General features: G+C 47.8%; 60 protein-coding genes and 1 other RNA gene (1 of these 61 cut by a window edge). 20 read left to right on the forward strand and 41 right to left on the reverse strand.

What is annotated here, in order from left to right:
- Positions 1 to 126: 126 nt before the first annotated feature.
- Positions 127 to 603, reverse strand: coding sequence for a signal peptidase I (gene lepB / locus Q5L94_RS12315; RefSeq protein WP_317498688.1), 477 nt, complete (start codon positions 601 to 603; stop codon positions 127 to 129).
- Between the two features lie 282 nt (positions 604 to 885).
- Between lepB and Q5L94_RS12320 the strand changes: the two genes are divergently transcribed.
- On the forward strand, positions 886 to 3231 hold the full coding sequence (locus Q5L94_RS12320; RefSeq protein WP_317498689.1) for a DUF748 domain-containing protein: 2346 nt from the start codon (positions 886 to 888) through the stop codon (positions 3229 to 3231).
- Between the two features lie 33 nt (positions 3232 to 3264).
- Here Q5L94_RS12320 and Q5L94_RS12325 read toward each other — a convergent pair whose 3' ends face one another.
- The 4 genes from Q5L94_RS12325 to fadR all read right to left on the reverse strand — a co-directional run bounded on the left by Q5L94_RS12325 (position 3265) and on the right by fadR (position 6090).
- Entirely contained in the window at positions 3265 to 4032 is a 768-nt protein-coding gene (locus tag Q5L94_RS12325) for a zinc-dependent peptidase (RefSeq protein WP_317498690.1), read from the reverse strand.
- A 53-nt stretch (positions 4033 to 4085) separates the two neighbouring features.
- Positions 4086 to 4682 carry a DUF5610 domain-containing protein gene (locus Q5L94_RS12330; protein WP_317498691.1) on the reverse strand — a complete coding sequence of 199 codons (597 nt, stop codon included), beginning with the start codon at positions 4680 to 4682 and terminating at the stop codon, positions 4086 to 4088.
- A gap of 127 nt (positions 4683 to 4809) precedes the next feature.
- The gene (locus Q5L94_RS12335; RefSeq protein WP_317498692.1) at positions 4810 to 5154 is read right to left on the reverse strand and encodes a hypothetical protein; all 345 of its coding nucleotides are present in this window, start codon (positions 5152 to 5154) and stop codon (positions 4810 to 4812) included.
- Between the two features lie 225 nt (positions 5155 to 5379).
- Positions 5380 to 6090, reverse strand: coding sequence for a fatty acid metabolism transcriptional regulator FadR (gene fadR, locus Q5L94_RS12340; RefSeq protein WP_011235053.1), 711 nt, complete (start codon positions 6088 to 6090; stop codon positions 5380 to 5382).
- Between the two features lie 143 nt (positions 6091 to 6233).
- On the opposite strand from fadR, the gene dsbB reads away from it, so the two are divergent.
- Positions 6234 to 6779 (forward strand): disulfide bond formation protein DsbB, encoded by a 546-nt coding sequence (gene dsbB, locus Q5L94_RS12345; protein WP_317498693.1) that lies wholly within the window; start codon positions 6234 to 6236, stop codon positions 6777 to 6779.
- Between the two features lie 18 nt (positions 6780 to 6797).
- On the opposite strand, the gene Q5L94_RS12350 is transcribed toward dsbB, so the two are convergent.
- The 11 genes from Q5L94_RS12350 to Q5L94_RS12400 form a co-directional block, all read right to left on the reverse strand.
- Positions 6798 to 7241 (reverse strand): YcgN family cysteine cluster protein, encoded by a 444-nt coding sequence (locus tag Q5L94_RS12350; RefSeq protein ID WP_411161941.1) that lies wholly within the window; start codon positions 7239 to 7241, stop codon positions 6798 to 6800.
- A gap of 4 nt (positions 7242 to 7245) precedes the next feature.
- The gene (locus tag Q5L94_RS12355) at positions 7246 to 8283 is read right to left on the reverse strand and encodes a lytic murein transglycosylase (protein WP_317498694.1); all 1038 of its coding nucleotides are present in this window, start codon (positions 8281 to 8283) and stop codon (positions 7246 to 7248) included.
- Positions 8270 to 8530 (reverse strand): YcgL domain-containing protein, encoded by a 261-nt coding sequence (locus Q5L94_RS12360; RefSeq protein ID WP_114981984.1) that lies wholly within the window; start codon positions 8528 to 8530, stop codon positions 8270 to 8272. The genes Q5L94_RS12355 and Q5L94_RS12360 overlap by 14 nt, the downstream gene beginning before the upstream one ends.
- A gap of 22 nt (positions 8531 to 8552) precedes the next feature.
- Positions 8553 to 9728, reverse strand: coding sequence for a ribonuclease D (gene rnd, locus Q5L94_RS12365; protein ID WP_317498695.1), 1176 nt, complete (start codon positions 9726 to 9728; stop codon positions 8553 to 8555).
- A complete protein-coding gene (fadD, locus tag Q5L94_RS12370; RefSeq protein ID WP_317498696.1) occupies positions 9725 to 11395 on the reverse strand; it encodes a long-chain-fatty-acid--CoA ligase FadD in 1671 nt (556 codons plus the stop codon). Before fadD ends, rnd begins: the two co-directional genes overlap by 4 nt.
- A gap of 88 nt (positions 11396 to 11483) precedes the next feature.
- Positions 11484 to 12353: an alpha/beta hydrolase gene (locus Q5L94_RS12375; protein ID WP_317498697.1), complete on the reverse strand. Its 870-nt coding sequence runs from the start codon at positions 12351 to 12353 to the stop codon at positions 11484 to 11486.
- A gap of 11 nt (positions 12354 to 12364) precedes the next feature.
- On the reverse strand, positions 12365 to 12943 hold the full coding sequence (locus Q5L94_RS12380; protein ID WP_317498698.1) for a Slp family lipoprotein: 579 nt from the start codon (positions 12941 to 12943) through the stop codon (positions 12365 to 12367).
- A 12-nt stretch (positions 12944 to 12955) separates the two neighbouring features.
- Complete coding sequence (locus Q5L94_RS12385; protein WP_317498699.1) at positions 12956 to 13255, reverse strand: hypothetical protein; 300 nt, start codon at positions 13253 to 13255, stop codon at positions 12956 to 12958.
- A gap of 66 nt (positions 13256 to 13321) precedes the next feature.
- Positions 13322 to 14005 (reverse strand): tRNA (adenosine(37)-N6)-threonylcarbamoyltransferase complex dimerization subunit type 1 TsaB, encoded by a 684-nt coding sequence (tsaB, locus tag Q5L94_RS12390; protein ID WP_317498700.1) that lies wholly within the window; start codon positions 14003 to 14005, stop codon positions 13322 to 13324.
- Positions 13983 to 15935, reverse strand: coding sequence for an ATP-dependent DNA helicase (locus tag Q5L94_RS12395; protein ID WP_317498701.1), 1953 nt, complete (start codon positions 15933 to 15935; stop codon positions 13983 to 13985). Before Q5L94_RS12395 ends, tsaB begins: the two co-directional genes overlap by 23 nt.
- Before the next feature lie 49 nt (positions 15936 to 15984).
- Entirely contained in the window at positions 15985 to 16260 is a 276-nt protein-coding gene (locus Q5L94_RS12400; protein WP_317498702.1) for a hypothetical protein, read from the reverse strand.
- 337 nt (positions 16261 to 16597) lie between these two features.
- Between Q5L94_RS12400 and hisG the strand changes: the two genes are divergently transcribed.
- From hisG to hisIE, 8 genes are read left to right on the forward strand one after another with little or no spacing between them, the layout of a single operon-like run.
- The gene (gene hisG, locus Q5L94_RS12405; protein ID WP_253620387.1) at positions 16598 to 17491 is read left to right on the forward strand and encodes an ATP phosphoribosyltransferase; all 894 of its coding nucleotides are present in this window, start codon (positions 16598 to 16600) and stop codon (positions 17489 to 17491) included.
- 2 nt (positions 17492 to 17493) lie between these two features.
- A complete protein-coding gene (gene hisD / locus Q5L94_RS12410; RefSeq protein ID WP_317498703.1) occupies positions 17494 to 18822 on the forward strand; it encodes a histidinol dehydrogenase in 1329 nt (442 codons plus the stop codon).
- Positions 18819 to 19892: a histidinol-phosphate transaminase gene (gene hisC / locus Q5L94_RS12415; RefSeq protein WP_317498704.1), complete on the forward strand. Its 1074-nt coding sequence runs from the start codon at positions 18819 to 18821 to the stop codon at positions 19890 to 19892. Before hisD ends, hisC begins: the two co-directional genes overlap by 4 nt.
- The gene (gene hisB, locus Q5L94_RS12420; protein WP_317498705.1) at positions 19889 to 20965 is read left to right on the forward strand and encodes a bifunctional histidinol-phosphatase/imidazoleglycerol-phosphate dehydratase HisB; all 1077 of its coding nucleotides are present in this window, start codon (positions 19889 to 19891) and stop codon (positions 20963 to 20965) included. Before hisC ends, hisB begins: the two co-directional genes overlap by 4 nt.
- Entirely contained in the window at positions 20962 to 21552 is a 591-nt protein-coding gene (gene hisH, locus Q5L94_RS12425; RefSeq protein WP_317498706.1) for an imidazole glycerol phosphate synthase subunit HisH, read from the forward strand. Before hisB ends, hisH begins: the two co-directional genes overlap by 4 nt.
- Positions 21546 to 22283: a 1-(5-phosphoribosyl)-5-[(5-phosphoribosylamino)methylideneamino]imidazole-4-carboxamide isomerase gene (hisA, locus tag Q5L94_RS12430; protein WP_317498707.1), complete on the forward strand. Its 738-nt coding sequence runs from the start codon at positions 21546 to 21548 to the stop codon at positions 22281 to 22283. Before hisH ends, hisA begins: the two co-directional genes overlap by 7 nt.
- On the forward strand, positions 22265 to 23062 hold the full coding sequence (hisF, locus tag Q5L94_RS12435; protein ID WP_317498708.1) for an imidazole glycerol phosphate synthase subunit HisF: 798 nt from the start codon (positions 22265 to 22267) through the stop codon (positions 23060 to 23062). Before hisA ends, hisF begins: the two co-directional genes overlap by 19 nt.
- Positions 23059 to 23667, forward strand: a complete 609-nt coding sequence (gene hisIE / locus Q5L94_RS12440; protein ID WP_317498709.1) for a bifunctional phosphoribosyl-AMP cyclohydrolase/phosphoribosyl-ATP diphosphatase HisIE — start codon at positions 23059 to 23061, stop codon at positions 23665 to 23667. Before hisF ends, hisIE begins: the two co-directional genes overlap by 4 nt.
- On the opposite strand, the gene Q5L94_RS12445 is transcribed toward hisIE, so the two are convergent.
- The 16 genes from Q5L94_RS12445 to Q5L94_RS12520 form a co-directional block, all read right to left on the reverse strand.
- Positions 23664 to 25052 carry an MATE family efflux transporter gene (locus Q5L94_RS12445; RefSeq protein ID WP_317498710.1) on the reverse strand — a complete coding sequence of 463 codons (1389 nt, stop codon included), beginning with the start codon at positions 25050 to 25052 and terminating at the stop codon, positions 23664 to 23666. The genes hisIE and Q5L94_RS12445 overlap by 4 nt on opposite strands.
- A gap of 16 nt (positions 25053 to 25068) precedes the next feature.
- Positions 25069 to 25857, reverse strand: a complete 789-nt coding sequence (locus Q5L94_RS12450; protein ID WP_317498711.1) for an alpha/beta hydrolase — start codon at positions 25855 to 25857, stop codon at positions 25069 to 25071.
- A 9-nt stretch (positions 25858 to 25866) separates the two neighbouring features.
- Positions 25867 to 26274, reverse strand: coding sequence for an MAPEG family protein (locus Q5L94_RS12455; protein ID WP_317498712.1), 408 nt, complete (start codon positions 26272 to 26274; stop codon positions 25867 to 25869).
- Positions 26275 to 26347: 73 nt separating this feature from the next.
- Complete coding sequence (gene adk / locus Q5L94_RS12460) at positions 26348 to 26995, reverse strand: adenylate kinase (protein ID WP_317498713.1); 648 nt, start codon at positions 26993 to 26995, stop codon at positions 26348 to 26350.
- A gap of 117 nt (positions 26996 to 27112) precedes the next feature.
- Positions 27113 to 29026 (reverse strand): molecular chaperone HtpG, encoded by a 1914-nt coding sequence (htpG, locus tag Q5L94_RS12465; RefSeq protein WP_317498714.1) that lies wholly within the window; start codon positions 29024 to 29026, stop codon positions 27113 to 27115.
- A 65-nt stretch (positions 29027 to 29091) separates the two neighbouring features.
- Positions 29092 to 29697, reverse strand: coding sequence for a recombination mediator RecR (gene recR, locus Q5L94_RS12470; RefSeq protein ID WP_317498715.1), 606 nt, complete (start codon positions 29695 to 29697; stop codon positions 29092 to 29094).
- Between the two features lie 16 nt (positions 29698 to 29713).
- Positions 29714 to 30040, reverse strand: coding sequence for a YbaB/EbfC family nucleoid-associated protein (locus tag Q5L94_RS12475; RefSeq protein ID WP_317498716.1), 327 nt, complete (start codon positions 30038 to 30040; stop codon positions 29714 to 29716).
- 30 nt (positions 30041 to 30070) lie between these two features.
- Positions 30071 to 32215, reverse strand: a complete 2145-nt coding sequence (gene dnaX, locus Q5L94_RS12480; RefSeq protein WP_317498717.1) for a DNA polymerase III subunit gamma/tau — start codon at positions 32213 to 32215, stop codon at positions 30071 to 30073.
- A gap of 25 nt (positions 32216 to 32240) precedes the next feature.
- Complete coding sequence (locus Q5L94_RS12485) at positions 32241 to 32774, reverse strand: adenine phosphoribosyltransferase (RefSeq protein ID WP_317498718.1); 534 nt, start codon at positions 32772 to 32774, stop codon at positions 32241 to 32243.
- A gap of 16 nt (positions 32775 to 32790) precedes the next feature.
- Entirely contained in the window at positions 32791 to 33168 is a 378-nt protein-coding gene (locus tag Q5L94_RS12490; protein ID WP_317498719.1) for a response regulator, read from the reverse strand.
- Positions 33169 to 33722: 554 nt separating this feature from the next.
- Complete coding sequence (locus Q5L94_RS12495) at positions 33723 to 35021, reverse strand: tetratricopeptide repeat protein (RefSeq protein WP_317498720.1); 1299 nt, start codon at positions 35019 to 35021, stop codon at positions 33723 to 33725.
- Positions 35022 to 35024: 3 nt separating this feature from the next.
- Positions 35025 to 35636: an energy transducer TonB gene (locus Q5L94_RS12500; RefSeq protein ID WP_317498721.1), complete on the reverse strand. Its 612-nt coding sequence runs from the start codon at positions 35634 to 35636 to the stop codon at positions 35025 to 35027.
- Position 35637: 1 nt separating this feature from the next.
- On the reverse strand, positions 35638 to 36039 hold the full coding sequence (locus Q5L94_RS12505) for a biopolymer transporter ExbD (protein ID WP_317498722.1): 402 nt from the start codon (positions 36037 to 36039) through the stop codon (positions 35638 to 35640).
- Between the two features lie 12 nt (positions 36040 to 36051).
- The gene (locus tag Q5L94_RS12510; protein ID WP_317498723.1) at positions 36052 to 36576 is read right to left on the reverse strand and encodes a MotA/TolQ/ExbB proton channel family protein; all 525 of its coding nucleotides are present in this window, start codon (positions 36574 to 36576) and stop codon (positions 36052 to 36054) included.
- A 3-nt stretch (positions 36577 to 36579) separates the two neighbouring features.
- The gene (locus tag Q5L94_RS12515) at positions 36580 to 37947 is read right to left on the reverse strand and encodes a MotA/TolQ/ExbB proton channel family protein (RefSeq protein WP_317498724.1); all 1368 of its coding nucleotides are present in this window, start codon (positions 37945 to 37947) and stop codon (positions 36580 to 36582) included.
- Entirely contained in the window at positions 37944 to 38732 is a 789-nt protein-coding gene (locus Q5L94_RS12520; RefSeq protein ID WP_317498725.1) for a DUF3450 domain-containing protein, read from the reverse strand. Before Q5L94_RS12520 ends, Q5L94_RS12515 begins: the two co-directional genes overlap by 4 nt.
- A gap of 467 nt (positions 38733 to 39199) precedes the next feature.
- Here Q5L94_RS12520 and priC point away from each other — a divergent pair, with 467 nt between their 5' ends.
- The 3 genes from priC to Q5L94_RS12535 are packed head-to-tail and all read left to right on the forward strand — an operon-like array spanning position 39200 to position 40932.
- A complete protein-coding gene (priC, locus tag Q5L94_RS12525; RefSeq protein WP_317498726.1) occupies positions 39200 to 39730 on the forward strand; it encodes a primosomal replication protein PriC in 531 nt (176 codons plus the stop codon).
- The gene (locus tag Q5L94_RS12530; protein ID WP_317498727.1) at positions 39717 to 40652 is read left to right on the forward strand and encodes a histone deacetylase; all 936 of its coding nucleotides are present in this window, start codon (positions 39717 to 39719) and stop codon (positions 40650 to 40652) included. Before priC ends, Q5L94_RS12530 begins: the two co-directional genes overlap by 14 nt.
- A 4-nt stretch (positions 40653 to 40656) precedes the next feature.
- Complete coding sequence (locus Q5L94_RS12535) at positions 40657 to 40932, forward strand: late competence development ComFB family protein (RefSeq protein ID WP_011235094.1); 276 nt, start codon at positions 40657 to 40659, stop codon at positions 40930 to 40932.
- Positions 40933 to 40949: 17 nt separating this feature from the next.
- On the opposite strand, the gene ffs is transcribed toward Q5L94_RS12535, so the two are convergent.
- The 3 genes from ffs to Q5L94_RS12550 form a co-directional block, all read right to left on the reverse strand.
- Positions 40950 to 41046, reverse strand: an RNA gene (gene ffs / locus Q5L94_RS12540) — signal recognition particle sRNA small type.
- An 83-nt stretch (positions 41047 to 41129) separates the two neighbouring features.
- Positions 41130 to 41879 carry an enoyl-CoA hydratase gene (locus tag Q5L94_RS12545; protein ID WP_317498728.1) on the reverse strand — a complete coding sequence of 250 codons (750 nt, stop codon included), beginning with the start codon at positions 41877 to 41879 and terminating at the stop codon, positions 41130 to 41132.
- Between the two features lie 20 nt (positions 41880 to 41899).
- Complete coding sequence (locus Q5L94_RS12550) at positions 41900 to 42988, reverse strand: ketoacyl-ACP synthase III (RefSeq protein ID WP_317498729.1); 1089 nt, start codon at positions 42986 to 42988, stop codon at positions 41900 to 41902.
- A gap of 129 nt (positions 42989 to 43117) precedes the next feature.
- Between Q5L94_RS12550 and Q5L94_RS12555 the strand changes: the two genes are divergently transcribed.
- The 4 genes from Q5L94_RS12555 to Q5L94_RS12570 are packed head-to-tail and all read left to right on the forward strand — an operon-like array spanning position 43118 to position 46503.
- On the forward strand, positions 43118 to 43663 hold the full coding sequence (locus Q5L94_RS12555) for a YajG family lipoprotein (protein ID WP_317498730.1): 546 nt from the start codon (positions 43118 to 43120) through the stop codon (positions 43661 to 43663).
- A gap of 2 nt (positions 43664 to 43665) precedes the next feature.
- Positions 43666 to 44256 (forward strand): peptidylprolyl isomerase, encoded by a 591-nt coding sequence (locus Q5L94_RS12560; protein WP_317498731.1) that lies wholly within the window; start codon positions 43666 to 43668, stop codon positions 44254 to 44256.
- Positions 44256 to 45599, forward strand: coding sequence for an AmpG family muropeptide MFS transporter (locus Q5L94_RS12565; RefSeq protein WP_317498732.1), 1344 nt, complete (start codon positions 44256 to 44258; stop codon positions 45597 to 45599). Before Q5L94_RS12560 ends, Q5L94_RS12565 begins: the two co-directional genes overlap by 1 nt.
- A complete protein-coding gene (locus Q5L94_RS12570; protein ID WP_317498733.1) occupies positions 45586 to 46503 on the forward strand; it encodes a 2-dehydropantoate 2-reductase in 918 nt (305 codons plus the stop codon). The genes Q5L94_RS12565 and Q5L94_RS12570 overlap by 14 nt, the downstream gene beginning before the upstream one ends.
- Here the strand turns inward: Q5L94_RS12570 and ribBA are convergent.
- Genes ribBA through glyA form a run of 4 tightly spaced genes read right to left on the reverse strand, consistent with a single transcriptional unit; the run spans position 46500 to position 50494 of the window.
- Positions 46500 to 47615 carry a bifunctional 3,4-dihydroxy-2-butanone-4-phosphate synthase/GTP cyclohydrolase II gene (gene ribBA, locus Q5L94_RS12575; protein WP_317498734.1) on the reverse strand — a complete coding sequence of 372 codons (1116 nt, stop codon included), beginning with the start codon at positions 47613 to 47615 and terminating at the stop codon, positions 46500 to 46502. The two genes, Q5L94_RS12570 and ribBA, sit on opposite strands and share 4 nt — an antisense overlap.
- A gap of 13 nt (positions 47616 to 47628) precedes the next feature.
- Positions 47629 to 48756, reverse strand: coding sequence for a bifunctional diaminohydroxyphosphoribosylaminopyrimidine deaminase/5-amino-6-(5-phosphoribosylamino)uracil reductase RibD (gene ribD / locus Q5L94_RS12580; RefSeq protein ID WP_317498735.1), 1128 nt, complete (start codon positions 48754 to 48756; stop codon positions 47629 to 47631).
- Positions 48749 to 49198 carry a transcriptional regulator NrdR gene (gene nrdR / locus Q5L94_RS12585; RefSeq protein ID WP_317498736.1) on the reverse strand — a complete coding sequence of 150 codons (450 nt, stop codon included), beginning with the start codon at positions 49196 to 49198 and terminating at the stop codon, positions 48749 to 48751. Before nrdR ends, ribD begins: the two co-directional genes overlap by 8 nt.
- A gap of 39 nt (positions 49199 to 49237) precedes the next feature.
- Positions 49238 to 50494, reverse strand: a complete 1257-nt coding sequence (glyA, locus tag Q5L94_RS12590; RefSeq protein WP_317498737.1) for a serine hydroxymethyltransferase — start codon at positions 50492 to 50494, stop codon at positions 49238 to 49240.
- A 159-nt stretch (positions 50495 to 50653) separates the two neighbouring features.
- Between glyA and ettA the strand changes: the two genes are divergently transcribed.
- Positions 50654 to 52318, forward strand: a complete 1665-nt coding sequence (gene ettA, locus Q5L94_RS12595) for an energy-dependent translational throttle protein EttA (RefSeq protein WP_317498738.1) — start codon at positions 50654 to 50656, stop codon at positions 52316 to 52318.
- Between the two features lie 50 nt (positions 52319 to 52368).
- On the opposite strand, the gene radA is transcribed toward ettA, so the two are convergent.
- Complete coding sequence (gene radA, locus Q5L94_RS12600) at positions 52369 to 53733, reverse strand: DNA repair protein RadA (RefSeq protein WP_317498739.1); 1365 nt, start codon at positions 53731 to 53733, stop codon at positions 52369 to 52371.
- A 65-nt stretch (positions 53734 to 53798) separates the two neighbouring features.
- On the opposite strand from radA, the gene Q5L94_RS12605 reads away from it, so the two are divergent.
- Positions 53799 to 56303, forward strand: a complete 2505-nt coding sequence (locus Q5L94_RS12605) for a PilZ domain-containing protein (protein ID WP_317498740.1) — start codon at positions 53799 to 53801, stop codon at positions 56301 to 56303.
- Here the strand turns inward: Q5L94_RS12605 and serB are convergent.
- Positions 56277 to 56939: a phosphoserine phosphatase SerB gene (gene serB, locus Q5L94_RS12610; RefSeq protein ID WP_317498741.1), complete on the reverse strand. Its 663-nt coding sequence runs from the start codon at positions 56937 to 56939 to the stop codon at positions 56277 to 56279. The genes Q5L94_RS12605 and serB overlap by 27 nt on opposite strands.
- A gap of 27 nt (positions 56940 to 56966) precedes the next feature.
- Here serB and Q5L94_RS12615 point away from each other — a divergent pair, with 27 nt between their 5' ends.
- Positions 56967 to 57097, forward strand: partial view of an AhpA/YtjB family protein gene (locus Q5L94_RS12615; protein ID WP_317498742.1) — the start only. It continues 502 nt past the right edge of the window; 131 of the gene's 633 nt are visible here — the first part of the coding sequence; the start codon lies at positions 56967 to 56969; its stop codon lies off the right edge, out of view.

Below are 57097 nucleotides of genomic sequence, written 5' to 3' on the forward strand. Positions count from 1 at the left end.
TGTCGAAATTGGTTTTGGTCATATGTCATCTCTTTTTTGCTTAGTTTAACGAAATGACACAGAATTCTGAACACTACCCCCGAAAAAGCTCTCAGCTTATGCTCCCATATAGCCCAGCGGTTTTTATTAAAGATCACCCTCAACTTTATTGAGTATCAAACTGCGATGAATAATACCAAGTTCAAAACGGCTATCATTTGCATTAACTGTGTTATCACCAAGAAGAAAGTATTCTTCTTCGTCTGTTGTATAGACGTTATTAGAATACTTTTTTCGCTTTATAACGGCGCTAGCCGGCAAGTAATGCACTCCAGACTCAATCAGCTTTTCTGGTAGCTTTACTTTCTCATCATTTATATAGACACCATCTTCTTCGAGCCGAATCGTTTCATTGGGCAGACCTATGACTCTAAAAACCAAAAGGTTAAATTGTTGAGGATTTTTTACAGCCACCACATCCCAGCGGCTGGGTTCATAGCCAAAAGACGAGAGAATCCCTATTTCAACTGTCTGCCCGGCTTTTATTGTCGGCTCCATTGAGGAACCATTTTGAACGAATTCACGGCTAAAAGCAGACACACTGAACAATATCGCAGTTATCAAAAAAATCCATTTTTCACTATTAATATCCTTTATTTAGGTTTTGTAAATTTTCCATACCTTATCAGCCATATAACCGCCGAAGGTACCCAGTAAATATAAGTTCGTATCAACCACTGCAACTCGTGTCCCCAAACGGTCTGGCGCTGCGTTTTTATTCTATGGCTTACTTAACTGGCATCTGTGGAAATGGTGCTTCGACAGTCCTCGGGTTACACGAAAGTGACGTTGAGCACTGATACGACTACACTGTGCAGTATTGTTCGCTTTAGCGGAGGCTATATTATGTACGGCAGCTCATTCAGTCAATTCGGTGATTATCTGCGAGAAAAATGGGCCTCCCCGCGTCGCATTCGGTTCTGGCTGTTGGTACTGGTTATTCTCTATACCTTAGTGGGCTTTTTTGCCTTACCCTGGATAATCCAGTACGTTGCGGTGAATACGGCTAAAAAAGATTTTGGCCGCGAGTTGCGCATAGAGTCGGTACAAACCAACCCTTATACACTAACGCTTCGAGTGAACGGCGTTGCGCTAAATGACAAAGATGATCGGCAGTTACTTGGCTGGGGCAATCTGTTTGTCAACCTAGAATGGTCGAGTATTATTGACCAAACCTGGGCTATCGAAGCAATTCGCATAGACAAGCTAATGATTCAGGAAGAACGCTTTGCCTCAGGTGAAACGCGCCTATCTCGTCTCGCCGCCGATGGCTCTGGCCCAGAGTCAGAGAAAGAAGAATCTGCGGAAATGCCTGCCTTACGCATCAGAGACTTTAAGTTGGAAAACGGTGTTCTGCGTTTCGCTGACAATCTAAAAGACGTAACAGCTGCTGACGATGCCGAGCCCAAACAGGTGTCACTGGCTCTGCAGAACATAGGCCTTTCCGTAAAGGATTTCACTCTACAAAATGACGCGAGCTTCCCGCTGCGCCTGAATGGTCAGCTTACAAAGGGCGGTAAACTCGCCTTCGACGGAACCTTTCAATTATTGCCGAGTGCCGCTCTGGAAGGGAATGCCAGTATCAATGAACTGGCACTGAAACAGGCGGCACCTTACCTGCAGCAGTTTATGAACGTGCAGCTCGAAAACGGAACACTAACCCTGAATGGGAAAATGAGTACCAATGCACAACAACCTTTTGCTTTTAAAGGCACTGCGAACATTAACACACTGAATATCAAAGAAGCCTCTAACGACGAAACTCTCCTTGGATGGGATAGCCTTAAAACCGAACAGTTTGATTTGAACATAGCAAACAAAGAGATTGAAACAGCGCCTATTGTCGTTAAAGGTTTATCCGGCCGGGTGGTCATTAACCAGGACAAAACCACTAACTTCGGACAGCTTGTCGTTGATGCGCAGGCAGACACAAAAGACAATACGAGTAAAAGCAAGGAAACCAAACCGTTCGGTATCACTATAGAAGGTGTTGAACTGTCTGACGGAGACATTCAGTTTGCTGATAACTCTCTGCCGCTGCCCTTCTCTACAAGTATTCATACGCTAAGCGGAGAAGTGTCTACTTTGAGTTCAAATTCGTCTGAGCCGGCACGGGTGGAGCTGGAAGGCGAGGTCGCAGAATATGGCCTGGCACAGGTAAACGGCACCGTTCACGCCTGGCATCCAACGCGCCAGACGAGTATTAATGTCAGATTCCGTAATCTTCAGATCCCGGAGTACTCTCCTTACACCGTGAACTTTGCCGGCCGAAAAATAGCAGCCGGCACGATGGATATTGATCTCGACTACACCGTTAATAAGACGAAGCTCGATGGCCAAAATAACCTGGTGCTACATGACCTGAAACTGGGTGAAAAAATGGAATCCAGCGACGCGATGGATCTACCGCTGGACCTCGCCATTGCATTGCTGCAGGACAGCGACGGTGTCATTGACCTAAATCTTCCGGTGAGTGGAGATGTTGGCAACCCGCAGTTCGACTTTGGCAAAGTTATCCAACAGGCCATTGGAGACGCTATTAAGTCTGTCGTTACCGCACCTTTCAGCTTTTTGGCTAACCTAGTGGGCGCGGACTCAGAAGAGATGGGTAAAGTCGAATTTCTGGAGGGCCGCACCCACTTACTCCCTCCCCAGCGCGAACGCATCGCTAAGCTTCGCGAGGCTCTCAACGAGCGTCCGGCTCTGGCCCTCGAGCTCGCCGGTCCATTCAACCGGGCTTTCGATGCTCCGGCTCTGAAAGAAGATAAAGCAGCGAAAGTTTTACGGCAACGTCTGGCGGAAGAAGGAAGCGAGGTAGAGGAACCAAGCCTGACAAGCGAGTCGAGTCAGGACGCTATGGAGGCAATATTTTCCTCTCATTATCCGGACACAGAACTCAAAGCCGTAAAAGATCGTTTCACTGAAAAACCAAGTGAGTCATCCGATGAAGCGACATTCGACGCGCTGGCCTATCGCAACCACTTAGCTGAAAAGGTTATAGCCGCGCAGTCGATTACAAATGATGAGCTCAAAGCCATTGCAAATGCACGTGCAGAGGCTGTACGCGACGCTTTGGTCAACCATTCGGATAGCGGTATATCTGCTGACCGGGTGCGTATTAAAAAGCCCCAGGAGGTCGATTCAGTAGAAGGCGAACGGATTGCCATGGAACTAGCTGTTACAACGGATTAAGCCGCACGCGCTGTTGGAGCACAACAATATTCGTCAGCAAGGACGCTGTCGGTAGAACTGACATAACAACCGGTAAACCTCGGGCATGTGCTCTTTCATGTTCTGTGGGTCTTCAAAAAAGGTTTCGCTGCATACCGCGAAAAATTCAGCAGGGCTGGTTAACGAATAGCCATCAAGCGGTAACGGCCTATGATGGATAGAATCGCTCTGCAGCCTTTCCCAGGCAGCCGAAAAAATATCGTGCCATTCGCCGGGCTTCATATCCGGATGCATAGGCGGCGCGCCGTTGGCACCATCGCGCAACATATCGAGTTTGTGGGCAAACTCATGAATAACAACATTACTGGCTTTTCCATGACGAGCATGAGGCCCTGTTTGACATACCGACTGCCAGGAGAGAATTAACGGACCGCGCAGCCATGCTTCACCGCTTAACCCAGGGCTTTGAGGGTGAACAACGCCGTCGTCGCTACGATACGGACGATTAGGAACAAAGTCCCCTTCGTAAAGAATAATGCTATATAAATGATCGTACCAATCTAACCCAAGATGCAGAACAGGTACGCAGGCCATGGTCGCTATTTTTAGGCACATCGCATCGGTGAACTGAAAATCTCCGCCTGACGCAAAGTTTTTACGAACCAGAAAACGGAAGCTCATATCTCGCAGAGCATCGCGCTCCGCCCCTTGATAACGCGCCATTACCGGCCAGTCTGCTACCGCTGACTCCCACTCACTTTCTGTGAACCCCATTTTTCTAATGCGTCTGTTCTCAAACCAATTGCGTAATCGCTTAAACATGTTTTAGTAAAGCCATACTTCATTCCCTGTCATGCGCTATAGAAGCATTGCAGTTAGTCCTCAGCGCTGTTATCAGACTCTTCTGACTTAGCCGCCTGTTCCAGTATTTTCTCGCGGAAATTGTCCAGGCCTTTCATGACTAAATCGTAGGTTTTGTCGACACCACTTTCGACTTCGCCTTCATACGCTTGTAAGCCTGTAAGAATATTTTTGGCGTCATCAAAGCCTTTTTCAATACCGCCAGTAATAGCTTCCATGAAATTATTCAGAGTGTCTTCTTCCGATTCGCCCGGGTTCATTTCTTTGTAGCGGCCATAAAAATTGGTCGCAAAAGAAACAATGCGATCTGCCGTGGCCTCGGGAGAAGTATCAACACCGGAATCGTAAATTTTCTGCGTGGCGTTTTTGCCCATTACCGGTTCCAGCTCGGCGTTAATACCTTCCAGCGCCGTTTTGTACAGTAAGCTGAGCGAGTCATTATTACTGTTCAGCGATACCCGCTCATGAGCGCGTAAAATGCCAGCATTGTTTGCCTGTTTAGACTGCGCTGCCATCTCTTTCATACTGTTGCCGTTATCATCAGTTTTTGCAGTGCTGTTCTGCTTACCAGAGCCCGTTACAGAGGTGCTATTACCTGTAGTAATTGACATAATATTGCTCCTGAAAAGTCCGGCTATAGCTTGGTTTTAGTATAGCCCGTAACTTGTTAACGGCAGATACTGGTTAAAGTTTAATCTTTTTCAACAACAGCATTGAACAGCCCGAGTATGCCCAATACTAGCTATTGATAACCACTTTCTCAGCAATTGGAAATAACGAGCCAGCCCGGTTAAACACCATATCGGTATGTTTTTTCGACAGAGTGATATCAATTGCATTTGAGCCTTGATTAAAAACAGTCACAATTCTGTCAGCTTTCTGAATACGAGCTACATTGTGTTTGTTAATGAGTTTCCCAAGCGAAGGCACGATCCTGGCCAAAGGAGTATGAAGAATCCGTACAGAGTCTCCCGTTTCTTGCAAAACATGTTTTGGATTATTTAAACGCGATGAGCGAAGCATAAAGAGAACAACAACTAATGAAAGCGGCCCTAATAAGCTTAGTAAGTAAAAATACTCCATTCGATACTCCTTTTCTTTTTGTTGCCTTCACCAGCCATATCTGCAAATTGCTTTGGTCTTGTTACTTCGATTTCCATTACTATTTCGTAGGAATATTACGTATGCAACTGACACTAAATGGGTTAAAAATTAAAAGCAACAAAAAAGCCTGACAACTCAAAAAGAGTTATCAGGCATTAATTAACAAAATCAGTTTTTATCAGAAAAGCCGGAAAACCAGCTTAATCAACCCACCAAATCATCCGGCATATCACCACGCAGGCTATGCCAAATTTCAGCGGACTCGTAACCGTAACGGCGAACCAGGTTCACGGATTCGTTGTAGTCGCCTTCGCGGGTTACGGCAATTAGGTTTTCATAGTAGTCGCGGGCCAGCTGACGGGCTTCAGACGACGAAAAGTAATACTGCCCAATACGCGAGTACAGGCCTTTAAAGCCGTTCAGTACCAGCACATAAATGGGGTTGCCCGAGGCCATGGCTAAGTCGTGGTTCAACTGGTAGTCGAACTCGGCAAAGGTCTTTTTGTTGTCTTCCAGCTCGCTGGTGGGTTCCAGTAGCTCCAGAACTCGCTTGGGGTTATGGCGAATGGCGGCGCGAATATAAATAGCGCTAATGTTGGTGCGCGCAGACAACAGCTGGTCGACTAGCTCCGGCATACCGTCTTCGTCGAGGCGCGCCAGGGTTTCCAGAATATTCAGGCCGGAGGTTTCCCAAAAGTTGTTCACTTTGGTGGGCTTGCCGTGCTGAATGGTCAGCCAGCCGTCGCGCGCCAGACGCTGCAGCACTTCACGCAGGGTGGTTCGCGTTACGCCAATGAGTTCAGACAGTTCTCGTTCAGCGGGTAGAATAGTGCCGGGTGCAAAATGCCCGTTCCAGATAGATTTTACGATGTACTCCTCGGCAAAACCCGCCGGACTTTTAGCTTTTATTATCATATTCCCGCCTGTGAACTAACTAATAAAAGGATTCTAGCAGCCTTGTGTGAGGTCGGACAAGATAACTTCTGGCTTTATATCGACAACACCACGCTATTTGGGTATGGTTTCTACGTTTTTACAGTTTCTTAAGGAAAATCATCATGCTGTCTGTGGGTCAGTGGCCTAACAAACCTTTTGCCTGGTTACTGTTATTTTTAGGATGTTCAGGCCTGTTGGGCGCCGCACTTTACTTCCAGATGGTTCTTAACTTAGAGCCCTGCGTAAAGTGTGTTTATCAACGTATGGCGGTTGTCGGTATTGGCTTGTCTGCTATTGTCGGCCTGTTTGGCTCCGGGCTTTGGTTAACGCGCTGGGCGGCTTTAATTGGCTGGCTTTACAGTAGTTATCAGGGCTTATTAATTGCCTACGACCATTGGGATCTCCAAACCTCGAAAAACGCGTTCTTTGCGGTGTGTGAAAGTGCACCTAATTTCCCCAGCTGGGCACCACTGCACGAATGGATGCCTGGTCTTTTTGCGGCACCAGGACTATGCGGTGACATTGACTGGCAATGGCTGGGATTAGGTATGCCGGGCTGGATGACGGTGATTTTTGCGGGCTTATTGCTCATCGCCATTATTGTCACCATTTGCCACATTATTTCGTCGTTCACGAAAAAAGACGGGCTGGTGCTTTACCACAAATAATCCGTTTTAATACCAGCGCTAAGACAAGGGCCAGGTTACTATTCTGTCTTCCAGGTCGCCCTTAAACTTCGCTTCACTTACGCAATGGCCGGCTACATGATAGCCGGCTTTTTCCATTGGCTCTTTGCTGCCCTCATGCCTTAACGGATGCCATTCAGGCAAAGGCTGCCCTTCTGCCCGTAGCCGATACGCGCAACTGGCGGGCATAAAGTAAACCTCGTCGAGATTGTCAGGAGTTAAGGTAACGCATTCGGGTACGCGCTGGCTTCGGTGAGCGTAGTCGCTGCAACATGCGGTGTCGGTGTCTAATAACCGACAGGCAACATTGGTGGAATAAAGGTGGTCTTCTTCGTCCTGCAATTGGTTTAAGCAGCACTGCCCACAGCCGTCGCACAGGGCTTCCCACTGTGCATGACTGAGTGTATGCAGCGGCTGCTCATACCATTTCATTAATACCGACAAGGCATTACCTTGGAAAACGAATGCGGTCGGACAAATAGCCCACGGCAGCCACAAAGTAGTGTGAACGGTTCCAGCGCATTAGGGCGTCGTAGTTAGCATAAGCTAGGTAAACTCGGCCCTCTTTGTCGTCAGGAATCACTATTGAGGCGTCGATATCGGCACGCGATGGCAACTCAGAGCCGTCAAAACGCGTAACACCTAAGTCGGCCCACTCGGCTAATTTTTTCTTGGTGTCCAGCCCCGCTAATGACTCATCAAAACCTTCAGGCAGTTGTACCTGACGTCCCCAGGTTACGTCGTCTTTCCAGCCAACTGAGCTTAGATAGTTAGCGGCTGACGCAAATACGTCGGGGTAGCTGCCCCAAATGTCTTTTTTGCCGTCGTTGTCGTAGTCCACGGCGTAACTCATGAAAGAGCTGGGCATAAACTGAGTCTGACCCATAGCGCCAGCCCATGATCCTTTCATTTGCTCCGGTTCAATGTGGCCGTCTTCAATAATGGTTAAGGCTTCCCAAAGCTGTTTCTTGAAAAATGCTTCACGACGCCCATCAAAAGCCAGCGTGGTTAATGCAGAAACCACATCAAAGCCACCGGTGAACGAGCCAAAGTTGGTTTCAATGCCCCACAACGCCACAATAAAGCGCGGCTGTACGCCGTACTCTTTACCAACTCTCTCAAGCAGTTCTTTGTGCTCGTTGTATTTTTCCAGCGCTTTTGCCGCTTTCCATTCCGGCACAGCACGTGGCAGATAGGTATCCAGAGTTAGCTTAAATTCCGGCTGGTTTTTATCCAGCTCGACTGCCCGCTCGTAATACTTCACTTTGGCAAACGCTTTATCCAGAGTGTCCTGCTTATAGCCGCTTTCAATGGCTTCTGCTTTCAGAGCTTCAACGTAGGTGGCAAACTGTTGATTAACCTCTTCGCTGGACTCTTTTTTTGCTTTATCCTCAGCTTCCTGATACGCGGAAGCCGGCGCGCTGAACGCAAATGAAGAGGCCAGACAAAAAGCCAGCCCTGCCACTTTTATTTTATTTGTTAACATTGAATTGAAGTTCCTCTCGTTTCGGCGGCAACTGCAAGTAGTAGCCGTCGTTATGCAAATGTTCCTGTAACTTTTCGACCGTTAAACGAGCCAACTGTTCACGGCCCGCCAAGTTTAATGTCAGAACTTTTTCTGCGCGACCAAACTGCTCGCGCAAAACGTCAGGCACTTCGGTAAATTCGTCGCCGTGAGGCAGGTACAAATAGGTATCCGTTTTCTTCGAGCTGCGATAAACATCACACAGCATGGCTGTTCTCCTGAATATGGGCTCAGGCCCGACTAACAATAGCCTGTAATTCTGCCCCAATTGCCTGCTTGCGCCAACCCACCAGTAAGTCTGGTTGCGGCAAACGTTGCTGTTGTTGCGTTGAATACTGCCAGTGAAAGTTAATCATGTCGTTAATTTGCTTACGCGAAGCCACTAACGACGCCGGAACCTGCAGGCTTTCGGCAAGTTCGGTAACCGCTTTTTTTATAGCCTTAAAGGTTGGTTTATAACCGTCCATATCGTCCAGGCGTTCAAGAGTTTTCGGCAGTTCCGTTTCAGGCACTTGTTTAGCCTGCTGAATACAGCGAATAATGTCCCGCCCTGAATACTTACGTGACATAGGCGCTAAATCGGGAATTCGGCTTAGCTCGTCATCGCTTTTTGGCATTCTTCGGGCTAGCTCAAGCAATACCCCGTCTTTGGCAATAAAGCCCAGCGGAATGTCGCGCTCACGCGCTTTGTGTAAACGCCAGGGCGTCAGAATTTTCAGCGCCGCCAGTTGCCTCGGGTTCAGCTGCCAGGCATTGCCTACGCCCAAATAGAGCAGATCATCCGGCCAGCTTTGTGTGCGTTTACGCACCTGAATTTGTGACTCTTCGTACACAATATCCAGCACCCCTTTCTCTTCACACAGAGCTTTAAGGTACGGGTACATTATCGCCAGATAACTGGCATCGGCAGCGGCATAGTCCAATTGTTCGTCACTTAACGGGCGTTTCAGCCAGTTGGTGCGTGACAAGCTCTTGTCCAGCTCAACTCCGTCAAACAACGCGTCGACCAAGCGAGCGTAACCCATTGAATCACCCAAACCACAAAAACCGGCGGCTATCTGGCTATCAAAAATTTGTTTGGGTTGGCGACCGTTGCTTTGCTGGAAAAACAACTCAATATCTTCGCCACCGGCATGCAATACCGTTTCGACTTCATCGCCGGAAATTAATTGCCATAAAGGCTCTAAATCAATATCCGCCAGCGGATCAATAACAGCCGTAATCCCATTTGCATGAATTTGTAATAAGCCTAGCTGAGCGTAGTAAGTGCGTTCGCGCACAAACTCTGTGTCGATGGTAAACCAACCGCATTGTTTCGCTTGCTGGCAGAGATCCTGGAGATCGTGAGTGGTGGTAACGAGCCGGTATTGTCGTACCGACTCGGGTAATTCTAACGGTAGAGTCAAGCGTCGTCCTCTTCTTCGCGTAATTCACGGCGAATTATTTTGCCGACGTTCGATTTAGGCAATTCGTCACGAAACTCAACCAGTTTAGGCACTTTGTAACCAGTCAAATTTTCGCGGGAGAAATCGATAACTTCACGTTCGGTCAGTGACTTGTCTTTCGCAACAATAAAGACTTTTACAGCCTCGCCAGACGACTCGTGTGGCACACCTATAGCTGCCGACTCAAGAATCTTAGGATGCTCAGCTAACACGTCCTCAATTTCGTTTGGATAAACATTAAAGCCCGAAACCAAAATCATGTCTTTTTTACGGTCCACAATTTTGAAGTAACCACGCTCATCAGCAGTGGCCATATCACCCGTTGCAAACCAACCATCTTTAATTGATTCTGCTGTCGCGTCAGGACGGTTCAGGTAGCCCACCATAACCTGTGGGCCCTTCACTTCCAGCTCGCCGGGTTCACCTAAAGCGACTTCTTCGCGAGTTTCAGGATCAACAATGCGCATATCGGTACTTGGCACAGGTAAACCAATACTGCCCGTATAATGCTCAATGTCATATGGATTAACAGTAACCACAGGAGAGCACTCGGTTAAACCGTACCCCTCCAGCAAACGAGACTTGGTTACCCGCTCCCACTCTTCGGCCACTGCCCGCTGAACCGCCATACCGCCACCCAGGGCAATTTTTAAATTAGAGAAGTTAACGTCTTTGAAACCTTTGGTATTTAGTAGACCATTAAATAACGTATTAACACCTGAAAGCATTGAGAAAGGGTACTTATTCAGCTCTTTCACAAAATTAGGCATATCGCGCGGGTTGGTAATTAAAACGTTCTTGCCGCCATGCTTAATAAAGGTAAGGCAGTTCGCGGTTAACGCAAAGATATGATACAGCGGCAAGGCGGTAATAATGGTTTCTTCGCCGTCGTTCATTATGGGAGTAATAACCGAGGAGACTTGCTCCAGGTTAGCAACCATATTACGGTGCGACAGCATAGCGCCTTTGGCCACACCCGTTGTGCCGCCGGTGTACTGTAAAAAAGCAATATCATCGCCGCTCACTTCAGGACGTTTATAATCCGCCGCGGTACCTTTTGCCAGTGCCTGGTTAAAACTCACCGTGCCTTTTAGCTTATGAGAAGGCACCATACGCTTGATATACTTAACCACAAAGTTCACTAAGCAGCGCTTAAGCAAAGGTAACTGATCGCCAATTTGCGTGGTAATGACTAAATCGAGTGGAGCTTCTTCTTTTATTTTTTCATAAGTTTGAGCAAAGTTTTCCAGAATAACCAGAGCCTTTGCCTGGGAATCTACCAGCTGGTGCTTTAACTCGCGCGGAGTATAAAGTGGGTTGACGTTAACCACAGTCATGCCTGCTCGCAAAATGCCGAACAAGGCCACAGGATATTGCAGTAAATTTGGCATCATAACCGCAACAGCGTCGCCTTTTTTCAGACCAGTACTGTGCAAGTAAGCGGCAAAGTCGCGAGTTTTCTGACCCAGTTCTTTAAAACTCATTTCTGAGTCCATGTTCACGAAAGCCGTTTTCTCGCCGTACTTTTCAATGGACTGTTCAAGTATGTCAACCAGCGACGCAAAGTGATCCGGATCAATTGTTTCCGGTACTCCCGCTGGGTAGTTTTCCAACCAAATTTTATCCATAAAAGGCTCCGCCTCTCACTATTTATAGTTATTTTCAGTGGCGCAATCATCGCATATCCGACCAGTGAATCCTAGTCGTTACCAGCTGCTAAACGTACGATTTAAGCAGTTCAGCTATTTTTTCAGGTTGTTCCATATGTACATGATGTCCACCTTCCAATGTCTTACAACTTAAGCCAGAAACTTTATCCTGCCATCGCTTAAACGCGCTATCTAACTGATCGTAACCGCGGCTTCCACGCACAACGGTCACCGGCATGGTTAATTTCTCAAATATGTCATCCACCGCCGAGCTCGGTAACCTGTAGGCCGATGTTGTCTTTACTCTGGCATCGGCTCGCCAGTGCCAGCGGCCATATTCGTCGCGCTCGCAGCCACGCTCAACAATTAACCGGACTAAATTGGCTGAAAAGTCAGCCTGGGCGGCTCTGGCCTCTACCGCCGAGTCGAAGTCTGCGTAGCTTCGCCAGCGCGGTGTTTGCAGTTTTTTGCGACTTAAAAAGCCCTGTTTCAATTGCTCCTGCGCATTCGTTCCGTCAGACACCAGTAACCCAAAGGCTTCAACTAATAGTAATTGCTGAATACGCTCCGGACATAATGCCGCAACCACATTGCTGACAAACCCGCCCATAGAATGGCCCAGCAAGGTTAAATTCTGCCAGCCCTGCTGCTGAATCAGCTGCCATAAATCATAAGCATAGTCGATAAAATGATAATAGTTTCCCATCGGACGGTGATCACTGTGCCCATGACCAGGCCAGTCAAGCGCTAAAAGGCCACCTTTGTCAGGTGACCAGTAGCGGGCTATAGGTAAGAAGCTGTGGCTGTTGTCTAACCAACCATGAGTTGCAACAACTCTTATGTCGTTAGGATCGCCCCAGCACAGCCCGCGAAGCGTACCCCAGTCCAGTTGATAACTGACCGGGGTAGCCTGCTCTAAAGCCTCTCGATAATCCATTAAAGAACGAATTAGTTGCGGTTTTTAGCCGGAGTACCCGAGTTGTCCTGCACACGAACACGTACCGGAACCGGATAACGGTAAGGATAATAAGGTGAATAGAAGTTATGACGGAACCACAGTGGTGAATAGTCAACTTCTACATGACTTTTCTGTTTCTCAACCTTCCACAAGTGATACCCCGTTGCTTCAATAACCGGGTAGGTATAAACGTATTCGTCAATTTTGCCCTGCTGGGTTTGACCAATAGTACCGACAAAACTAATTGCCCGGCCCTGCTGATAGACATCGGGGTCAACAAAGTCATTAATTACAGCTAAGAAACGCCCGTCGCTGTTATCGCTAACCTCAGGACGCCCCCAACGTTTCAGTGGGAAACTGACAACTTCAAGTACGGTATGATCTTCGGCGTTGCGGACATCGGCTATAACACCACCCCAACGGGCTGGCTCACCTGCCACCTCATTACCCTGATGTTTGGCAACCTTATAACTCACCAACGCTTCTTCATTATCACTGGCAAGCTCATCAGGAACTGAAGAGCAACCAACCAGTACCAGTGTCGTTAACACTGCAAATATCGTTTTCATAACAGACCTCACTCAGGCGTAAACATCAACACCAAACATTGACGTAATTTGCTCTCTTTTCTCGCTTAACGCTATGTTTTGATAAGCATTAAGTGCTTTTTGAGAACGTTGTGGTGGCTCATCGTAAAACGTATTAAGTGATTCCCACCGTTCTGCGCGCCGCTGACTTTGCCGGACATCAGGCACTACCTGCCGGGTATCAGCAACTTTCGCCGGGTTCTGCTCCTGGCGTTGCTGATCATCCGGCGCAGGCCTTTGTGGCCCTTGCTGCTGGCTGTTTAGCGGCTGAACCGCTTGCGGATTTATTCGCACGTCAACGATGACTCATCTGTTAGTAAGACTGATTTTATTATGGCGAGTTCAGTGCCATTCTACAAGTTATCGACCCGGCAATTTTTTCCAGGTCACTTCATTACGAACATACAAAGGTTCTAAGTTCTCTGCATCGACCGCAGAAACACAACCTTTAGTTGCTATTGTCAGCATGTCTTCCGCCAGCGGTAACCGGCAATCCATGCTGTGCTTTAATTCCTGCTTAGGGTCCAGCGTACCGGCGTAGTTGTCCCAGCCAGTTCCCGCAGTATGGAAGCCCTGAACATTATGTCCTGCAAATAAACTTGCAGAGGGTTCAGCAACGGCAGGCTCCGTTATTTGTTCGGCAAGACCATTATTATTACGGTACAAGGCGTAATAAATTTCACCCATGCGCGCATCTATACAGGCAACAACCGCTTCTGCATTGTGTTTACGAATGGCTTGCTGCGCTAATGCCTGCAAGCTACTGACCGGAAACACTGGTAACTCGGCACTAAAAGCCAGGCCCTGCGCCATAGATACACCAATCCGTACGCCGGTAAAACTGCCGGGGCCAACGCCAACGACCAGCCCGTCCAGCTGATTTAATTCGGTCTTAGCCTGCTGCAGCATTTGCTCAACAAAAGGCAGTAAGCGCTGCGAATGTTCCCGCGGGCTTTCTATTGCTTCGCTAAAGAAGCTGTCCTGCCAGCGAATAGCCACTGAGCAATTTTCAGTCGACGTATCAACTGCTAATAAGTTCGTCATTATTGGTTTCATCTTTCTCTGCAACCTGCGCTAAAAAACTCAGCGCTTCATTTAAATCCCGGGTTCGTGACATAGCCGGCAAGCTGGATAAAAACTGCTTACCGTATTGGCGCGTTACTAAACGACTGTCGCAAACAATTAACACACCGGAGTCATCTTTATCGCGAATTAACCGTCCTGCGCCCTGTTTTAACGCAATTATTGCCTGCGGTAATTGTATCGTGCTGAAGGCATCGACACCACGCAAACGGGCATCTTCAACACGTGCATTCAGCAAAGGATCATCCGGCGAGGCAAACGGCAGTTTGTCGATAATAACGCAGCGCAAGGCTTCACCCCGCACATCTACCCCTTCCCAAAAAGACGAAGTACCCAACAGCACGGCATTACCTTTTTTGGTGAAGGTCTCCAGCAGCTCTGTTTTGCCGGACTCGCCCTGCACCAGAATGTCGCGATCCAGCCGGTCGCGTAATATTGCCGCCATTTGCTGCAGCATACGGTGGCTGGTAAAAAGCAAAAAAGTCCCGCCGCGGTTCACCTTAACGCACTGCTCGGCAATTTCGGTCAGCATCTGATGTCGGTTCGGATCGTTCGCCTCGGGCAAATAACGCGGTAAACACAGCTTGGCCTGCTTAGCAAAATCAAACGGGCTTTCCAGCAACAAGGTATCGGCGTCATCTATGCCTAAACGCTTGGTAAAGTAGTCAAACTTACCGTTAACCGCCAAAGTAGCCGAGGTAAATACCCAGCTCATTTTATTGCGCTTGATATAGCCACCGAAAGTCTTGGCGACGCTTAGCGGTGTTTGATGCAAACTGACGTGCCGAGGCGTGGTTTCAAACCAAAAACTGTAGCCGGTGCGGTCTACGTCCATTAACTGGCGCCAAATAGTGAGATGCTGTTCAGCGCGTTCATGTAAATTATCAAAATCTTTATTACGGCCTATAGCGGTTTTCATCACGTCGGTCAGCAGAGTTAACCGCTCCTGCACCCGTTCAGCAACCTCGGCAACGTCGGGCTTTTTGCGCCAGTCTCTCCAATTGCCGCGCATAGGATCCCGCGGAAATAATAATCGCCAGTCTTTCAAAGCTTGCAATAGCGTACGTGCCATTGCGCTGGCCTGCGACAAGTCCTTCAGCTCGGTCATACATAAACGCTGCAGTTCCTCGCACATTTCTGTCAGTTGCCGACTGGAAACCGTTTCGCCAAAGTACTGGCTGGCAATGTCCGGAATTTGATGAGCTTCGTCGAAAACCACGGTGTCGACACTCGGAATAAGCTCACCAAAACCGGTGTCTTTTAGCGCCATATCGGCAAAGAACAGATGATGGTTCACCACCACAATATCGGCTTCCATGGCTTCTTTGCGCGCTTTCACTAAGTGGCAGTCTTCGTACACCGGACAGTCCCGCCCCAGGCAGTTGTCCTGCGTACTGGTCACTTGCGGTAATACCGAGGCGTCTTCCGCTAAGGCGTTCAACTCGCCAACATCGCCACTGCGCGTGGATGTCGCCCAGCGCTTCACCGTAATAAGCTGGTTTTGAATGTCTTTACTGAACTGTCCGGCCTGTTGGGTTGCCTGTTCCATGCGGTGCAGACACAAATAATTTGAACGGCCTTTTAATAAAGCGACAACTTTTTCCGGCGCCAGCACTTTTCTTAAAGTGGGTAAGTCCCGGTGGAACAACTGTTCCTGCAGGTTTTTGGTACCGGTAGAAACAATAGCTTTGCCTTTGCCCAGTAGTACAGGAGCCAAATACGCAAAAGTTTTGCCGGTGCCGGTTTCGGCTTCAACGACCAGCTCACCTTTTTTCTTTACGGTAGCGGCAATCGCTTCTGCCATTTGCTGCTGAGCGGCTCGAGGCTGAAAGTTTGTAATTGCTTGTGCGAGCTCGCCTGTTGGCTTAAATACTGATAAAACCGTCGCCATAACCTATACCACCGAAGAAATAGGCACGTATTATGACATAGATGTTTGCTCAGGCGTAGGTGTCTATATGGCCTGAAACCGGAGCTTCATCATCGTCAGCAGCCTCTTCAGGTTCGGTTTGTGGAGACGCTTGCTGTTGTGGTTGATGATGCTGATTGTCTCCGCGTTGTTTATCTTCGTTAATGGTCGAATTTTCTTCTTCGCTAGTTGCACGAAGCTCCTGGATCTTTTCAACCTGGTTTATTTTCATCTGCTCACGGGCGAAATCCACAGGCACACGGGTGTCTTTGGGGATAAGCGGAACCATTGCATCAAAGTTAGCCATTGTTGTTGTCTTTCGCCTCGCAGAGAATGAATTCTGTTATTTGACTATACAACCACCGATTAAATAATAAGCCTATATCGACTAAATAACCAATAAGTTTACTCTTGCATTACATTTCTCAGCTGTTATAGTGCTATACAACTTTACGAAGTAAAACTATTTTTATTGGAGTGTTAATTATGCGTTTTGTTCACAGCCACCATCATCATCATTGGAACTGTATGGCCTAGCCGTGAACTTAATGTTTGGGCTAGCCGTATAAACGCTAGCCTTTCGATTGACTATACAACCCCCGAAAGGCATATACCTTCGGGGGTTTTTCATTTTAGGAGCTGTTATGACTGACCGTTTAACCATTGCGATACAGAAATCAGGACGACTGAGTAAGGAATCTATGGCATTGCTGAATGCCTGCGGCGTTAAATTTAGTGTTAACGAAGCACGTTTAATTGCGCACAGCACGAGTCATCCTATCGATTTACTGCGCGTACGTGATGATGACATTCCGGGTCTGGTTATGGACGGCGTAGTTGATTTAGGTCTGGTTGGCGAAAACGTGCTGGAAGAAGCCCGGTTAGAACGGATTGCAACCGATTCCGTCGCGGCGTATCAGCCATTACGCGGACTTGAGTTTGGTCAGTGCCGGTTGTCGCTGGCGGTGCCAAGAGAAAGCCAATACCAGTCATTGCAAGACTTAGACGGCTTAAGAGTTGCCACCACCTACCCGCAGTTGCTTAAGCGTTACCTGAAAGACAACGGCGTGAATGCGCGTACGGTTATGCTGACCGGTTCTGTGGAAGTTGCTCCCCGTGCGGGCCTTGCCGAAGCGATATGTGACTTAGTTTCCACCGGTGCTACGCTGGAAGCAAATGGGTTAGTCGAAAAAGACGTGATATTCCGTTCTCAGGCACAGTTAATACAACGTGCTGACAGCCTGTCGGAAGAAAAGCAGGCCATGATAGATCAGTTGCTGCCCCGTATAGACGGCGTGCAAATGGCGCGGGAAAGTAAATACATTATGCTGCACGCGCCAAAGAACAAATTAGAGCAAGTGGTTGAGCTATTACCCGGCGCGGAAACACCGACCATTCTGCCGCTAAGCCACACAGACGAGCAAGTTGCCGTGCACATGGTCAGCACCGAGAAGCTATTCTGGGAAACCATGGAAGACCTTAAATCTATGGGCTGCAGTTCGATACTTGTATTGCCTATTGAAAAAATGATGGGGTGATCATGAGTGAATTACGGATACCCATTGAACAATGGCAAAGCCTGTCGTCAGCGGAGCAAGCTCATCGTTTAGCGCGCCCCGGACAGGCTCAGGCAGAGTCGCTGCGAGAGAAAGTTGCAGTTATTCTGAGTGACGTACGTGATAACGGTGAGCGCGCGGTACTGAATTATACCCGCCAGTTCGATAACCCGGATGCGACCTCACTGCGAATGAGCGATGAACAGGTAGAAGCCGCCATTGCGAGTTTAGATGACAAAGTAAAGCGCGCTATAGATACCGCGTACCAGACCATTTACCGCTTTCACGAAGCGCAGTGCCCGCAGAATTTAAGCATTGAAACCGCGCCTGGAGTGCAATGTGAACTGCGTTATGCACCTTTAGACTCGGTTGGTTTGTATATTCCCGGTGGCAGCGCCACCCTGCCTTCTACTGCCCTAATGCTGGGTGTACCCGCGCAAATTGCCGGGTGTCAGCGTGTGGTTATGGTCAGCCCACCTAATAAACAAGGCGAATTACCAGCCGCCCTGCTCTACGCGGCTAAGCGTTGCGACGTAACCGATATTCTGCTGTGTGGCGGCGCTCAGGCAATTGGCGCGCTGGCGTACGGCATAGAGTCATCGCCTGCTGTAGGTAAAGTCTTTGGTCCGGGAAACAGCTTTGTTACCGAAGCCAAGCAACAAGTCAGCCAGAATGACAGCGGTTGTGCTATGGATTTACCGGCAGGCCCCTCAGAGCTTCTGGTTATTGCTGATGACAGTGCAAACCCGGCTTATGTGGCGGCGGATTTACTGTCACAAGCCGAGCACGGCCCGGACTCTCAGGTTATTTTGCTTACGCCGTCAATGACGGTTGCAGAAAACGTACGGCAGGAGCTGATTGCACAATGCGCTCAACTAAGTCGCGCCGACATTGCCGAGCAGGCCTTGCAGGCAAGTCGTCTGCTGGTGGTTTCAGATATGAATGAAGCCATAGCCATTAGCGAAACCTATGCGCCCGAGCACCTTTCTATTCAGACGGATAACGCGCGTGATCTACTGCCACAGTTGACCCGTGCTGGATCTGTCTTTGTCGGTCACTACACGCCGGAATCCGGCGGTGACTATGCCACCGGTACCAACCACGTGCTGCCAACTTACGGCTATGCCCGCAATTACAGCAGCCTTGGGCTGGTCGACTTTTACCGTCGTTATACGGTACAGGAAGCCAGCCAGGACGGATTGCGCCAGTTAGCAGAAGCCATTACGACTTTGGCTGACGTTGAAGGTTTAGATGCGCACAAGCGTGCCGTGACTATTCGTACGGAGACTGAGAGTACGGAGAGCAAACTATGAGTATTGTTGAGCAGTTACAGCGCCAGCACCTGAAGCAGCTAACACCGTACGCCTCTGCACGGCGCAGCATGAGCGGCGGCAATATCTGGCTGAACGCAAACGAATCGCCGTACAGTAACTCGTACAATGTTGATGACAGCAAACTTAACCGTTACCCGGAGTTTCAGTCTAAGCCGCTGAATCAGGCATACGCTGAATACGCCGGAGTTGAAGCTTCACAAGTGTTAAGCAGCCGCGGTTCGGATGAAGGTATCGAGTTACTGATACGAGCTTTTTGTGAGCCGGGCCAGGACAAGGTACTGATTTGCCCGCCCACTTACGGTATGTACGCTATCTCAGCTAAAACCTTTGCCGTTGGTGTTACTGAGGTTCCCTTACTAAATAGCGGAGAGATGAACAACTGGCAGTTGGATACGGAATCGATTATAGAAGCTGCTGCTGGGTGCAAAGTCATCTTTCTCTGCTCGCCTTCAAACCCGTTGGGAAATGCGCTAAATACCGATGATATTGAACAAGTGCTGCAACATTCGCCAAGCTCTATTGTGGTAGTTGATGAAGCCTATATTGAGTTCAGCTCTGGTGACAGCGTTGTCAGTTGGCTGGAACGTTATCCGAATTTGGTGGTGTTACGTACCTTATCGAAAGCCTTTGCTCTGGCCGGCATTCGTTGCGGCTTTTTGCTGGCGAATGACGACATCATTGAGCTACTGCAGAAAGTTCTGGCGCCGTATCCTTTGCCAGACCCGACAGTGCAAATTGCGGTTCAGACTTTGCAGACAAGCTCACTTGAGCGACTTCAGCAACAGGTAGCGGCTTTATTAGCCGAACGTACCCGGGTGCAAACAGCCTTAGAACAAACACCACTGACCCTGGTATCGGAAAGTGACACGAACTTTTTACTGTATCAATGTGAAGATGCCGCTGGTTTAGTGAAGACACTTGCCGATAACGGCCTATTAATACGTAATCAGTCGGCGCAGCGGGGGTTGGAAAACGTTGTTCGCATAACTATTGGCAGCGCCGCCGAAAATGACGAACTGATTCAACAGTTGAAGGACTATTTTTCATGAGCCAGAAGCCTATTTTATTCATTGACCGTGACGGCACCCTGGTTGAAGAGCCGGCCACAGACAAGCAGTTGGACAGCGTTGAGAAACTGGTGTTTGAACCGAACGTAGTACCGGCTTTGCTGAAGCTGCAACAGGCTGGTTATCAGCTGGTGATGGTATCCAACCAGGATGGCCTGGGTACAGACAGCTTTCCACAAGCTGATTTTGACGCGCCACATAATTTGATTATGGCGGTGTTTGAGTCACAAGGTATTCGCTTTGACGATGTTTTGATCTGCCCTCACTTTGACAGTGATAACTGCAGCTGCCGTAAGCCTGCGCTTGGGCTGGTAAAGTCGTACCTGAAAGAAGGCCGTGTCGATTTTACAAACTCCTACGTTATTGGCGACCGTGAAACTGACCTGCAGCTGGCTGAAAACATGGGTATTGAAGGCCTGCGTTACAGCCGCACCGAACTCAACTGGGATGCCATTGTACACCAGCTACTGGACAACCCGCGTACAGCGTCGGTTACACGCACCACACGGGAAACAGACATCAATATTAAGGTGGATTTAGACAGTCAGGCTCCGCGCGAATTTGATACCGGTATTGGCTTTTTTGACCACATGCTTGAGCAAATAGCCACACACGCGGGCTTCTCGCTTTCGGTTAAGGTTAAGGGTGACCTGCACATTGACGATCACCACACTATTGAAGACACCGCCCTTGCGCTAGGTCAGGCATTGCGCTCAGCACTTGGCGACAAGCGCGGCATTGGTCGCTTTGGCTTTGCTCTGCCCATGGATGAATGCCGGGCGGAATGTCTGATCGATTTATCCGGCCGCCCTTATTTGAAATGGGAAGCAGATTTCACCCGCGACAAAGTGGGTGAATTATCAACCGAAATGGTGGAGCACTTCTTCCGTTCATTAACCGATGCTATGGCAATGAGTCTGCACTTGTCGACCACCGAGGGTAATACCCACCACCAGGTCGAAAGCCTGTTTAAGGTATTTGGCCGGGCACTGCGTCAGGCCATTACCAAAACCGGAGACCAACAGCTGCCTTCAAGTAAGGGGATGCTGGCATGAATGTGGTGATTGTCGATACCGAGTGTGCCAACCTGACATCTGTCCGCTTTGCGGTCGAACGTTTGGGCTACTCAGTGCTTATTACCGATGATGCAGAACAAATACGCGCCGCAGACCGGGTTATTTTGCCCGGCGTTGGTACAGCTGCAGCGGCTATGCGTAACTTACAGCGCAAGCAACTCGTTGAGCCGCTGCGGGAGTTAACCCAGCCAGTGTTGGGTATTTGCCTGGGTATGCAATTGCTGACCTCACACTCGGAAGAAGGTGACGTTGACTGCCTGAATTTAATTCCGGCAAAAACCAAACGCCTGCGCGATTCTGGTCTGCCTTTACCGCATATGGGCTGGAATACTCTGCAACCAACCGCAGATAATCCGCTAGTCCAGGGAAATGACAGTTATTGCTACTTCGTGCACAGTTTTGCCGTGGCGGTTGATGAATATACTATTGCCAGCAGCGAATACGGAGAGCGCTTTGCCTCTATGATACGGCACAACAACTATTTTGGTGCGCAATTTCACCCTGAGCGTTCAGGTAAGACTGGCGAAGCTCTGCTGAAACGTTTTTTGGAGTTAACATTATGCTGATACCTGCCCTGGATTTAATAGACGGCAAAGTGGTACGCCTGTATCAGGGCGATTTCGCGCAAAAAACCGAGTTTGATTTAACCCCGCTGGGTCAGGCTCAGCTCTATGCAGAAGCGGGTGCCGAGTGGCTTCATCTGGTGGATTTAGACGGCGCTAAAGACCCGGACAAGCGCCAGCAGAAGCTGCTGGCTAAACTCGCCTCAGATTCCGGTATGAGGTGTCAGGCTGGCGGCGGAATTCGTACAACGGAGGATTTGGAAGCCTTGTTTGAAGCCGGTATTGAACGTGCCGTAATTGGTTCCACCGCGGTTAATAACCCAGACAGAGTAAAACAATGGTTCCAGACCTACGGCGGTGAAAAAATTGTACTGGCACTGGATGTGAATATTGACCAGAGCGGCAACGCCATGGTCGCTACCCACGGCTGGCAACAGGCCAGCACGCATACACTGGATGACATTCTCAACCGTTATCTGGACTTAGGCTGCCGCCATGTACTGTGCACCGATATCAGTAAAGACGGCACCATGACCGGCACCAATGTTGAGCTTTATAAGCGCTATAAAGCACTTTATCCGCAAGTGATCTGGCAGGCGTCCGGTGGCGTCAGTTGCCTGGATGATCTTAAAGATTTGAAAGCCGTGAACTGTGACTCGGTTATTTTAGGTAAGTCGTTACTTACCGGCGCTTTCACTATGCAGGAGGCATTAGCATGCTGGCAAAACGCATAATCCCTTGTCTGGATGTTCGCGACGGACAAGTGGTTAAAGGGGTTAAATTCCGTAACCATGAGATTATTGGTGATATTCTGCCGCTGGCAAAACGCTACGCAGAAAGCGGCGCTGACGAGTTGGTGTTTTACGACATTACCGCATCGGCAGATGGCCGAACGGTGGATAAGTCCTGGGTTGAGCGAGTCGCCCGGGAAATCAACATTCCTTTTACCGTTGCCGGCGGTATTCGGTCGGTTGAGCACGCACAAACCATGCTGTCTATGGGCGCGGACAAAATTTCCATTAATTCTCCTGCCCTGCTTAACCCCAATTTAATTAACACGCTGGTTGAGGAATTTGGTCAACAGTGCATTGTTATTGGCATCGACAGCTTTTATAACGAGCAGTCTGGCGAATACGAAGTGCACCAGTTTACCGGCGACGAGAGCAAGTCGCACAAATCGGCATGGCAGACAAAAGACTGGTTACAGGAAGTCATTTCCCGCGGCGCCGGTGAAATTGTGTTGAACTGTATGAATCAGGACGGTGTGCGTCAAGGTTACGATATTGCACAGCTGTCGGCATTGCGCGAGCATTGCTCTGTACCATTAATTGCGTCTGGCGGTGCCGGTGAGATTCAGCATTTTGTTGATGCCTTTCAAAAAGCCCGGGTTGACGGTGCTCTTGCGGCTTCGGTGTTTCACAAAAACCTATTCAGTATCAGCGACGTCAAAGCCGCAATGGCAGCCAATAATATTGCGGTTCGCCCCATTGAAGCGCTTCAGGAGACGACATGAAAATTGATTTGAACAACATAGACGGGCTGGCCTGGGAGAAAATGTCCGGCTTACTGCCCTGCACAGTACAGCACGCGTTAACAGGTGAAGTTCTGATGCAGGCTTACATGAATGCCGACGCCATTAAAAAAACTTTGTCGTCCGGCAAAACCACTTTTTACAGTCGCAGCAAAGAACGTTTATGGACTAAGGGTGAAAGCTCGGAAAACTACCTGCATCTTGAGGGTATATATTCGGACTGCGATAACGATGCCTTGCTCATTCAGGCTATACCCGATGGCCCAACTTGCCACTTAGGCAACCGCAGCTGTTTTTCCAACGCACCTAAACCCTTGCTGCATGAGCTCGACACGTTAATTGCCAACCGCAAAGGCGGAGATACCAACGAAAGTTACACTGCCAGCCTGTTTGCTAAGGGATTAAAACGAGTGGCGCAAAAGGTTGGGGAAGAGGGTGTTGAAGTCGCTCTGGCAGCAGCAACTGCTGATAAAGACGAGCTGGTTAATGAAAGCGCCGACTTACTCTACCACTTGCTGGTTGCGCTGAGAGCTAATGAGCTTAGCCTGGACGATGTGCTTGAGGTATTAGCGAAGCGCCGCGGTTAAGCAGCGCTGTTTAACTGCTCACGAAAATGCTTACGCTCGTATCGGCGAGATACGCGGCGTAGGCGCAGTGACAAGAGTACGGCCGCGACACTTAAGCCACTGATAAAGCCAATCCAGAACCCAGCCGCGCCCATGGCCGGCACGACCCAATCGGTCAGCCCCAGAATATAACCAACGGTTAAACCAAATGGCCAGTACGAAATAAAAGCCAATATCATTGGGTATTTTGTGTCTTTGTAGCCACGCAAAGTGCCAATGGAGATGGCCTGAAAGGTGTCCGATACAGTGAAAATAGCCGCCAGCCCCATCAGTGTCGCTGCCAGATTAATAATATCCTGGTCAGGAGTGTAAAGGCTGGCTAACCAACCACCGCCCAGATACATAATTAAACCGTTAACACCCGCAAACACGCCACCAAACAGCATCGCGAGCTTAAAGCTCAACATGGCGTTTTTAGGATTACCCGCACCCAGCGCAAAGCCTACCCGTAACGTCACCGCCATAGAGATACTTAGCGGCACCATATACACTAACGAACTTATGTTCAGTGCAATCTGGTGAGCAGAGACCACCGTCGGCCCCAGCGGCGCTATTAGTAAGGCAACAGCAGCAAACAGACTGACCTCGAAAAAGAGCGACATCGAAATAGGAAAGCCAATACGAATAACGTAGGTAACGTCGTCCCAGTTAGGCCGGTACCAGCGACGGAGCAAGCGCAACCGCTTGTAACGTTTGGCGGTAAAGGTATAAACCACCATTGAAAGTGCCATACCCCATAAGACAATAGCTGTTGCCAGGCCACAGCCGGCACCACCCAGCTCCGGCATTCCAAACTTACCGTAAACAAAAATGTAGTTTGCCGGAATATTTATCAGTAGCCCGATAAAACCAATGATCAGCGACGGCATGGTGTTCGACAAGCCCTCACAGAAGTTTCTCAGTACCGCATAAATAACAAAACCCGGTATGCCCCAGGAAATGTAAAACAAATAGTCCAGAGTAATGGCACGAAAGTCGTCTTCGACTTCCATGATGTCGAGCAACCAGGGCGCTAATGACATACCCAGTAAGGTGATGACACCGACAATGGCGCAAGCGTAGAAACCTTGCTGTAAGATGTTAGCGACACGCCGGTGCGAATTTGAGCCGTCCAAATGAGAGATAATGGGCGCTAATGCCAGCGCCAGCCCAAACACCAATAACGTTGCTGGCACAAAAATACTGCCGCCGACAGACACAGCGGCCAAATCAACCGCGCCTTTACGCCCTGCCATGACCGTATCGACGACACTCATTAACATTTGAGTTAACTGAGCCACGAGAATAGGACCGGTCAGTTTAGCCAGCTTATTAAATTCGCCTTTATTATTCGTCCACCAGTTCACGCGCGTTTTCTCTGGGTTAGGATTGCTTATGCAAAAATTGCAGGATACGCTGATTCACATCAGCCGGATGAGTCAAAGGTCCCATATGACCGGCACCAACAGAGTCTCGTTGGACATCAGGAAGTATCGTCGATAAAGCCTCTGCGACAGCTTTTGCACTACGACGAGTGTGTTCGCCTTGTAACAGCAGAACGCTTTGCTCTACGCCGCGGTAATCTTCCAGGCGTCGGGGTTCGTTAAGCAAGGCGTCGAAATCCAGAGCCACTTTAGCAGCCTGACTGACCATAATTTGCTGAATGCGTTCAGGCAAGGCATCAAAATATCCGGCGTCATTCCAGTAATCGACAAAGGTACGGGTGCATTCGACTGCGTCTTTACCGTGCATAGCGTGACTGATCTCCTGTATTTCCAGCATTCCGGGAGAATCGTCCGGTAACACGTGAAAGGCAACAGGTTCGTAGACAGCCACACCGGCAATTTTAAACGGCTTTTCCAACGCCAGTTTTAATGCAACAGCACCGCCATAGGAGTGACCAACCAGCTGCACAGGCCTGGATAAGGCAAGTTGCTCAACCGCGCTAATAATACGGGGCAGTTCCTGCTCCAGTCGAAAGTTTGCCGTAAACTCAACGTTAGGCGCCTGACCATAGCCCAGTAAATCAACCGCAATAACAAAGTGAGTGCTGGCTAATTCTTTTATTAACGCCCGCCACTGGCTACTGGCGCTCTGCGAACTGTGCAACAAAACAACCGGAGGGTTTTGTGATTCGCCATACAGATGAATACCGGATTCTAATTCAGACATAGCTTCACTTTATAATAAACTGACACCAACAAACTGACCGATACCAAAGCCAGCAGCTAACAATAAAACGGCAAAAGTCGTTAATACCCCAATGGTGCGGGGCAAACTCACGCCGACACTGCGGGTTAACCCTATAGCGTGACATAAGCGAGCTACGACTAACGCAATACCCAACCCATGGAGCAAAGCAAGTGGAGCGTATTGTACTTCCATCATAGCAAACAGAATAAGAGCCAGAGGCACATACTCAATAAAATTACCATGGATACGTACTGCAACGTTAAGCTCTTCCGCTTCACCTGTGCCTAAGCCTACCCGATGTTTCCAGCGCAAGCGGATAATGTTCACAGCCAAAACAAGATAAATAAGCGTTAAAATGCCCGCATAAAAGCCGGTGATTGTTAATTGAGATGTCATTGTAATGCCTCTTGTTATTCGTTGTGCCTGGCTTCATTAAAAAAGGCTCACCATGTGAGCCTTTTAGTAAAAATTACTTTCTGAGCAAGTCACCCAACTGCTCACTCACTCTTTCAACCGGTTGTGTACCATCAATTTTGTGATACTCCGTCTTACCCTCGTCAGACAGCTTTTGATAATACTCTACCAAAGGCTCTGTCTGTTCATGGTAAACCGAAAGGCGTTTACGAACGGTCTGTTCCTGATCATCCGGGCGGATGACCAGATCTTCACCCGTTTCATCATCTTTGCCTTCCACTTTCGGTGGGTTGTGCTCAATATGATAAACACGACCTGACCCAGGATGGACGCGACGCCCGCTCATACGATCAACGATAACTTCGTCCGGAACATCAAATTCCAGCACGTAATCAATTTCAATACCATTATCGCGCATCGCATCAGCTTGCGGAATAGTTCTTGGGAAGCCATCAAGCAAAAAGCCGTTCTGGCAGTCAGGTTCCGCAATACGTTCTTTAACCAACTCAATAATGATATCGTCAGACACTAATTGTCCGGCATCCATCACCTGTTTGGCTTTTTTACCCAGTTCCGATCCGGACTTGATTGCTGAGCGCAGCATATCACCAGTGGAAATTTGAGGGATCCCAAAAGTGTTCATCAGGAATTGAGCCTGAGTTCCTTTTCCAGCTCCCGGGGCGCCTAACAAAATAATGCGCATAGAAAACCTCTTTGCATGATTCAAAAGTCTGCCCCGAACTTTACCCTGACAGGCGGGCTATTACAAGCGTAGAAAGCCGCTGCAGGCAATGACTTACCCACAGCGGCTAGTACAAAATTAGGCGTTAAGCATTAATTTGTTAAGGCGGGTGACGAAGGAAGCAGGATCTTTCAAGTTTCCCCGCTCCGCTAAAGTCGCCTGATCCAATAACACTTCAGCCCATTCTTTGAAAGTCTCATCCTCTTTCGTCAGCATGCGTTGAACTAAGGGGTGCTCAGGATTCACTTCAAAGATGTACTTAGTTTCAGGAACTGTCTGACCAGCCGCTTCCATCAACTTAGCCATTTGCGTGCTCATATCATTATCATCGGTAATGATACAGGCTGGCGAATTGGTTAAGCGGTTAGTCACACGAACCTTCTTCACTTTGTCACCTAAAGCTTTTTCAAAGCGCTCCAGGTTTTCTTTAAAGGCTTCTTCCGCTTTTTCCTGCTCAGCCTTGTCTTCTTCGTCGTCCAGTTCACCTAAATCAAGGTCGCCACGAGTCACTGACTGCAACTGCTTCTCTTTAAATTCAGTCAGGTGGCTCATCAACCATTCATCAATGCGCTCTGAAAGCAGCAATACTTCAATGCCTTTCTTGTTGAAGATTTCCAGCGCCGGATTGTTTCTGGCGGCTTCGTAGCTGTCGGCAACGATGTAGAAGATTTTATCCTGGCCTTCTTTCATACGCTCAATGTAGTCGTCCAGGCTGACTGACTGCACAGCGCCATCGTTATGCGTGGAAGCAAAACGCAACAGTTCGGCAATACGCTCACGGTTAGTGTGATCTTCGGCCGGACCTTCTTTCAGCACATTACCAAAGGTATCCCAAAACTGTTGATACTGTTCTTTATCGTCTTTTGCCAGCTTTTTCAGCATTTGCAGTACTTTTTTGGTACTGCCGTTACGCATAGCACGGGTAATTTTATTATCCTGCAAAATTTCACGCGAAACGTTCAGCGGCAAGTCATTTGAGTCAACCAAACCACGCACAAAGCGGAGGTAAGTCGGCATTAACTGCTCAGCGTCGTCCATAATGAAGACACGCTTCACATAAAGTTTAACGCCATGCTGTTGTTCGCGGTTCCATAAGTCCCACGGAGCGCGTTTAGGAATGTACAGTAAGTTGGTGTATTCGGTTGTGCCTTCAACTTTGTTGTGGCTCCACAACAGTGGTTCATCAAAGTCGTGCGCTACCGTTTTATAAAACTCTTTGTATTCTTCGTCAGTAATATCTGACTTCTCACGAGTCCAAAGTGCCTGACCTGAGTTTACGGTTTCCCATTCGCCGGGCTGGCCTTCCACTTTGTTGCCTTCGTCGTCTTCTGACTCGGGTACCGGTTCTTTCCACATTTGAACCGGAATACTCAGGTGCTCTGAATATTTGTTGATAATGCCGCGCAGACGATTTTCATCTAAAAACTCATCGGCATCGTCTTTCAGGTGCAAAATAATATCGGTGCCGCGACGGGCTTTATCAATGTCAGCAATTTCGAAATCGCCTTCACCTTGCGAACGCCACTCAACCCCGCGAGCGTCTTTATCTAATACTGAACGGGTTCTTACGGTAACTTCGTCAGCAACAATAAAAGCTGAATAGAAGCCAACACCAAACTGGCCTATAAGCTTGCTGTCTTTTGCTTCATCGCCGGACAGCTGACCGAAGAACTCAGCCGTGCCTGATTTGGCAATGGTTCCCAGGTTATTCATTACGTCGTCGCGCGTCATACCAACGCCGTTGTCGCTGATGGTAATAGTGCGGCTGTCTTTATCAACAGAAACACGAACGTGCAGGTCACTGTCATCACCGTAAAGAGAGTTGTCGCTTAAGGCTTTAAAGCGCAGTTTATCTGCTGCGTCGGACGCATTAGAGACCAATTCGCGTAAGAAAATTTCTTTATTGGAATACAAAGAATGAATCATCAGGTGAAGCAATTGTTTTACTTCTGTCTGAAATCCATGTTTTTCCATTTGACCGGCTTCCGCCATAGTATATTTCTCCTGCTGTTATTACCTATGGCAATAACAATGGGGGCGCAGGAAACATTTTCAAGTCATCGGGAAAATTGTTTTCGGCCACTGAAGGCGTGACCCAGTGTGGTTTGATCAACATAACCCAGCTCACCGCCTACTGGCACTCCGTGAGCGATTCGGGTGGTGTTGATATTCAATTGCGCGGCAATGTCGGCAATATAGTGCGCGGTAGCATCCCCTTCCACTGTTGGGTTAGTTGCCAGCACAATTTCTTCCACCGGCTCGCTATGCAGTTGCCGCTCCAGCTCATCCAGACCAATGTCTGCCGGCCCAATACCATCCAGCGGAGACAAATGTCCCATCAGCACAAAATACCGCCCCTGAAATTGAGAGGTCTGTTCAATGGCTAATACGTCGGCGGGTGTTTCAACAATGCAAAGCACACCGTTTTCGCGTCGCATAGGGTTGCTGCAAATACGGCACAGAGGTTCTTCAGTTAAGGTCCGGCAACACTCGCAGTGGGCTACTTTTTCCACCGCCAACTGCAGAGACTCGGCAAGCCTTGAGGCTCCACCGCGATCGCGCTCAAGCAAATGAAACGCCATACGCTGTGCCGACTTTTGGCCAACACCCGGTAGGCGTTTTAAATTGTCAACCAGTTGATCGATTGCCGGACTGATACTCATTAACTGACCTTAATACTTAGAAAGGCATTTTAAAGCCCGGAGGTAGACCCATACCGCCGGTTATTTCAGACATACGCTCTTTGCTGGTCTCTTCAACTCGACGTACAGCATCGTTGGTTGCTGCAGCAATCAGGTCTTCCAGCATATCCTGGTCATCTTCCATTAAGCTGGGATCAATGCTTACGCGCTTTACGTTGTGGTTACCCAGCATGGTAATTTTAACCAGTCCGGCACCGGCTTCACCGGTAACTTCCATATTGGCAACTTCTTCCTGGGCTTTTTGCATGCGGTCCTGCATTTGTTGCGCCTGCTTCATCATATTACCCATTCCACCTTTAAACATAATTTTATTCCTCGTTTAAGCTTTTAAAAATTAACGCGCCTGAATTGATGACTCATCAATTTGCGCTTGAAACCTTTGTTGTAATTCCTGCACGCTGGCATCCCCATATAATATTTCACATGCGCGCTGGTGACGGTATTCATTGATATGTTGCTGCACCATTAAAGGGGTTGGCTGGCTCGGTGCGCCAACTTTAAACACCACCCTTGCGGCTGCCCCTAACAGACCGCTCAAAGAGTCTCTGACGGCCTGGCTGGTCGATTCGTTCAATAAACTTTTTTGTTCTTCGGCCACCAGAATCAGCCAGTCGTCGTCACCAAGCTTTTGCAGTTCCGAATTTAACAACACCTGACGGGCTAGCCCGGAAATGTCCATGCCCGCTATCATTGCACTCCATTTATCAACGTCGGCGGCTTCGCGGATATCGTCATTTAACTCTGGCAACTCATAGTTACTGGTATCTTGATTAAATTCAGCTATCGGTAACGCCGTCGAGTCAGTATTTGACTCTGTACCTGGCTCTACACTTGATTCTATATTAGTTTCACTACCCAGTTCTTCGCTTAATTCGTCTTTTGATTCCGGCGCCTGCGTCGGTTGCGCTTCTGGTTCGGCTTTTGCCGGGACAGTTAACGGCATCGGCGAGCCATTTTCTGCCCGACTGTTTAATGTTTTGTTGCTATTATCCGGACTTTTTTTTTCAGCCAGCTGCTCTCGCACGCGTAAAAGATCGGCTACGCCAGAACTGCTCTGCGCCGCTGGCTCAGGCGTTGGTTCTGCTGTTGGCTCTACTGTTTGCTCAGGTACTGACTCCGACTTAGCGGCTTCTTCCGTATGATACGGAGGCGCATCATTATGATAAAAGCCTGCGTCATCATCCGGAGGATAATTAAATTCAGGCTCTTCATGCTCACTATAAGACGGTTGCATGGGCTCTGAGAGCTCTGCTGCAGTCTGCAGCTCTGGTTCTGCCTGTGGTGTTACTTCTGCTTCAGGCTCAGGTTCAGTCACTTCTGGAGCAGGAGCCGCTAGCTTTGACTCAGGCATTTCAACAGCAGACGAGTCCGGTTCTGAAATGTTGTAATCGCCCTTCTCTGCCGGACGGAAACACAGCAAACGCAATAAAGTCATTTCGAGTCCGCTACGCGCATCTATAGCGTAAGCCTGCTCGCGGCGACCCTCCAAAACCGTGCGATAAAAAACCTGAATAAGTTCAGCCGGCATGCGTCGCAATAAGGGTTTCAGGACATCGCTATTTTCGAAAACATTAGCGGCAGTGGGTACTTGCTGAACCAACGCCAACTGATGTAATAAGCTCTGTAGCTCAACCAGAACGGAACTCAAGTCCGGTACCATGGATACCATGCTGTCCACACGCTGCATTACGGCTTCTGCATCCCCTTCGAGAACACATTCCAGTAATGCGGCAATATCTGCCACGGGGACGTTGCCAAGCATACGTCTGACACTGTCGAGACTAACTGAACCGCCACCTTGGGCAATAGCCTGGTCGGTTAAGCTAAGCGCATCGCGCATACTGCCACGGGCAGAACGAGCCAACAGTGGCAGCGCTTCGGAGTCAGCCTGAACCTGTTCCTGCGATAAAACATAGTTAAGCTGTTGCGTAATATCGTCGTTCGTCAAAGCTTTTAAATTAAACTGCAGACAACGCGATAAAATCGTGACCGGTAATTTCTGCGGATCGGTTGTCGCCAGCAGAAACTTTACGTGCTCAGGTGGTTCTTCCAGTGTTTTCAGCAGGGCGTTAAAACTGTGCCTTGACAGCATGTGCACTTCATCAATTAAGTACACTTTATAACGGCCACGGGTAGGGCGATATTGAACGTTATCAAGCAGCTCGCGGGTGTCTTCAACTTTGGTTCTTGATGCTGCGTCAATTTCCAGCAAGTCAACAAACCGTCCCTGCTCTATTTCAAGGCAGGCACTGCATTTGCCACATGGCATTGCCGTAATACCTTGTTCGCAATTTAGTGCTTTAGCGAGGATTCGTGCAATGGTGGTTTTGCCCACTCCGCGAGTACCGGTGAACAGATAAGCATGATGAAGCCGCTGCTTGTCTAACGCGTGCTCAAGCGGCTTCAGAACATGTTGTTGGCCGACAACTTCTGCAAATTGCGAGGGTCGCCATTTTCTTGCCAGTACCTGATAACTCATAGGATGGATTATTAACTCTGTTTCGTTAAAACTGACATAAGGTATAGCACGCAACGCCGGCCTGCTGCAATTTATCTTCACCGCCGAGCTCAGGTAAGGAAACCACAAAAGCGGCTTCAACAACGTCTGCGCCAGAGGACTTAATTAATTGACTTGCAGCAATCACCGTTCCGCCGGTAGCCAGTAAATCATCGACAATCAGCACCCGATCGTTTTCGGTCAAAGCGTTTTCATGCATTTGCAATTCGTCTGAGCCGTACTCTAACTCGTAATTCTGGCGTGTCACTTTGCCGGGTAACTTCCCGGGTTTTCTTAACAAAGTGGCTCCACACCCCATGGCATAGGCTAATGCGGAACCAAAAATAAAGCCGCGGGCTTCAACGGCAGCAATTTGCGTTATGCCCTGCTCGGCATAGCGTTGCTTTAACGTATTAATGGTTAATCTGAACGCATCCGGGTTTTGCAGTAAAGGCGTTATATCCCGGAAAATAATACCTGGCTTAGGGTAGTCCGGAATGGAACCGATAGAGTCGCTTATATAAGTCGTAGCTGATTCCATGATCTTAGTCTCGTCATTAGGCGACAAAGCGCACCGCCCAGGATTTTAGCGTATCCAACAGAAAATCCTCATTCAAAGGTTTAGCCAGACATTGAGTCGCACCAGCCTTTAAAGCTTTGGGCTCTATCTCTACCAAATCCTGAGTTGACATGAACAACAACGGAGTACGGTGATAAGCGTCTAAATCACGCAAATTTTTCAGCAAAGACAAACCGTCCATAACTGGCATTTTATGGTCAAGCAAAACAATATCAAAGTAGGCCAGCTTTGCTTTACTTAATCCGTCTAAACCGTCCCGGGCTGTCGTAACCTCGAATCCAAGAGGCTCTATTGCACTGCAAATAGACTCAAGCGTTTTGTCTTTATCCTCGACAACGAGCAAAGTTACTGACATAAATGTCGCTTACCTGATAGCTAAAGAGGATGTATTTAAGAAGAAAGAATTTGTGCTAGACGCAGAACCAACGGTAAACAGGCCCAGAATATAAACACTACTGCGGCAATAAGCAAAAACCGTTTGCCTGCCGGTTCTTTAAACGTTTCTGATGACATAACTTTTACCTCTTGATGAAATCGGGGCTGATCATACTCGATCATCGACAACGATAAAAGTTGAATTCAATTCTTTACCTTCAATATTAATTACAGGGCAGCTAGCCTGTTTAAAGTCTGTTCGGCTTCTTTCTGTGGCTGTTCTCTGGGCCATTGAGAGAATAATTCAGGTAAAAGCCCAAGCAAGCTATTCAGTTGATTTCTATCTCTATTTTGTAACTCTGTTAACAGTAAAATATGGTGACTGAGAAGAAAAGGTAGAAAAAAAATTCTTTGTTTCTTCCCATTGCTTATCCTCTGTCAGCTTTTTTAGTACAGGGAATGCACTATCTACAAAAAACAAAAACCCGACACTGTGGCCGGGTTTTACTATGCAGTTATAAAAACGAAAAGCGGTTAATCGAGATCGATGCCTTTCCGTTCTGCAGTAGACTTGATGTAACCTTTCCAGCTACGAGCACTGCGACGTTGACCATCGAAGGTTGCAGCTTCATCAACATAACGCATTGCCTGGCGGTAGTCACCACCATAAAAATACGCTTCTGCTAACGACATGTACACACGTCCTTGGTCTTTACGTTCAAGATAGTCCAGCGCTTTCTTTAACGGTGTCGCTGCCGCAATATACTGTTCGTTCAACAGCATCAAGTTACCTTGCTTGCGGTAGTATTCACCTTTGTCATCACTGTCATTGGTTGCATCTGCTGCGCGTTCATACCAGGAAACGGCTTTATCAAGCTCTTTCGCGCGATGGTAACTATTAGCAATAGTTCCAAAGTTCTTCGCGGTTTTCTCGATGTCACCAGCTTCTACGTGTTTTTCCATAGTAGAAGCCGCTTTGTACGGAATACCTTCATTATCATACAGTTGAACCAGCATTTTATACTGACTTTCTGTATCCAGGTATCCAGCCATATAAGCTATTTCCATGGTTTGAAGAGACTTAGCTAAGTCTTCTTCAAGCATATAGAACTGTGCTAGCTGAGGCCACCACTGAGTCACTTCGGGTAGCTTGTCCAGACCTTCCTCAAGAACCTCTATGGCTTGAGGATACATCTTACGTTCATAATAGGACGCCATCATCAACGTATAGACATTCTTTTCCGGCTTGTCTGCCGCTTCTAACGAAGCTTCCGCAAAAGGGATGATTTCAGCGAAGTTCTTCATCTGGTAATGCGCATTAGCCATGTACAAGAACACTTGAGAATCACGTTCGCCTGTGAATTGGACCCATTTTTTCAGGTATTCAAGGCTCTGTTCGTATTTCTCTTCTTGCAAACTAATTTGTCCTACCAGCTTCAGAGCTGCCGCTTGGTCACTCCAACCGAGCACATCCTTGTCGACTGCGCTTTTCAAAACTCGTAAAGCATCAGCCATGCGCTCATCTGCTGCATAAAGGTTACCAAGAAAGCGACCCAGGTAAGCTGAATCGTAACCTGGATCCGGCTCTTGGTCTTCAAGAACCGCTATTGCTTCCTTGATTTTTTCTTCTTCATACAGTTCAAACGCGTCCATAATAGCCCGGCCAATGCTCTGCGAAGCAGCCTTATTGTCTCGAGCTTTCTTCTGCGCCTCAACGGTCTCTTTATCCGGAATGTTGAAGCCAAGATCCTGAGCCGAAGCCTGGACCGTTGTCATCGACATAACCGAAACAAAAGCCAGGGCACTAACAAATGTTTTTACTGTATATTTCATTTCTTAGTTCCCATCCATTGTAAAGTCGAGCTGAACGGTCATGCCTTCCTGACGAACAGGCTTACCATCAACGACCTTGGGCTTATATTTCCAACGCAACAGTGCGCGTCGTGCCTCACGGTCAAATACTCGACGAGGTTCAGAATCTATAACTTCAACGTCAGTTACACCACCTTGCTGGTCAATAGTGAATCGCAGTTGTACCCAACCTTCTGTGCCATTTCGCGCAGCTGAAGGCGGATAACGCGGTTCAATACGAACAATTGGTGTTGCGTCACCGTCAGAACTTAAACCTCCACCAGGACCTGAAAGTCCGGTATCAGCTCCACCAACATCAACATCAAAACCCATGTTCATGTTCATACTACTGTCTGATGTATCAGGCTCAGACTGTGGTGTTTCTGGTGGTTGCTCCGGTGGCGGCGGTGGCGGCGGCGGCGTACGCCGACGCTCCTGAACGTCAGACTCAGGTGGCGACGTTACGATGTCAATGACCGGCGATGGAGGCGGCGCTTCGTTGCGCTGCGCTCCTCCGCCGATTAAGTAAGCCATGAAAGCAAACAGAGCAAACGTAACGGCGGCACCTAGTAGTAAAGATACTAAAAAGCGCACCATATTAGTTATTCTCCGCAGCTATGGATATCTTATCGATACCCGCTTCCTTAACCTGATCCATGACTTCTACAACGACACCATGTTCAGCTTGTTTGTCGGCCTGGATAACAACAACATCAGTTGGTTGTTCGGCAAGCATACGTTCAATGTTAGCGCCTACACGCTCAACATCCACTTGACGTTTATCCATCCAGACTTCACCAGTATCACGAATTGCGATAAAGATGTTAGCCGAAGGCTCCTTGGTCGTATTATTGGCTTCAGGTTTATTAACCTGAATACCCGCTTCTTTGACGAATGAGGTCGTTACGATAAAGAAGATCAACATAATGAAGACGATGTCGAGCATCGGCGTCATGTCGATCGACGCATCTTCCTCTTCTCGATTACGATTACGTGCCATAGTTTTACTCTCTTAGTGATGTGGCAAACTGTCAACAAGGCGTTCTTTCGCTCTACGCACTTTACTTTCCAGACGTGTTGCGAAAAACATACCGGATAACGCAGCAACCATTCCCGCCATAGTCGGGATGGTAGCCATCGAGATACCCGACGCCATTAGACGAGGGTTACCCGTCCCTTGTACTGCCATGATTTCAAACACCGCAATCATACCTGTCACGGTACCCAACAGCCCGACTAGTGGACATAAGGCAACACAAGTTTTTATCAACAGAATACGTGCATTCAGTTTATCGTTCGCTTCGGAAATCCATGCTTCACGGATTCTATGGGCGTACCATGAGGTGGTGTCCTTACGGGCATCCCATTTCGCTATAATTTCATTGCGAAGTTTAGGGAAAGCACCTGTAAGGTACCAATAACGCTCAATCATCAGTACCCACATTAGAAAGAGCACCCCCATGACGATGTACAAGACATCGCCACCGGTAGCCAGAAAATCCCTGATAGATTCCCAAAGTTCCATCAGGTAAAGCATGGGTTACTCCTTCTCCGAATGCGCAGCTACGATACCCGCTGCCTGCTCGTCCAGAATATGAACTATAGACTTGCCGCGAGAAGCCACAATACTGTGAGCCAAAATCAATGGAATAGCTGCAATCAGACCCATAGCTGTTGTTACCAACGCCATAGAGATGTCGCCTGCCATGATCTTAGGATCACCGGTACCAAACAGTGTAATCGACTGGAACGTACCAATCATACCAACAACTGTACCTAACAGACCAAGCAATGGAGCGATTGCCGCAAGAATCTTGATGACGTTAATGCCACTTTCAACTTTCGGCGTTTCACGCAGAATTGCTTCGTCCAGTTTCAACTCTAAGTTTTCAACGTCTGCATTCTTATTCTCTTGATAAACCTTAAGAATACGACCTAATGCGTTGTTGTCTTTAGGTTGATCCGGGCTTTTCAACTGAGAGCGGATTTTTCCTGCTGCAGTTGTCAAAGTAACCAGTTTGAATACAGAGATTAACAGACCAAGAATTAATACTGCAGTAATTACATAACCCACAGTACCACCCTGGTGATAGCGTTCTTCCAGAGTCGCCTTATTCGTTAACAGGCTAAGAATTTGGCCTTTAGAAGGATCAAGGAATATACCTTCATAACCTTCTTCAGTGTTAGCAAACTCTTCAGCTTGCGAAGTCGCACTACCCTGAGGCTGACGACCTAACGGCTGAACTTGCTCCGTTGTATCGTTGTATACCAGGTATTCGTTACCAGAAATTAAATTAAAGGTACCAACACGGACCACTTCACGAGTTTCACTGCCACCGTCCAGTAGAGTCACTTCGGTATCAAACTTAACGACTTTGCCTGACTCCACCATTTCAGTCAGCAAGGCTTTCCAAAGTTCTTCAAGCTCTTCCAGAGTAGGAAGCTCTTTCGCTTCAGACAAGCTTTCCAGAACGTCTTCACGACCTGGGTACTGTGCACTGATGATAGAAGTCGCAATACGACCGATAGTTTCTGTCGCAGCACCACGAACAACACCGAACATTTCACCTAAGGTGCCTTTGGCATTCTCGAGTTCTTGTTCTTTGTTAGCCAGTTCAATTTCGTTTTCAGAAAACTCTTCCTGCAAACGTTTGCCACGAGCCTTTTCTTCTTCTAACTGCTGCTCTGCACGATTCAGCAACGCTTGTTTATCGGCACGAGCAGCAGTGAATTCACGCTCACGTTCAGCGTTCAGTTCACGAGAAGACACACGATTTTTTTCTACAAGCTGTAGCAGCTCGTCTAAGTTTTTAGCTTCAGATTGATCCTGAGCCTGGGCAGCGAGAGTCGTACCTGCAGAAAGGGTGACTGCTGCTGCAATCATTAACGATTTAACTAATTTATTCATTCTGCACTCTCCGCTGCGTATACTGGAAGTTTCACCAGATCGTAAGCAAGCTGCTTACGTGACATACGAATCGCTTGGGTCAGAGGACGGATAAACTCGTCTTCCAAAGCAGTCCACTCATCGGTTTCGTTGTTGTAAATCCAAGCATTTTTCAAATCCAGAGACTGAGCTAGGAATGCAACACGACCCATGTGGAAATAATCAACAGCAACTTTCTCACCATCAATTTCCAGGTTGCCCTGATAAGAAATCAAACCTGAACCGTAATCCATTTCGGTTTGATAAGCTTCGATGATTTGACGAAATTGCTCTGATGTAGAAACACTTGAGCTGTCCATGATGTCGCGTAAACGCTCAACACGATCCATACGCTTTTCACGGTGAATTGGAATGTCCAATTTCACGAACTGTTCAAGCGAGTCGATCATTTCATACATCAGGGGAACAACGCCTTGTTTCGTGCGTTCGATTCCATCGATCTGCTTTTGGATAGACTCTAGCGTAGCGTTTTGGTCATTAACCAAACGTTGCACATGGTCATTATAAACTTTCAAGTTCTCGTACTCAGAAACGACTGAACGATACTCGATAAGAAGATCTTGGCTTTGCTCGAACAAAGAGTTGATTTTTTCCTGTGACTGTTCGTCAGCATTTAAAATCTTTTGCTCTTCGTTTTGCAGCTTAGCTACATCTACTTGCTGTGCAGCGGCAAAGCCGGTGCCAGCAAACGCCATCACACCCATAAGGGTTGCAGCGAGTTTGGTTCTTTTGATTACTTTGGTCATAGTTCCCAACCAATTTGACTTAACTTCCGCTTCAACGCCTAAGGCGCGAAACACCAGTTGTTTGAATGACGAAAAGATCTCGTTCTACACTTTATTATTATTGCCAAATAAAGCAGCAATACTAAAAGATACTCCCACGATGGCTATACGCTGTCAACCAAGTAAACTGAGTCAACCGCGCTATAGCTGTCGTCTTGTATCCGTTGCAGAACACGGTTCTGGACTCTCGTAATTTCCAGATATTTTCTCGGACGACATCCTGTCGTTAACTCATTTCATACTCCCAGTTTTGGTAGACATATACCTAACTCGGAATATTACCCCTTTCTGAATAGTATCACTTTTTGATCGACGAACAACACTGACATTTCAATTTTAACGTTTTTTAAACAAATAATTTATTAGCCTATATTCAATGGTAGACCCAATTTCGTGACCTAAGTTTCCAAATCCTTTAATATAGAGGGATGAGAGAGATATTAAATATAACCTCAATACAACATATTGAACAGCTGCTCAACACTTTGCAGGGGCGGGCTGAGCAAATTGATGGGGAAAATAGAAAGAAACATCGCCAGCTTAGCGAAAGTTGGTTTAGTTCGTCCCTGTTCAGCCAAAGCTCTAACCTGGCTGTCGATTATGTTGCAGAGACCCAAAACCTTTTTCGACAGCTCCAGCAAAGCGACAATCATCAGGCTCAACGTTACCTTGCGGAAAAACTTAGCCTGCAGCTGGAAGCATTAAATACAGCTTTCCGGGCTAATAAGCCCCCGCGACAACAGCAAGATCATCGCATTACCGCGCAAAATCAGCTGCAGCAGATGCATCAACAATTAGTGACTTATCGTGACTACGAAAGACGACTGACAGAAAACCTGGATACGGCAGCTGCGGGTAATAACCCAACCATGATTCAAAGCGCGCAGCAACGCCTTAATCGCTGCCAAATGGCCATTGATACTCTGGAGAAAAAGATTAGCCGTTATGAAGAAGGTTAACGTTCCTTTTATCTACTCACCTTTATACAGTGAATTAGATTTACCCCCCAGACACCGTTACCCAATTGAGAAATACCGCCTATTAAAGGACTGGGCGGTAAAACACGGGGCAACGAATAATCAATGGCATCAGCCTGCACCGCTTAGCTGGGATCAGGTTGCGCGAACGCACTGTCCAAGTTATTTGTCTCAGTTACGGCAGAACAGCATGGATAAAAGCAGCTGGCGACGCATAGGCTTTCCCTGGTCAGAACAGCTATTGTACCGTACCCTCACCTCCGCTGGAGGCACACTGCTAACGACCGAGCTGGCACTAACGAAGGGAGTTGCCATACACTTTTCCGGCGGCTACCACCATGCTCACAAAGATTGGGGCAGCGGCTTTTGTCTACTTAACGATTTAGCAATAGCCTGCAATGAAATACTGGTTCGCCACCCAAGGCTAAAAATAGTGGTACTGGATACTGATGTTCATCAAGGTGACGGAACCGCCACGCTCTTCGAAAATGATAATAGGGTGTTTACCTGCTCAATACACGGGGAACGCAACTTTCCATTTTCCAAAGTTAGCTCTAATCTGGATGTCCCTTTAGCTAAACATACCTGTGACAAAGAATACTTAGCGGCTCTTGAAAATACCCTCGAACGCATCAACCGCGACATTAAACCTGATCTTATTCTTTACGATGCCGGTGTCGACATTTATCAGCGGGACGAGTTGGGTCATCTGGATATTAGTCTGGCGGGTATTTTTCAAAGAGACCTCACTGTACTAAGCTTTGCTAAACGACATGAGATTCCTCTGGCGGCTGTCATCGGCGGTGGGTATCAACGTAATTTACCTCGTTTAGTCAGAGCCCATGCTCAACTATTAAGAGCCAGTTATTATGTCTATACTGCAAGTGAGCTAACAGAAGGATAAAAGTATGAAGTTTGACGATGACATTCACAATTATTACGAGCGCTTAGTTGCGGACCGGATAGAAGAACTGGAACTGGAAAAGCAACACAGCCAGGAGTTTCTTGCTGATCTCAGTTGTCTGGTGCTCAATCAGTTGCCGCCGCGTTATATTCGTCACGAAGTTGATATGGCTTTCTTTTTACCACCGTCAAAGCGGCTAGACATGGAAATGCAGGTACACAAAGCAATAGCGGAAGCGCTGGAATTTTTAAAAGGGAGAAAACGTCCTGACGGCGATTAATAAATATTGGGTGGCGACTCTACCAGCCACACCTCGGCACACACATCCCTGACTACGGCTGCTCCCTTCCGGGCCTGACCGGGTTCACCAGTTAGCGTTGCGAGGGGACCCGCAGAGTCACCATAAACGCTTTGTTCAAAGCGGGCTGCATTATGAACCAGTTGCCCGGCTGAAACAACCCACAGTTTACCTTTTGCTTACTTTTTCTGCAGCTTTGCAGCAATTGCCTGACGAGCTTCATCTGAGCTTAACGCTTTTGCAAAAAACGTTGCCTCACGACTGATGCGATCAGCTACTGACTCAGCCGGCTGCTTTAATAAATGCTTGGAAATTCGTAATGACTTGCTGGATTGCTTACGCAGTTTGTCCAGAGTTTCTTCAACCACAACAGGCAAACGCTCAAGCGAAACCACATGGTTAACGAAACCGGCCTGCTGAGCTGACTGGGCATCAAACTTTTCGCCAAGTAATAACAGCTCTGCCGCTTTTTGGTAACCACAAATTTGCGGCAACAACAAGCTGGAGGCGGCTTCAGGCAACAACCCAAGCTGCACAAATGGCAATGCAAATACCGCGTCGTCACTACTGTAAACAATATCGCAATGCAGTAAGAGCGTCGTACCTATGCCTATTGCTAATCCATTTACCGCAGCAACGATAGGCACCTCAGCACGCGCCAGGGTATGTAAAAACTGAAACGGTGGTGCCGATTCGTCTAAGTTTTCAATTGATAAGAAGTCATTTAAGTCGTTACCGGCAGAAAAACTGTCGCCACTGGACTCAAAGAGCACTGCATGTACTGAACTGTCGTTGTCTGCGGCTTTCAAGGCTTCATTACATGTTGTGTACATGTCCTGAGTGAAGGCATTCTTCTTTGCCGGTCGGTTCAGACGTATGCGAACAACACCGTCATCTTGCGAAACTTGTACGAGCTCTTCAGTATTCAAAATCTGTCTCCCGTCAATGGTTACTGACCGCGATTTTTCCAGGCCTTTTTAGTCGCTTCGTGCATTGGCACAATCAGTTCCAACGCGCTCTTATCGCCAGCCGGCAGCTCCATTTGATTAGGACGTTTGGGCGTGACTCGCTGGCCCCATTTAATCAACCCGGCACCGCAAGTGAGCCCACCACCAAACACAGCGGACATAATACTGTCACCAGGCTTGATAATACCGTTGTCAGCAGCTTCAGCAAAGGCAATAGGTAATGTTGCTGAAGACGTGTTTCCGTAATTCTGAATATTAATAACGGTTTTCTCGCTCGGCACTTTACACATTTTACCTAAAAAATCGATTAGTCGTTTATTCGCCTGATGCGGAATGAGGGCGTCGATATCGTCGGTGGTCATGCCAGTTTCCTGAAAAACTTTTTCAACAGCAGCGCTCATGCCCTTCACTGCTCGTTTAAATATTTCCTGACCAACAAAATCGAATTGCATGATGCCGTCAAAGTTAAACCGGTCAAAGCTAGACCCAAAATCAAGGCTTAAGACGTCACGGGCATCGGCGTCACAACTGATATGGCTGGCCAGCAAACCAACTTCTTCATCTGAGGCTTCAAGTACCATAGCACCTGCGCCATCGCCAAATAAAACAGCGCTTTCGCGTTTAGTCCAGTCCAGAATACGGGTTAAACGTTCAGCACCTATGAGCAAGACTTTTTTATGTGCGCCGGTTTTTATACCTTGAGTTGCAACATGCATTGCGTATAAAAAGCTGCTGCAAGCTGCATTTAGGTCAAAAGCTGCCGCATGTTTTGAGCCAATATTTTGCTGTACTTTAGAAGCGACATTGGGAATAAGTTCATCTGCAGTACAAGTACCAACAATGATGAGATCCAGTTCGTTGGGATCTAAGTCGGCAGCTGCCAAGGCATTGCGTGCAGCAACCGTCGCCAACTCGGATGTACCAACATGGCTTACTCGACGTTCCGAAATACCCGTTCGCGAAACAATCCACTCGTCGGAGGTTTCCAGGAAAGTGGCAAGATCATCATTGGTCATTACAGCCGGTGGCAGACATTTCCCCCAACCGGTAATTTCAGCAAATTTAGTCACGGCAAAACCTTTTACTTCTGTCGGCTAGTATCGTCATAATAGTAAGCTGTTTTATGACAATACGGTTTCACCGTATGATAGCACGAATCGACGTCAGGTGAATGACCGCCATAAAAAAGGATAACGCCTATGTTCCGAACACTATTTGCCGCCAGTTTTTTACTTATGATCAGCGCTTGCCAGAGCCAGCCTGATCCATTAATTATTAGCGCTGACACTGTTGTTGATAAACTAAATACCAAGGTAAACCAATTAAAAGTCACGGATAAACGCTCTTATTCTTATTTATATCGCCATAAAAAAGAAGAAGATAAAGCAGCATTCGCGCCTACTTTGAGACCCTTAACCTCGGTTGTTGAAGAGGCTTTACAGCCAGTTACAGGCGCTTATGATGAAAACGGTCTGACATGGTACGTCACCATCGAAAAAGCACTAATTGACGCAACTCTTCATACTGTAAAATACGAGCTCAAGCACAGCATAACCATTCGTGTTGAGGCCACCCGGAAAAATCGTCGCTACAGCAACTTTTATTCCGGAACCTATAACTCAACAGGTGGTCTGAAACCAGCCCAGTCAACTATCGAGCGTCAGTTTAAACAGCTACTGAATTCTGTTCTTACAGACATTGTTAATGATCCTAAGCTGCGTATGCGTGAACAAGAGGACTTTTAATCATGACTTTTCTGAAATACTTTATTGGCCTTGCCGCAGCTCTTCTTATCGGTGTTAGTCATGCTGAAATTCAGCCAGATAACCCATTCCCGCAAGTAAAAATGATAACTTCTGTGGGTGACATCACTGTAGAGCTCAATCGCGATGCCGCTCCGTTAACCGTTAAAAACTTTTTCCGTTATGTCAAAAAAGCACAATACAACGATACTATCTTTCATCGTTTAGTCCCCGGCTTTGTTATCCAGGGCGGCGGCTATGACGAAGATTTTCAGGAGAAACCCTCATTTGAAAAAATTGCGAATGAATCCGGTAACGGATTAAAGAACGAATATGGCACAATTGCTATGGCTCGGGAACGTGAACCGCACTCAGGTACCCGCCAGTTTTTCTTTAACTTAAATGACAATACTTCACTTAATCCAGATAATGGTGACTGGGGCTACGCTGTATTTGGCCGTATCGTTGAAGGCTTAGATGTCCTGGAAGCAATGGCTAAGCTTGAATCACAAGCCTATAGTGATGAAGTTGGCTGGGCTGATGTACCTGTCGAGCCGCCTATTCTGAAACGTATAGAGGTTGTACCGCAAAACTGATGGCTTTAACAAAACCGACTTTCTGGCAAGATTTGAAAGTCTACAAACAGCCTCGCGTATTAGTTATTTTTGTTCTGGGCCTTGCCAGTGGTTTTCCGTGGGTGATGATTGGCTCAGCACTTTCAGCGTGGTTGCAGGAAGTCGGCCTTACCCGCTCAACCATTGGTTATTTTGGGGCTGTTTCAGTGGCTTACTCAATAAACTTCTTATGGGCTCCTCTTATAGACAATTTCAAGCTTCCGCTGCTTACCCGCTGGCTGGGTCAAAGAAGAAGCTGGATTTTTCTCTGCCAGATGCTCATAGCGAGCGGCTGTTTCGCATTGGCCTGTCTGGATATTACCAGTAACCTCCATCTGGTCGGAATAATCGCGCTGGGTATTGCAATAAGTTCTGCAACACAAGATATTGCCATTGATGCCTACCGCATTGAGTCTTTTGCAGAAACCGAAGGCCGCCTGCAAAGTGCCGGCGCAGCAATGACAACTGCCGGATGGTGGACCGGCTACAGTGGTTTAGGTGCTCTGCCGTTCTTTTTTGTCGATGGCATAACCTGGCAATGGCAACACGCCTATTTCGGTTTGGGCTGCATCATGTTAGCCCTTGCAGCCGTCGTGCTTTTCGTGCGCCGTACTACTTATCATCAGGAACCAACCATAAAGACTAAGCTGACTCACTTTTGGCCTGCGATGAAAGAAAGAATCAATCTTGTTGTTGTTCAGCCCATCGGAGAGTTTTTTTCCCGCAACGGCGTTAAGCTGGCGTTTTCAATTCTGGCCTTTATCTTTTTGTTTAAAATTGGCGAAGCTTTTCTGGGCCGGATGTCGATTGTTTTCTACAAAGAAATTGGTTTTACTAATGCCGAAGTCGGTACCTATTCAAAATTAGTTACCTGGTGGGTAACGATTGTTTTTGCACTGCTAGGCAGTGCCGTCAATTTACGACTGGGCATAATTAAAGGCCTGCTCATAGGCGGTATCGCCATGGCCTCCTCTAACCTGATGTTCTCGTGGATCGCTCTGGTAGGCCCGGATACAAACCTTTTTCTAAGTGCAGTTTTAATCGACGGTTTTACCAGTGCCTGGTCAACTGTCGCCTTTGTTGCCTTTATCAGTTTACTTTGTAACCGCACCTTTACCGCAACCCAGTATGCGCTAATGGCATCGTTGGGGTCTTTAGGGAAAACCTTACTCTCGTCCTTCAGCGGGCAAATTGTCGATTATATGGATGGCAACTGGGCACTGTTCTTTGTGGTAACCGCTTTAATGGTTATTCCCAGTCTTCTCTTCCTTTGGTTTATCCGTGAACCCATAGCCGAGCTGGAGCGAAAACGTGACGAAGGCTAACCTTAACTGGGTAGTGCTTGGTCCTGGTGCAATCGGCGGACTTATTGCCGGTGCTCTGCTGGAACACGGCCAGTCTGTGTCGCTACTACCGCGTAAAAACGAGCCGCGAGAAATAAACTGGCAAGTCACGCATAAGCAGTTTAAAGCCGACTACAGTGCTCCGGTTATCACACAACCTTTGGCCGAGAATACTGTGTTCGTTATTGCGGTTAAAGCCTTTGATTTGATTGAAGCTCTGCAAGGCATAACAACATTGCAAGGGTTTAATAAAACCATGCCGGTAGTAATAAGCCACAACGGCTTGGTGGAACTTCCTGAACCGTTAAAAGAACTTAATTTACACCCATTGGTGACAACTCATGGTGCAGTGATAAGCCGAAATGAGAATGGCAAACGTCGTATAGAACACCGCGGTGCAGGCCGAAGCTGGCTAGAGGTCGGCCCTCAAGGTCGGGTCCAGCCGACAAACTTTGCTCCTGGCTTGATTCTGCAACAGGCATTCTCTCCACTTACTCTGGAACAGGATCTAAGTCAGAGACGCTGGTTAAAGTTCGTTATTAATTGCGTTATTAATCCGTTGACCGCAGTTCATCAGTGCGCGAATGGCGAATTACTGAAAAAAAACTGGCAGGCACAAGTCTACAGCCTTGTGACAGAGGCCGTTGCTGTAGCCAATAGTCAAAACGTGTCGCTGACAACTGAGGGGTGCTATAAGGAAGTGCTTTTAGTAGCAAAGGAAACAGCTTTGAACCACTCGTCAATGCTACAGGACGTTAAACAACAAAGACGTACCGAGATACAGCAGTTAACCGGTTATTTAATTAGCGCTGGTAAGAAGGCGGGTGTTGCCACACCAACTCACCAGCAACTACTTGATGAATTCCAACGAAGTTACAGCGATTAGTCTTTATCTTCAATAAAGTCGACCACTTCCAGACCAAAGCCTGACAAAGCAGAGTAACGTTTTGGTGAGCTCATTAAGTGCATTTTATGAATGTTCAAGTCTGCCAGAATCTGCGAGCCTAAACCGACATTCCGGGACGCATTTGACGCCGACGTTGTTGGCTTGTGTTCACCTTTGTCCTGAGCTTCAAACTCACACACCTGAGCAATGATGCTTTCCGGCGTCTGCTGACGACCAATAATAACCAGCACACCATCGTGTTCAGCAATATAGGACATAGCTTTTTGAATTGGCCAGCTGCGTTTTGCTGCGCGCTCAGTTAGAAAGGTATCGTGGAAAGTGTCCTGTAAGTGAACTCGCACATTAGTCACTTTATCTTGTGAGAGATCACCGTGAATAAGAGCATAATGTACCTGCTCATCAATAGTATCCTGATAAGTGATTAAACGGAACTTACCAAATGCCGTTGGCAAATTGCATTCAGCCACTCGCTCTATCGTTTTTTCCTGTATCGAACGGTACTCAATTAAATCGGCAATAGTGCCGACTTTAATACCATGTTCTTTCGCAAAAACTTCAAGATCAGGACGGCGCGCCATGGTGCCATCTTCATTCAGTACTTCCACTATGACAGCCGCTGGTTCATATCCGGCTAAACGCGCGAGATCACACCCCGCCTCAGTATGGCCCGCACGGTTCAACACGCCGCCCGACTTCGCTTTTAAGGGGAAAATATGTCCAGGCATGACTAAATCTTCGGGTTTGGCGTCTTTTTTCACAGCATCCAGAACCGTTTTCGCTCTGTCCGCTGCTGAGATACCTGTCGTTACCCCCTCAGCGGCCTCAATCGACACAGTAAAGTTTGTCGCATAAGGCGCGTTGTTCTTATCCACCATTAACGGCAGGTTCAGTTGTTTACAGCGTTCCTCCGTTAGCGTTAAGCAAATCAGTCCGCGACCGTAACGCGCCATAAAGTTGACAGACTCCGGTGTCACGCACTCGGCTGCAATAATGATATCGCCTTCGTTTTCGCGGTCTTCGTCATCCATAAGGATAACCATTTTACCCTGACGAATGTCTTCGATAATCTCTTCTGTGCTATGCAGTGACATAACGCTTTACCCTTTAATCTTGTGTATGAGGTACTGCTACCAAGCGTTGATCAGGGCCTATCTGCCGACGATCAATAATTTTAAACCTTGGTGCTGAAGCTAAATTCAACGGCTCGTTCATGTCGATAACCGAACGTCCATGATGGCCCAATAACTGACCCGAACTGTAAATCATCAACCTGTCGCATAATTGCTGCTGAATAAGAGCACCCGCCAAATTCGCCCCACACTCAGTCCATAACTGGTTAATTTCGCGGTTAGCCAACTCAACCATAAGCGCCGGCAGACTCACTTTGCCGTTAGGGTCTGCGGCTATAATTAATTCATGACAATGTGCATGCCGACTGGGTTTACCGGGAGTTGTTCGCACTAACCAAACCGGCGCAGGAGAGTCGAAAACCCTGGCCTCATCCTTCACTCGGTGCTGGCTGTCAATAATAATACGCACCGGCTGTTTTATTGGTTCAGGCTGCGCTCTTGATTTCGGCCACTGCTCAACTCGCACTGTCAATTTAGGATTGTCAGCCAGAATCGTTGCAGCACCACTCAGTATGGCATCGGCCTGTGCCCGGAAAAGCTGAACATCACTGCGGGCTGCAGAGGACGTTATCCATTGACTGCGACCATCTGACAACGCCGTTTTTGCGTCCAGTGAGGTTGCCATTTTTAAGGTTACCCATGGCCGTTGTCGCGTCATGCGGGAAATAAAGCCCGGATTCAAACTCTCTGCTGCCGATTGCAGTACACCCACGTCCACAGAAATACCTACAGCTTTTAAACGCCGAATGCCATTACCACTAACTCGTGGGTTTGGATCCTGCATTGCAACCACAACACGTTTTACTCCGGCTTCAATTAACGCGTCGCAACATGGAGGAGTGCGGCCGATATGACTGCATGGTTCCAGCGTAACGTAGGCCGTTGCGCCCCTGGCTTTTTGCCCGGCCGCGCGCAAAGCATGTGCTTCGGCATGAGGTTCGCCAGCCTGATGATGCCAGCCTTCTCCTACAATCTCTGTGTCAGAAGTAATAACGCACCCCACCGCAGGGTTTGGCCGGGTTGTCATTAGCCCCCGCCGCGCCAGCATTAACGCGCGGTGCATCATTTGATAGTCGAGATACTGCGGGGTTAACTCAGTCATTAAGGCGCGCTATTTCTTCACCAAATTCGCGGATGTCCTCAAACGAGCGATATACGGAAGCAAAACGCACGTACGCCACTTTATCTATCTGCTTGAGGTTTTCCATTACCAGGCTGCCGACAAAATTACTGCTTATTTCACGCTCGCCGGTTGCCCGGATGCTGGATTTTATTTTGTTAATGGCCTGCTCCATCAACTCAAGACTCACAGGCCGCTTTTCCAGTGCTCTCAGCAGACCACTTCGGAGTTTATCTTCATTAAATGGCTCGCGGGAACCATCGGTTTTGATAACCCGGGGCATGACCAGCTCAGCTGTTTCAAAGGTTGTAAAGCGTTCCTTGCAGTGATTACATTCACGCCGGCGACGAACTGAGGCCCCATCCGCAACCAGTCGCGAATCGATAACCTTAGTATCCTGTGTGCCGCAAAATGGACAATGCATTGTCTGACTCCTTTATGTACGCTCTACAACTGTTCGCAATTAACCGTAAACCGGAAACTTCGCGCACAACGCTTTGACCTGCTCGCGGACCTCATTAATTCTGTTTTCGTCAGCAATGTTATCCAGTACATCGCAAATCCAGTTAGCAACTTGCTCAGCTTCCGCTTCTTTAAAGCCGCGGCGAGTAATTGCCGGTGTACCTAAACGCAAGCCAGAAGTAACAAAAGGTGAACGTGGGTCGTTAGGAACCGCATTTTTGTTAACGGTAATGAACGCGTTACCTAAAGCCGCATCAGCGTCTTTACCAGTAATATCTTTGTCAATTAGATCAACCAGGAACAAGTGGTTCTGAGTGCCATTCGATACAATTTTGTAACCGCGCGCCTGCATGGTTTTTACCATGGCATTCGCATTCACTAACACTTGCTTTTGATAGTCTTTAAATTCTGGCTGCAATGCCTCCTGAAAAGCCACCGCTTTACCTGCGATAACGTGACACAGTGGACCACCCTGGTTGCCCGGGAATACCGCGCTGTTTAATTTCTTGTGTAACTTTTCATCGTCGCTGCCGGAAATAATCAAACCGCCGCGAGGGCCCGCCAGCGTTTTGTGCGTGGTGGTAGTGACAACATGAGCATAAGGTACTGGGTTCGGATAAACACCGGCAGCAACCAGCCCCGCTACGTGCGCCATATCAACCATTAAATAAGCGTCGACTTTGTCCGCTATTTCACGGAATTTTGCCCAGTCAACAATCCCCGAATACGCTGAAAAACCGGCGACGATAACTTTCGGTTTATGTTCCAGCGCCAGCTTTTCAACTTCAGCGTAGTCAATTTCACCGGTGGATTCATCCAGGCCGTACGAAACCGCATTGTAGAGTTTGCCTGAAAAATTGACACCAGAGCCGTGTGTTAAGTGACCGCCGTGAGCCAGACTCATACCAAGAAAGGTATCACCGGCTTCCATCATTGCCATAAAGGCAGCGGTATTAGCTTGAGAGCCGGAATGCGGTTGTACGTTTGCGTACTTAGCGCCGAACAATTCTTTTGCGCGCTCAATAGCCAGGTCCTCGACTTTATCGACGAACTCACAGCCGCCGTAGTAACGCTTATGCGGATAGCCTTCTGCGTACTTGTTGGTCAGTTGTGAACCCTGAGCCTGCATTACCCGCGGACTGGTGTAGTTTTCCGATGCAATCAGCTCAATGTGTTGTTCCTGACGTTCAACTTCATCATGCATCGCCTGCCATAAGTCGGCGTCAAAGTCGGCAATGTTCATCTCAGATTTCAGCATTACAGCTCTCCAAATCATTAAATGGTCTTAATTTGCCCAGTATTTTACCTTAAAACACAAATGAGTGCCTAGTTCAGCACAACAAAGTTTGGGGATGTCCGTAAATCACAGTAAACTATGCAGTAACTTTTTTGTTGATAAGAAGGATTTTACGTCACTATGGCGCAATATATCTATTCAATGTCGCGGGTGAGCAAAGTTGTTCCACCCAAGAAAACTATCTTAAAAGACATTTCACTGTCGTTTTATCCTGGTGCCAAAATTGGCGTTTTAGGCGTTAACGGTGCTGGTAAGTCGACCTTACTAAGAATTATGGCGGGTGTTGATAATGAATACGAAGGCGAAGCCCGTCCCTTAGCAGGCATCCAAATTGGTTACCTGCCTCAGGAGCCTCAGCTGGATGAAAATAAAACGGTGAAAGAAACCGTTGAAGAGGCTGTGGCCGATGTCAAAGAGGCCTTTGCTAAGCTGGATGAAATCTATGCTGCTTATGCAGACGAAAACGCAGACTTCGACGCCTTAGCAAAACAGCAAGGTGAACTCGAAGCTCTGTTGCAGGCAAAAGACGGGCACAATATAGATAACATTCTTGAGCGTGCTGCTGACGCGCTGCGCCTGCCGGAGTGGGATGCGAAGATCGGCAACTTATCCGGTGGTGAAAGACGCCGTGTTGCCATATGTCGCCTGTTGTTATCGAAGCCCGACATGCTGCTTCTTGACGAACCCACTAACCACCTGGATGCGGAGTCTGTGGCCTGGCTTGAACGCTTCCTACATGACTACAATGGTACAGTGGTCGCGATTACCCACGACCGTTATTTCCTTGATAACGTTGCGGGCTGGATACTTGAGCTGGATCGTGGCCACGGCATTCCGTGGGAAGGCAATTACTCCTCCTGGCTGGAGCAAAAAGAGAAGCGTCTGGAGCAGGAAGAACGCTCTGAAAAAGCACGCCAGCGCACCATTAAGCAGGAACTGGAGTGGGTACGTACTAACCCGAAAGGTCGCCAGGCGAAAAGCAAAGCACGTCTTAACCGCTTTGAAGAACTACAAAGTGGCGATTACCAAAAGCGTAACGAAACCAATGAACTGTTTATCCCACCGGGCCCTCGCTTAGGCGACAAGGTTATTGAGGTTAACGGCATAAGCAAGGCTTACGGCAAGCGCCAGCTAATTGATAACTTAAGCTTTAGTGTTCCCAAAGGCGCTATCGTTGGTATTATCGGTCCAAACGGTGCGGGTAAATCCACTTTATTCCGCATGATCAGCGGGCAGGAGCAACCTGACAGTGGCTCGGTTGAGTTGGGCGAAACCGTGCAATTAGCCAGCGTTGATCAGTTCCGTGACAACATGGATGACAGCAAAACTGTCTTTGAAGAAATTACGGACGGCAACGACATTCTTAAAATTGGTAACTTTGAAGTTAACGGCCGGGCCTATGTTGGTCGCTTTAACTTCCGTGGTACCGACCAGCAAAAACGTATTGGCGAGCTGTCTGGTGGTGAGCGTAACCGTGTGCATTTGGCCAAGCTGTTAAAAGCCGGTGGCAACACCTTGTTACTCGATGAACCTACCAACGACTTAGACGTGGAAACCCTGCGGGCACTGGAAGAAGCGATTCTGGAATTCCCGGGCTCTGTGATGGTTATCTCGCACGACCGTTGGTTCCTTGACCGTATTGCTACACACATTCTGGATTACCGCGACGAAGGCGAAGTGGTGTTCTACGAAGGTAACTACAGCGATTACGAAGCTTATATGAAAGAAAAATTCGGTGAGCAGGCTATGGAGCCGCACCGCATTAAATACAAACCTATTGGTTAATAGACTCGATAGCAAAGGGGAGCTTTATCGCTCCCCTTTTTATTTCCGAATTACATGACATCCAGCGCTTGCTGAAGGTTTTTTACCCCAATCACTTCCATACCCTTGGGCGAGGTTTTGGGCGTATTGCCAATAGGGACAATGGCTTTTTTGAAACCATGCTTAGCGGCCTCGTTTAACCGCTCCAGACCATTAGGTACCGGGCGTATTTCACCGGCCAACCCGACTTCTCCAAACACGATTAACTCACGTGCTAAGGGTTCGCCTTTAAAGCTGGAGACAATAGCTAGCAACAAGGCTAAATCCGCCGATGTTTCTGAGACCTTAACGCCTCCCACCACGTTGACAAAAACGTCCTGATCCGAAACCTGTAAACCGCCATGCCGATGCAGAACGGCCAGCAACAGCGCAAGCCGTGTAGCTTCAAGCCCCACCGCAACCCGCCGCGGGTTAGCCAGTGCCGAGTAATCGACCAAGGCCTGAATTTCAACCAGCAAGGGTCGGGTGCCTTCCCAAATCACCATCACCACAGAACCATTGCCCTGATCTTCAGCGCGTTGCAGGAATATAGCCGATGGATTCGAAACTTCTTTAAGTCCGCCCCCCGTCATCGCAAAGACGCCGAGTTCGTTTACCGCACCAAATCGGTTCTTGGTACCACGCAGAGTTCGATAACGGGAATCTGATGAGCCATCCAGAAGTACGGAGCAGTCAATGCAATGTTCCAGCACTTTTGGCCCGGCCAGATGCCCTTCTTTGGTGACGTGACCGACCATAATAATCGCCACATTTTTTTGTTTAGCGTAACGCGTTAAAAAAGCGGCTGATTCGCGCACTTGAGAGACACTGCCCGGCGCCGACTGAATATCGGCCATATGCATCACCTGAATGGAGTCAATGACCATAATGGCCGGTTTTTCTTTATCAGCCAGCTGACAAATGCTTTCCACTGAGGTTTCAGACAACATACGCAGCTTATTCGTCGGCAGGTTAAGCCGCTGAGCCCGCATTGCTACCTGCTGCAGAGACTCCTCTCCGGTAACGTATAATGCCGGCATACGTTCTGCCAGTTTACATAAAGCCTGAAGTAACAACGTACTCTTCCCCGCACCCGGTGAACCGCCGATGAGTATTGCCGAACCAGGCACAACGCCGCCGCCTAAAACGCGGTCAAACTCCTGAAAGCCCGAGCTAAAACGCGGCACTTCCTGTAAGTCCACCTCGTTCAGGGTCTGCACCCGGCCTTCGGTAATACCACTAAAGCCCCGCCGTTCCGATGAATTAGGAGTTGCTTTTGATGTTAAACGAATTTCAGTTAGCGTGTTCCAGGCTTTACATTCCGGGCATTGCCCAAGCCAGCGCGGGAAGTCGGCGCCACAGTCATTACACACATACGCACTTTTTGCTTTTGCCATTCGTCTGCTTCTCGTTTTATGATGAGGTATTATCCAAGAGTAATTATAAAAAATATTAGACTTCGATGCCGAACCATTATTTTGACCAACTTATCGATCAGTTAAAACCCGTCGTTTACGATACCGACTTTGACACCTTATTTCAGTCCTTAACTGAAAACGAAGATGGTCCCACAAAATTCAAGCTTAAAATGGAGCTCAGGCGTTTAGCAGCTTCCTGTCATCGCACTGTTGACTTACGTAATCAGGTTGATGGCGAATGCCGTCCTTACGAATACAATGGACGCCGGCATCAGCTTGACGATGTTGCTATTGAAATTTTTGAGCGGGGTCTGGAAACCTATAAAGGCGTTTTCACCCAGGATACTTTTGAGCAAATACTGGATGCAGATAACCATTTACGCCAGGCTCGCGAAGAAGAAAGAGCCTTCGCACAAAGTTTAGCGGACCACAATGCCGAGCCCCTAAGTGGCCAATCACCATTTTTGAACAGCGACAACGAGGCTGAATCTTACCTTCTGGAAACATTCCACTTTGGCCAGTACCCTTACCGCGCCGAAGAACGAATGAATTTTACCATCGAAGTCGGGCTTGAAGACAGTGAAGGAAAAAATTATCAGGCGGTAACGGCTGATATTTCCATTACGGGGATGCGTGTACGTGTTAACGACGAACATAATCTGCAAGACGGCGATTCACTATCGCTTTATTTTACCGGACTGGCAAAGGAGTTCACAGTAAACCCTGAAACCCGAATTCCCTATCGTGTTGTCGGAGTTCAGGAGGTAGACGGTAAACATTACTTAAGTTTGAATCGAGATCCGGATTATCAGTCAGCCGAGCTGGATAAGTTTTTTCATCGATTCATTAATGGTTATAAGAAACGCTACCGCGTTAATATTGACAATACTTACAACACAATACTCAATAAAGGACACGAGCAATTCCTGTTACCCAGGATGCAGCAGTTGCCGGTTTTCTTTTCTGAGTCAAACAAACAACTGGTAGCCGATTACGTATTAACCACCGACAACAACCGTTTTATTTTAAGTAACTGGATTAATGAACTGAATCAAATCAGTTTCGGTTCTATTTTTAATCTGCGTCGCAGCCGTTGGTTACTGCAGGACTTAGCTCAAAAAGAGCATGCTCGTTTACTGGTAATGACCTTCTCTATTACTGCCCGCGGAAAAATATACAACTACTCAGCCACGGCAGAAGAGCTTCAGAAAACTGGGTTATGGGACACTTATATCGCCTTTGGCAGTAAAAAAGCCTCCTGGCGAGTTTATCAAATCGATTTACGCCGGGTAGATTTGAATCAGGCATGGCAACCTCAGAGCGTACCGGAAAACATTAATGTTCCGTTTCGTATCAATCCACCTACCGCGGAAGTTAGAAGAGCGATAGCACCTCTGCGATATATGGGGGTAGTCAACGACATAACGGATAGTTTGCAGGGCTTTTTCAATACTAGTATCGCAAAAGAACAGCTAGCATCATTAAAAGCGTTCGCGCACCCACCGTCCACACCTATTCGCACAAAAGAAGCTCGCCTTGAGTTTATTAATTTACGCAGTGAGAAACGCTTCAGCTACCGCAGCCGCTGCCGGGTTAAAGTTGGCAAACTTGTTCGTGACGGCATGATCATTGACCTTTCCGTCAGCGGTCTGCAAGTACAAATTGATACGCAGTTACCAGCAGAGAAAGGTGACAATGTCGAAATTTCGATGACCGGCTTTAAGAAGCTCTATAAAAAAGCGAAGTTAGATCATTTAAATTATATTGTCGCTTCTATTGACGATGCACAGACCACATTACGTTTAAAAATTGAAGGTGATCACGAGCAGCATATGGGCTCGGAATTCATACGCTTTTTAATTCGTGAACAGCGCGGCTTGCTTAAACTACAGGTGGAAAACACCTCAATAAACGGACTGGAGCTATGTCTACGCAATTTATACTGCGACGCTCCGGCCTCATTGCCGGTTTTCCTATATAGAAATAAAAAACGTAAGACTTCTGTGCGGCGTGCCGGTCTCTCCAAATGGCCATCCGGGTGGGCTAAATTATTAGATAAATTTCCCGGCAGTCAGCCAACTGCAATTAATCTACAACCACTGCTGCGAGGGGACTCATTAACAGAAGAAATTCTCCCCAGATTAAATGATATGGATCGCACGTCGGAACCTGTCACTTTATTACTGTTACTGCGCTTATATCGTCAAAACGGTGAGGACATAGTTCAGACCCAATGGTCGAGGGGTAATGATAACCAGGCTATTGAATCTTTTATTGAGCAAAGCATTCCTAATTCAATCTTTCGCGCTGTCACTGTGACTCTTTCCAGAACAGGACGCCCTGATACTCAGTTTGTTCAGGCCGAACTGAGTTACATTAGTCGCTATGCCGCTTACCGCGCGCAGGAAATAGAAGAAGACTTATGGCAGGTATACGCCATTGCGGACACAGTTGATGTGACCGAAAGCTTACTGGAATTTGCCTTATCGGGCTCCGATGCGATTAAGGAACAGCAGCGACGCTTAAATAACTGGCTCAATAAGTTCTGACTGTTTAAGGCAACCCTGTACCTCGAGTAGGTTATTGGAATTGACAGAGTAATCCGCAATAGCCTGCAATGCAGGTTTTGCATTAAAGGCAATACCAACAGCGGCGGCTTTAAGCATTAAGGCGTCATTGGCGCCGTCTCCTACCGCTACGGTTCGCTCCGGTGGAATATTCCAATGACCGGCCAGTTGCTGCAGTTGTGCAGCTTTAACTTCAGCGTCAACAATGTCACCTAATACCTTCCCGGTCAGGCAGCCATTGGCTACTTCCAGCTGGTTAGCGACAACCATATCCAGATTCAGGGCCGCTTGAACCCTGTCTGCAAACCAAGTGAAACCACCGGAAACCAGTGCCGTTTTCCAGCCCACGGCTTGCAGAACCTGGATAAGTTCTTTAGCGCCTGGGTTAAATGGAATGGGCGAAAATAAACTTTCCAGATCACACTCTTTAATGCCTTCAAGGCAGGCCACACGCTGGATTAAGCTCTGTGCGAAGTCAATTTCCCCCCTCATGGCGGCTTCCGTTATGGCTGAGACTTTAGTATAACGGTTGTTTAATCGTGCAATTTCGTCGATACACTCAATATGAATTAAGGTAGAATCCATGTCGAAAACAATTAAACCAGAACTGTATTTCATTTAACGGGAATCTCCTGAGCCGAACTCATGCGACTAACAGAATCCAGGCAATGGCAAAGAGTAAGAGGCACTTTGCTTAACAACAAAACCAAAGCCATTATTCGTATTATGACCAAACGTGCACTACGCTTAGCCGCTGCCGCAGGATTACTGCTAAT

Origin of the sequence: Idiomarina sp. Sol25, from assembly GCF_033052775.1 — a bacterium.
In the GTDB taxonomy this organism is placed as follows: Bacteria; Pseudomonadota; Gammaproteobacteria; order Enterobacterales; family Alteromonadaceae; genus Idiomarina.

Coding starts and splice junctions, on each gene's coding strand:
- Q5L94_RS12400 (WP_317498702.1), bottom strand. CDS start 16,260: ATGGCTAACTTTGATGCAATGGTTCCGCTTATCCCCAAAGACACCCGT.
- Q5L94_RS12455 (WP_317498712.1), bottom strand. CDS start 26,274: ATGACATCTCAATTAACAATCACCGGCTTTTATGCGGGCATTTTAACG.
- hisB (WP_317498705.1), top strand. CDS start 19,889: ATGAGCCAGAAGCCTATTTTATTCATTGACCGTGACGGCACCCTGGTT.
- glyA (WP_317498737.1), bottom strand. CDS start 50,494: ATGCTGAAATCTGAGATGAACATTGCCGACTTTGACGCCGACTTATGG.
- Q5L94_RS12485 (WP_317498718.1), bottom strand. CDS start 32,774: ATGGAATCAGCTACGACTTATATAAGCGACTCTATCGGTTCCATTCCG.
- Q5L94_RS12335 (WP_317498692.1), bottom strand. CDS start 5,154: ATGGAGTATTTTTACTTACTAAGCTTATTAGGGCCGCTTTCATTAGTT.
- Q5L94_RS12500 (WP_317498721.1), bottom strand. CDS start 35,636: ATGGTGCGCTTTTTAGTATCTTTACTACTAGGTGCCGCCGTTACGTTT.
- fadR (WP_011235053.1), bottom strand. CDS start 6,090: ATGATAATAAAAGCTAAAAGTCCGGCGGGTTTTGCCGAGGAGTACATC.
- Q5L94_RS12560 (WP_317498731.1), top strand. CDS start 43,666: ATGACTTTTCTGAAATACTTTATTGGCCTTGCCGCAGCTCTTCTTATC.
- hisF (WP_317498708.1), top strand. CDS start 22,265: ATGCTGGCAAAACGCATAATCCCTTGTCTGGATGTTCGCGACGGACAA.
- hisIE (WP_317498709.1), top strand. CDS start 23,059: ATGAAAATTGATTTGAACAACATAGACGGGCTGGCCTGGGAGAAAATG.
- hisH (WP_317498706.1), top strand. CDS start 20,962: ATGAATGTGGTGATTGTCGATACCGAGTGTGCCAACCTGACATCTGTC.
- Q5L94_RS12505 (WP_317498722.1), bottom strand. CDS start 36,039: ATGGCACGTAATCGTAATCGAGAAGAGGAAGATGCGTCGATCGACATG.
- Q5L94_RS12320 (WP_317498689.1), top strand. CDS start 886: ATGTACGGCAGCTCATTCAGTCAATTCGGTGATTATCTGCGAGAAAAA.
- Q5L94_RS12530 (WP_317498727.1), top strand. CDS start 39,717: ATGAAGAAGGTTAACGTTCCTTTTATCTACTCACCTTTATACAGTGAA.
- Q5L94_RS12380 (WP_317498698.1), bottom strand. CDS start 12,943: ATGAAAACGATATTTGCAGTGTTAACGACACTGGTACTGGTTGGTTGC.
- Q5L94_RS12555 (WP_317498730.1), top strand. CDS start 43,118: ATGTTCCGAACACTATTTGCCGCCAGTTTTTTACTTATGATCAGCGCT.
- tsaB (WP_317498700.1), bottom strand. CDS start 14,005: ATGACGAACTTATTAGCAGTTGATACGTCGACTGAAAATTGCTCAGTG.
- Q5L94_RS12515 (WP_317498724.1), bottom strand. CDS start 37,947: ATGAATAAATTAGTTAAATCGTTAATGATTGCAGCAGCAGTCACCCTT.
- Q5L94_RS12475 (WP_317498716.1), bottom strand. CDS start 30,040: ATGTTTAAAGGTGGAATGGGTAATATGATGAAGCAGGCGCAACAAATG.
- Q5L94_RS12535 (WP_011235094.1), top strand. CDS start 40,657: ATGAAGTTTGACGATGACATTCACAATTATTACGAGCGCTTAGTTGCG.
- ettA (WP_317498738.1), top strand. CDS start 50,654: ATGGCGCAATATATCTATTCAATGTCGCGGGTGAGCAAAGTTGTTCCA.
- Q5L94_RS12565 (WP_317498732.1), top strand. CDS start 44,256: ATGGCTTTAACAAAACCGACTTTCTGGCAAGATTTGAAAGTCTACAAA.
- fadD (WP_317498696.1), bottom strand. CDS start 11,395: ATGGATAAAATTTGGTTGGAAAACTACCCAGCGGGAGTACCGGAAACA.
- hisC (WP_317498704.1), top strand. CDS start 18,819: ATGAGTATTGTTGAGCAGTTACAGCGCCAGCACCTGAAGCAGCTAACA.
- htpG (WP_317498714.1), bottom strand. CDS start 29,026: ATGGCGGAAGCCGGTCAAATGGAAAAACATGGATTTCAGACAGAAGTA.
- Q5L94_RS12495 (WP_317498720.1), bottom strand. CDS start 35,021: ATGAAATATACAGTAAAAACATTTGTTAGTGCCCTGGCTTTTGTTTCG.
- Q5L94_RS12450 (WP_317498711.1), bottom strand. CDS start 25,857: ATGTCTGAATTAGAATCCGGTATTCATCTGTATGGCGAATCACAAAAC.
- adk (WP_317498713.1), bottom strand. CDS start 26,995: ATGCGCATTATTTTGTTAGGCGCCCCGGGAGCTGGAAAAGGAACTCAG.
- radA (WP_317498739.1), bottom strand. CDS start 53,733: ATGGCAAAAGCAAAAAGTGCGTATGTGTGTAATGACTGTGGCGCCGAC.
- nrdR (WP_317498736.1), bottom strand. CDS start 49,198: ATGCATTGTCCATTTTGCGGCACACAGGATACTAAGGTTATCGATTCG.
- dnaX (WP_317498717.1), bottom strand. CDS start 32,215: ATGAGTTATCAGGTACTGGCAAGAAAATGGCGACCCTCGCAATTTGCA.
- Q5L94_RS12520 (WP_317498725.1), bottom strand. CDS start 38,732: ATGACCAAAGTAATCAAAAGAACCAAACTCGCTGCAACCCTTATGGGT.
- Q5L94_RS12375 (WP_317498697.1), bottom strand. CDS start 12,353: ATGGATTATCGAGAGGCTTTAGAGCAGGCTACCCCGGTCAGTTATCAA.
- recR (WP_317498715.1), bottom strand. CDS start 29,697: ATGAGTATCAGTCCGGCAATCGATCAACTGGTTGACAATTTAAAACGC.
- Q5L94_RS12395 (WP_317498701.1), bottom strand. CDS start 15,935: ATGGCGACGGTTTTATCAGTATTTAAGCCAACAGGCGAGCTCGCACAA.
- Q5L94_RS12355 (WP_317498694.1), bottom strand. CDS start 8,283: ATGTTAACAAATAAAATAAAAGTGGCAGGGCTGGCTTTTTGTCTGGCC.
- Q5L94_RS12330 (WP_317498691.1), bottom strand. CDS start 4,682: ATGTCAATTACTACAGGTAATAGCACCTCTGTAACGGGCTCTGGTAAG.
- Q5L94_RS12360 (WP_114981984.1), bottom strand. CDS start 8,530: ATGCTGTGTGATGTTTATCGCAGCTCGAAGAAAACGGATACCTATTTG.
- Q5L94_RS12325 (WP_317498690.1), bottom strand. CDS start 4,032: ATGTTTAAGCGATTACGCAATTGGTTTGAGAACAGACGCATTAGAAAA.
- ribBA (WP_317498734.1), bottom strand. CDS start 47,615: ATGTCACTGCATAGCACAGAAGAGATTATCGAAGACATTCGTCAGGGT.
- Q5L94_RS12510 (WP_317498723.1), bottom strand. CDS start 36,576: ATGCTTTACCTGATGGAACTTTGGGAATCTATCAGGGATTTTCTGGCT.
- ribD (WP_317498735.1), bottom strand. CDS start 48,756: ATGACTGAGTTAACCCCGCAGTATCTCGACTATCAAATGATGCACCGC.
- hisA (WP_317498707.1), top strand. CDS start 21,546: ATGCTGATACCTGCCCTGGATTTAATAGACGGCAAAGTGGTACGCCTG.
- Q5L94_RS12490 (WP_317498719.1), bottom strand. CDS start 33,168: ATGTCAGTAACTTTGCTCGTTGTCGAGGATAAAGACAAAACGCTTGAG.
- hisD (WP_317498703.1), top strand. CDS start 17,494: ATGAGTGAATTACGGATACCCATTGAACAATGGCAAAGCCTGTCGTCA.
- priC (WP_317498726.1), top strand. CDS start 39,200: ATGAGAGAGATATTAAATATAACCTCAATACAACATATTGAACAGCTG.
- hisG (WP_253620387.1), top strand. CDS start 16,598: ATGACTGACCGTTTAACCATTGCGATACAGAAATCAGGACGACTGAGT.
- dsbB (WP_317498693.1), top strand. CDS start 6,234: ATGCTGTCTGTGGGTCAGTGGCCTAACAAACCTTTTGCCTGGTTACTG.
- Q5L94_RS12605 (WP_317498740.1), top strand. CDS start 53,799: ATGCCGAACCATTATTTTGACCAACTTATCGATCAGTTAAAACCCGTC.
- serB (WP_317498741.1), bottom strand. CDS start 56,939: ATGAAATACAGTTCTGGTTTAATTGTTTTCGACATGGATTCTACCTTA.